Below are 57,671 nucleotides of genomic sequence, written 5' to 3' on the forward strand. Positions count from 1 at the left end.
GCCGAAGTATGGGCTTCGTTCAACTGACCTGTCCGCGCTGCGAGCTGGGGGAAGAGGGCGTATTGGTGTGGAGGGCGCGGACAGGCCTTAGAGTTCCATGCAATCGAAAAATAGACCATAACTATAATTTACACTGATGATCTTACAAAATTTAACTACAAGCTTCGACAATGAATTCGATTTTATCAATCGAGATTTATCAGAAATAGAAATAAGAGAGACGCACGCAAAAGATAAATGTGTGGTATGGGACATTTCAGATCCGCAGAAGAGTTATAATTGCTTTCTTTTAGCAAAAAACACGCAGTCTAAAATAATATGCGATCTAACATTTCACAAATCAAGTACATCTAAAAAATATCTCCCCCGACCAGTATTTAAGAGAGTTTCATTGGATGGAAATATAAAGAATACTAGAAGTAAAGATAAAGTAATAGTCGACTTGAGTAATTCAAATGATGCAATTATATTTTGGAAATTTATTTCCTTCATCAAAAAATATAAAGAAATAGTAGACTTAGATGATCTTGAATCTACTTTTAAAGTTATTGCAAAAGATTCATATTTTATAGAGTTTGACACAAAGACTGAAAAAGAGAAAGCAAAAGATATAATTGAACTTGTTAGAAAGTCAGATTTGAAATCTTCTGACATCCGATCAATAGCATTTGAATCAAGGAAAAAAGATCTAAAAATATTTTATCTGCTGCTTAAAAACAAGACTTTGTCAAATGGTAAGAAGAGTATCGACCACTATCGATCGAAGTACTCAATACAGCCAGGAGAAGAAGCGATATGGCATCATTTTTTAAAAAATCATGATTGGATTTTGGGCTTGAACCTAGATTTGGTTTTCATTAAAGAATTCTTAGATGAACAAAGTGTTGGTAATCCTAATTCATCAGGGTCAGGAAACCCGAAAGTGGATTTACTTGGCATGTCACACTTCACGACGTTGGTTGAGTTAAAACATGCCAATACAAATATTTTTAAAAAATCTGTAAGTAAAGGTAGAGCTAATACATGGGACTTCACCTCTGACTTCATTGAAGGAATAAGTCAATGTTTAGGTCAGGTAGAAGAAGTGACTAAATCGTTTGATGGTAAACAGTATGTTGATGGCGACGGTGTAATTTTAGATAAACGATTTATTCATAACATAGATCCTCAATCAATTTTTATCATTGGTTGTAGATGCAGAGAATTTCCGATGTATGACGCAGATAATGATAATTTAGTAAAATACAAAGTATTTCAACGTTTCAGGAGAAATAATAGAATTGTTGATGTGCTGACGTTTGATGAGCTTTTTGAAAGATCATATTACTCAGTTTTTGATAAGAGGCTAGAATTTAGGTGGTGGGAGATGGATGAAAAAGATCTGTTCGTATAGAAATGATGCTCGTCAGTTGTAAAAGGATGAGAAAATATTCAAATAAATATGCATGGAACACCGCAGCAAGCTTGTTAAGTTAAGCCAAAACGGAATAGCTTTAATCAAGGCCCTATGACCTAGTTGCTAACTCAACCAGGCATATTCAAAAACAGCTTATCTTAGCACAAGAGGTTCCCGTCCAGCCGTTAGCTGGTTTGTCTTGTGACCCTGACTTGATTGATGTTTTACAATGTTGATCTATAATTATGTTCATAAATATGACGCCCCTGTGCCCTCAATATTTTGCGATTTCGTGGGCGGCTAGGTCGGGGCCTCTTTGCCTCTAAGTACCGAAGTAGTCGGTCGAGGAGGACAAGCTGTACGCTTCCCCTAAGCCGCAACCACTCAAGATTAGAAAATTTTAGCCGATCACTTAACTTTAAACAACAAAGAAACGATTATGAAGAAGTCAAAATTTACAGAGACTCAAATCACTTTTGCTTTAAGGCAGGCAGAACAAGGAACTTGAGTTATTTGGATTTGTCGGAAGATTGGAATTAGTCAAGCTACCTTTTACAACTTGAATAAATATTTTGAAAAATAAATAGAAGACTATGATTCTTACAATGAAAATTCTGGAACTTATAAATAAAAAGCATGAATATGCACTGACAGCATTCAAGTCACAGTTACCTGAAATTGAAGGAAATAGGAATATCATGATGTACGCTTCCCCTAAGCCGCAACCACTCTAAAGTAGAAATTCTGATTTAGATTTTCATAGTTTACGGGCGATTTATAACCGATGCTGCTGTGTGGCCGAATCTGATTATAGGGAGTATTGCATAAACACTACCAGATTGTATACAAGCGCTGTAGTTTCTTTCTTCAAGAAAAGAAACCTGGCTATGCATCAAGCAAAAAAAGCAACTCCCCCGTAACAGTTACCTGTAGGTCAGTCATTAAGAGTAGATACTATAAAAAGTATCCTCACTTGAGATAACAACGCAAGCATGAAAACCTACTTCTCCCTTCTGTCCTATTTGCTGTTATTGTTACTGCTACCCGCCACGGCAATGAGCCAATCCAGCACAACGATTGACGCCAAATCCTACGGCTACAGTTTTAAGTCGCCGGCCGGGTGGATTCATCAGGATCTTCAGAATGGGAGCCATTTTTTTGGTTCCAACACGATACCGGGCTTAATCGCGGTTTATCCCCATGCCTATGATAACAGAGAGGAGGTAAGGGCGTACGCCCAGGCAAACGGGATGGAGGAGGATGGGATGTTGCTTGCTCCTGTCGGGCAGATAGAGAATTTTTCAACCAACGGCATCAGCGGAATCTTCACGGGCTGGGCCGAAGGCAGCCCGATTAAGGCAGCGATGATTTCGCTGTTTTCTCCTCACGGCGGAGGGGTGTCGATAATCGTGATGACTTCCCCCGATAAATTCGATGCTTCCTATCCGGCTTTAGCCAAATCAGTAGCCAATTCCGTAATGCTTGTTCGTCCGGTGGAAAGTCAGCTGGCCCAACAGTGGAGACAAGGGTTAAGCAATAAGAAGCTGACCTATTTCAATACCACCAGTAATAGCACTGAGAAAAGGACCCTGATGTTGTACGAAAACGGAAGGTTCGTTTACGGAGATCAATCTTCTTACAGCAGTAGTGACTACGGCTCGGACTTTTCCAGCGCCAGCCAAAGCGACGATGCCGGGCAGTGGAAAATTTTGGGAGACGGGCAGGCAATTCAGTTACAGCTCACCTACAACGACGGTTCCATCAGCCAGCATTCTCTACAAATGAAAGAAGGAACGGCGACCCAGATCCTGCTGGATGGGCGGCGGTATTTTACGGAGGATTTGTAGGTTTGGGGGGGCAGGCGGTTTCGGCCGGGACGCTCGAAGGTCCCACAATACTGCGGGACCTTCGAGCTAATATGTCCGATATTTCATTACTAGCGACAAATTTTAATTCGTCCGCCGAGCCTTGCATAGGTGAGCTTCGCTACTGCCTTCGGCGGTGGCTCGTCGGACGAATGGGTAAGACCCGAATCCTCTCGGCGGCCGAGCCAAGCTACCGCAAGGCTCGGCCGACGAGCGAATTCTAGCGACTGCCACGAAAAACCAAAAATAGGACATCCTACCTTCGAGCGCCCGCGCTTCCGAATATTCCGCCAGGGCAAACGCATCAAATCTAAAACTATAATCCAATATTTTATTTTTGTTCTGATCGAACGCAGTGAGCTGTCACTTGCGGTAGCAAATCAAGAATCAAATATCGAGAATCGCCAATCGCCAATCAAAAACGTAGCAAACGGAGTTTGATGCGTTTGCCCTGAATCTTACCCCCGCCCCTTTCCCCAATCAACCGTAGCTTTACCCATTCTCCGCCTGCCTTCAATCTGGCGGTAATGTGTTTTTGATCAACGGTTCTCTCCTATGCGTAAATTGATTTTATCCCTTCTCCTTTTAGGTTGTCTTTCCCTCACCGCCCAGGAAGATCTTAAAGTGGGCCTCGTCCTGTCCGGCGGAGGTGCGCGGGGCTACGCGCACATCGGGGCTTTGCAGGTAATCGAAGAAGCGGGCATTCGGGTAGACTATATCGGGGGCACGAGCATGGGCTCCATCGTCGGTGGTTTGTACGCGACGGGCTACAGTGCTAAAGAGTTGGAAGCTTTGTTGCGGAAGACGGACATCATGTCGGAGTTGCAGGACGCCATTGGCCGCAACAAGCGGCCCATCTACGAAAAGCTCTACGATGAGCACTACCTTCTGGGCTTATCCTTAAGAGATTTTGCCATCCAGCTGCCGACGGCGCTGTCCGACGGGCAGCGAATCCACGACCTGTTCAGTCACTGGACGGCGGACGTGCGCCACATCAACGACTTCAGTAAACTGCCGATCCCGTTTCTCTGCGTGGGGACGGACATTGTTTCCGGAGATGCCATCGTGCTGGAGGAAGGAACCCTTGCCGATGCGATGCGCGCCAGCGCAGCGCTGCCGGGAGTGTTGAGCCCCTACGAAATGAACGGCCACGTGATGACGGACGGCGGAGTATCCAACAACTACCCGGCGCAGGAAGTGAAGGCGAAAGGGATGGATTACCTCATTGGTATTACCGTGGAACAGGACCCTTACCAGGCAGACGAGATTAATTCCCTGGATAAGCTCTTGCTTCAGATCGCCTTTTTCCAGGCTACGCGCCGTAACGTCGCGCAATACGAAGCGACCGATATTGACATTGACCCGGACCTGGGCAGTCATACCCAACTGAGTTTCGAGGCCATTGATGAGCTGATTGCCGCGGGCCGCCTTGCTGCCGAAAAGCAACTCAGCACCCTGCGCGCCGTCGCCCAAAAACAAAGCAGCAAAAGAACCGCTGCCGAAAAATCGAATCCCCGCCCCGTTGAATTTCTCAATGCTCCGGTCGTGGAGATCCAGGGAAACACCGACCTGAGCCGGCGGCAAATTCTCAGCTTCTTCGAAGATAAACTGCCGGGAAAAATATCCTGGGCGGATTTCCGCGATCACCTCGTGGCACTTTTCGCCACGGGCCGCTACACGGCCATTGATTACGATTGGGAAGCGATTGAAAATGGCGAAGACGAAGCCGTAAAGCTCACCCTGAAGCTCAAGCAATCACCCGATTTCGGGCAGCGGCTCCGGCTGGGGCTGCACTACGATCAGGTCTATCGTGCCAACCTGCTGGTGGGGCTGACGCTCAACGATGTGTTGGTGGATAATACGCTGACGACGATCGACCTCATCGGCGGCAGCCGCTTTCGCTACCGGGCGGATTATCGCGTTAACCGGGTGAACGGTTCTGCTTTCGGCCTGCGCAGCCGGCTGCATTACGCCGACGTGAGTTTTGACCTGCCGGAACTGATGTCTCCCTTCGAAGGGCTCGTCTTCGATCAGCTCGATTACCGCTTTTCCGACCTGAATGCAGAGTTGTATTGGGACATCCGGCAAACGACCAATTCCTTCACGGGTATTGCCGCAGAGCTGAAGTATTACCGCACCCTTTCTGATCAGATTGCCGAAGTGGATAATTCGAGTCTTTTCACCCTCGGCAAAGACGTATACTTCGTGCCGAAAGCCTACTTTCTGTACGATAAGCTGAACGTTCGTGATTTCCCGATGCGGGGCTTTAGTCTGGCGGGGGAAGCGCGGGGTATCCACAACCTGAATGCGGAAAATGTGGATGAAAACAAGTGGGCCTTTAATGCCGATCTCGACGCTCTCTTCCTCCTGCCGATGGGAAAAAAAGTAAGTGCGGGCCTGGAAATGAACGTCGGAGGTTTTCTGGACGGATCGTCTCTACCCTACCGCTATTACCTGGGGAGTAACAATCGCAACCTGTTCAATAATTTCAAATTATTCCCGAGCATAAACCTGGGGGAAGCCTCGGGAGAAAATCTGTTGATGGGAGAATTATTTCTGAGATTTAACCCCGCCGTCAGCCATTACCTGACCCTCGGCGGGCGGGTGGCCCGCCTGGGCCAGGAAGAAGGCTTACCCACCTCCATTGACCGGGACTTGCTGGCAGCGGGCCGGTTTACCTACGGTTACAACTCTCCGCTCGGCCCGATCGAACTGACTTATGCACGCGGAAATGCGGGCGGGCAGTTGTATCTGAATATTGGTTATTGGTTTTAAAAAGGGCTTCTGGGTATGCATAAGAGATTGTAATTTTTACCAGACTCGTCGGAACGCCTTCGTCAGGCGCTATCGCGCTGACTACGAGCGTTCCGACTAGTCTGGTATCAGCCAGTACTAGTTCGTCGGAACAATAAATTTCTTGAGGCGATAGCCTCATAAGGGAATTTTTGGTCGGACGAATCTTGTACGATTCCTCAAAGCGGTTATTCACACGCCCTCCCGAACTAAATTGGTACTTTTGCGGAGAATCGATACATACCAACATGCTCAATCTAGCACTACTTACCTCCATCTGTGAAGCACCAGGCGTCTCTGGTTTTGAACGCCGCATCCGTGAACTGGTCCTTCGGGAAGTACGGGAATTGGCCGATGAGGTAGAGGTGGATAATATGGGTAATGTGATCGCCATACTCCGGGGAAAATCTTCGAAGCGGGTGATGGTGGCCGCGCACATGGATGAGATTGGTTTTATCGTCAATCACATCGATGATAAAGGCTTTATCCGTTTTCTTCCGCTGGGTGGTTTTGACCCGAAAACGCTGACGGCGCAGCGGGTAATCGTTCACGGGCGGGAAGACGTGATCGGGGTTCTGGGCTGTAAGCCAATCCACATCATGAAGCCGGAGGAGCGCAAGCAGGTTGTTCCCCTGAACGAATATTTCGTCGATACGGGCATGACCAAAGAGGCGGTGGAAAAACTGATCTCCGTCGGAGATCCCATTTCCCGGGAGCGGGCGCTGATTGAAATGGGGGATTGTGTTACGAGTAAATCACTCGATAACCGGGTGTCGGTTTTCATTCTGATCGAAACGCTTCGTCGGCTTAAGGGGCAGGAATTGCCCCACGACCTCTACGCTACTTTTACGGTTCAGGAAGAGGTTGGACTGCGCGGTGCGATGGGCAGCGTGGGACACATCGACCCTGATTTTGGCTTCGGTCTGGACGTAACGATTGCCTACGATGTGCCGGGCTCGAGCCCACACGAAGCAGTTACCAGTCTGGGCAGCGGTGCGGCCATCAAGATTCTGGACGGTTCCGTTATTTCAGATTACCGCATGGTGAACTACCTGAAAGAAGTGGCCCGGGCCGCCGACATCAAGACCCAGCTCGAATTGCTTCCCGCCGGAGGAACGGACACTGCGGCCGTGCAGCGGTACGGGAATAAGGGCGCGATCGCAGGTGCAATATCGATTCCTTTGCGCAATATGCACCAGAGTACGGAAATGGCGCATAAAGAAGACATCCTGGCTACGATTGATTTGCTGGCAGCAGGCATCAGTCAGCTGGGAACTTATAACTGGGACTTCAGCGCCGACCATGGAACAGCCGACGCTCACCCGGATGCCATTAAGCCCGGAAGCGAAAGTGATTTTAGCTGGATGTAGAAAACCGGCCTCAGGCTGCCTCCCGCTGCGGAGCGGCGGGTGGCTCATTGTTGAATTTCTTCATCTCATCGCGAATTTCGGAGAGCAGCTGAATATCCCTCGGGGTAGGGACAACCTTATTGCCCTCGTCTTCGGCCTGATCCTTCAGACTGTTGATGAAGCGGATAACGACAAAGAGGGTTAGGGCGACGATGCCGAAGTCCATCATGGCTTCGATGAACTTTCCGTATCCGATAATGATGCCGGGAGTAATGACGCTGCCATCGGCAGCGAGGTCGGGGTCGGCGATGACCCATTTGAGGTCTCCTAAATCTACTCCGGCGGTCAGAAAGCCCAGGGGAGGCATGATGATTTGCTTGACGAGCACATCAACAATCTGATTGAAAGCCGCGCCAATGATGATACCGATGGCGAGGTCGATCATGTTGCCCTTAACGGCAAACTTCTTGAATTCGTGAAAAAAATTTCCCATGGCTGTAGCTGGTTTTTAGGTGTAACCGGAAACGAGAGGGGGATGTTAACGGGCAGGGGAAAAATCATTCGCGCCAGGTATTATGATAAGTAGAATTTGAGGCCTTGAAAATGAGGTGTTCAGGAGTGTGGAGTGGGGCTGACGTCAGAATAAGCCCCGTGCGCGGAAACATTATGATAAGTAGGTGGTAACATTTCATCACATTGCTCAAAAAACCTTCCTTGCACCTGCGGTGAGCGCCCGCCTGCTTAGCCTATCCAGCTGGTCAGGCCTGCCGCTATAGCCACCGCAAATAAGAGAAGATGAACAACTTCAGCCCTGGAGGAATCCACATCAACCATTGCCAGGCCCAGCAAAATACCGATGGGAACGGTGATAATGGCCAGCTCCGCCGCAACAAACTGCCCTCCCAGCAGAACGGCTGGAATGGTGAAGAGGAGGAACCAGTAAATGATCTTTACGCCCTTCTTTCCTTCGATGTTAAGCAGGCGGGAAAGGCTGCCAAAAAGCAGTGATAAGGGTAAAAGAATGACCGCAATCAAGCCAAGCGGAAGTGCATCATAGAGCCACAAGGAAGTGGGACTAAACCAGCCAAAGCCGGAAACCTGCGCCAGCCATAGTTCCGGTAAACTGCCGAAGAAATAAGCCGCTACACCGGCGAAAAAGCAAATGCTGACAAAGCCCGTCAGCCACTGAAAGAAACTGCGTATCTCCGGCCGGCGTAATACCACAATTGCGGTCAGGAAAGCCGGGGCAAAAAACAGGTATTCAGGCCGGAAAAGAAAAGCAAGCCCCAGCCAGGCGCCGGCGTTGAAGAGCGGGACGGACGGTTCGTTCTTCTTGTAAAGGCGACAGATGGCGATCAGGCCAAACAAGAGAAAAACATTGGCGACCTGTCCGGGATGAACCCAGCGAAAAGAGGGCACCATGGCCCAGATTAGCACCACAAACAGACCAGGAAACTGCGTGACAACCCGGGAAAACCGGTGGCGGCTGGCGAGTAGATTCGCCTGAATGCCTTGCACAAAAATCAGTAAGACGGGAATCAACAGTCCCAGCCAATAATTACCGGTAACCATATTCATCAGCCAGTTGCCGAGGAATCCGTTTCCCGTTACTTCCGGCGGTGCAACCGCTCCACCCAGCAAGGCAGGAAGCTGGAGCAGTAAAGCATAGACCAGTAAGAATAGGCCCGCCTGGGCCTGGTTAGATCTGAAAAGGGAAAGCAATGTCGGGGAAGTGAGTTAGGCGGTAAAGTTACGCCTAATCGATCGCCCGTTCCGTATCCGTAATCAGCTCCCGGGCTTCCCGGTAGGTGTCCGCCAGATCGTCGGCGGAATCCTGCCCGGCGTAAAGCGCCATTTCACAGCGTTTCAGCAGTTTATCGTAGCGGGCGGTAAGCTCCGGCAGGGCGCCTGCTCCCCTTAGTTTTTCCGCTACGTTGCGGCGGCTAAGCTCGGCAACGGGGAGGTGGAATTTGTCCCGCAAATAACCGAAAACAGCGCCTTCTACTGCGTCGTAAAACGGGCGTGGCTCTACTTTGGCAAGATGGGTTTTGGCTGCCTTCAAACGCTCAGTAGCTGCTTTGGCCGCTCGTTGTTTGGCGAGTTCCACGGGGTCGCGGTTATCCAGGTGGTCTTGGTAACGCTGCCAGCCGATGGCTCCGCCCGCCAGTAAGAGTGGTAATAGAAAAACGATCCAGTAAAGCGGCGATTCGGTAGCCGATATCCCGTACTGCCGGCCTGCCGGCAGGCTGCTGACTGCCATCAGGCTCAGGCTTTCCTCCACTACCTGGCTCGTGTCGATATCGTAAGTGGGCTGGCCGCTGCCGCCGGTAACGGTTATCTTGAAAGTAGAAGGAGCGTCGGTGACGTAGCGGGCACTGTCTACGTTGAAGTAAGTCAAACCGGGACTCAAATTATACACACCACTACGCTTAGGAACCACTTTGTACTCGAAAATCTTCCTGCCCAGCATCCCCGTCGGGCTGTCCAGAAATTCCTCCTGCAGAATTTCCGGATCATAAATGTCCCAGTCCTTTTCGCTCACGGGCGGGAATTCATCGATGCGTTCCACGTCGCCTTCTCCGGTGACGGTGATGCGCAGCGTCAGGGCATCGTCAGTGGTCATTTGATCCCGGTCAGCCTGTACCTGAAGGCGGTAGCTGCCAACACCCCCGGCGAAATCGTCCGGGCGGGGTTGCGGTAATTCCTGAACGTAGACGTACATCGTATCCGTATTCAGGGGAATTTGCTCGGTAAAACGCCGGGAAAAACTACTGTTGTTGCGGTAACGAACCGTACCCAAAACCATGCGGTAAGGATCGATCCGGATGCGCCCGCTCTTCGTGGGGAAAAGGGCAAGACTACCAAGGGTTCTTCGTTGGTACTCCCGTCCGTTTTCGATCACGGTGCGCGGCCGGCCGTCATATTGACGCCGTGGCTGAGCGTAAAATCCGTCAAAATCAGGCTCCTGCATCAGGTTGCGGGAGATGACGTTGGTGGTGGAATAGAGGTTGAGGTTTAGAATAATCTGCTGGCCCACAAAAGCGGTGTCCGTGGAGAGTTCTGCCCGCAGAAAATCAGGCGGCGCCAGGGCGGCGGCGCCCGCATCAACGGCGAGGACCTGAATTTTTTTGGAGTTGGCGCGGTAGGTCCGTCCGGCAGCCCGTATGGTGGCCACACCGATGGAGAGCTCACCCTCCCGCTTGGGCTGTAGCAGCCAGGTGTGCGTCAGGTGGCTGCTGCCCACGCCATTGATGATGGTGGTGCCCATACTGCGGCTGGGGCCACGCAACACGATGAAATTTTTGAAATCGGGCGCCTGCAGGTCGGTCCCCTGAGCATTCCGGAGCACGAGGCTGTATTCCACCGTGCTGTTCACTAACATCCGGGGCTTACTCAGTTCGGCACTGAACGTAATGTCCTGGTGCTGGGCCTTCAGTTGGGCGCTGACGCAGGTGCAAAGAAGGAGTAAAAGAGCAATGGTTTGGCGCATAGTCTCGGAGACGAAGGCTTTTGTTAGGATCGGCTAAGATAGGGAGAATGGGCTAAGCCGTCGGTCCGACGGCTGGCACAACTTGTGTATAACAAAGGTCCGCTACGATTTTGGATTGTAAACATGATTGATCCATTACCATCCGTTGAGCTTCCCGTCTTACATGCCTGCCGGCGGCCTAGTCGTGCTGGGGGCAGAGTTGGTACGGCTCTTACGGGAGCTACTGCCCTGTAACGATTGGTCTGAGAAAGTATAAGGACAACACTTGTTTTACTATTTTTACTCTTTATCCTGCTGTCAGGGTGCATCGCTAAAATGTTTTCGCCATTTCCTGGTGACAATAGACTTAACCTAAAATGACTATGAACACTAGAATTAAACTCACTTTAAGAGTATCAAGATATTTTCTGTCAACGTTTATTCTCCTTTGCGCTATCACCCTTAATGGTCAGAGCGACTATGACTTTTATTACCCTGGGGTGCAGTACTTCTACTTAAACGGTGAGAAGCACAGAAATGCTTACTCTCCTGGGTACGTTGGCATGAAAATTGAGAATAGCCCCTGTAATGAGTTGTACTTAACCGTTACCGAAAAAACACCCCCTGGCTCCTGGCCAAGCCCCTATACTATACCGAGTTTTTCCGGGCTGGAACTGTGCCAATATCAGGATTCTATCGTAATGAATGTTGGTAAAAATTTCCCCGTCATTATCCGGAAGAACCAACCGCCCGGTGTCCGGTGGCTAGTGACCATGGAAGAAGGCTTGGAAGTCTTGGGTAGTATCGACTCGGTGCGATACGAGGCCGTCGGTACTTCCTTTGATACCGTTAAATACATTAATTTTTACCACGCAGATACGGTATTACAGGAGCAGCCGATTCGATTGTCCCGTTCAAACGGATTACTTACCGGAGCTTATTTCTGGGATCTTATTGAAGAAAAAGAAACTGTCGCCCTTATTTCAGAGGACGAATTATCATTACCCTTGATTGCTACCGACTTTGCATATGAAATTGGTGATGAATTTCATATTGAAGAGGTCAAAACTTTACATACAGAACACATAGATTCGCATTTGTATAGTATCACGCAAAAAATACTCAAGGTTGTTTCGGTAGGTGAGCCAAGAGGTGACGCAATACCTGTCGAATATGATGTCCAGACACTAAAATATTTGACCTCAGGATATTTTGATTTAGGTATTGGATACGACTCCGTTTATTCTTCAGGTGAAATCGATACGATAATTGAACAAATTCCAGCTTGGACTAAGGCCCAGCCCGGAGCTTTTATGGAAATACAGGAAGCGCCTTTTTTTTAAGTAGTACCAAACGAGTTGTCGAGCACTGTGGGAAATACCTCATGTTACAGGACCAGATATTCTATACAGCGTGGGTGTATTCTTATTTGTCTGAACTTAATGATAACCGATACAAACAGATGAATTTACTTGGGTATGGAGGGAACTACTTTGAGTGGCTGGGCCTAATGGACCTTAGTGCAAGGGTAAAAGAATTGCAGCATGTTTCTTTAGCAAATGGCGCCACATGCTTTGGCCAGCCATTTGACTTTGATGGTCTGGTTTCTCAAACCAACAGGGAGAGGCCATCAATCAAAATGCGCGTATTCCCTAACCCCGTAAACGATAAGTTCCGAATAAATACCGATGACCATTCTGAACTGGAAGCGACCATATTCAACGCCAAGGGCCATGCTCTGAAACAGGTCCGCATCAGAAGTGGTGCAGAGGTTGATATCGCTGATCTGCCCACAGGACTTTACTTTTTAAACGTGAAGAGCAGTAGCGGTATTAAGGTAATGAGATTGATCAAAAATTAGGACAGTATAGCACAAGTTGAGTGGTATATAATGGGAGACAATTAAACATCTCTTTCCATGTTCCAACAGTGATAATAATGATTGTCCGGTAAAATCTCACTGCCTGTTGTTATTTTTACTCTTTCTCCTGCTGTCAGGATACATCGCTAAAACGTTTTTTATTGTTTTCTAGTGAAAAGAAGCATTATACTAAGATGACTATGAACACAAAACGAACGCACACTTTAACGGCTCACAAGGCGCTGCTGTCTTTTCTATTCATGATTGCTACCGCAACGCTTTTTGCTCAAAATGAGTACGCCTTCTATCAACCCGGTGTGCAGTACATATACGTGAATGGAGAAGGCTATTCAGACATAACGACTTCACCCTATGCCGGCATCAAGGTCAATAATGATACTTGTAATGATCTGTACACTACTGCTGACGTCAGACCAAGGGCAAATTCCTTTGAAGATTATCTTCAGGTACCCAGCTTTTCCGGTATAGAAGTTTGTCAATACCCCGATTCTATCGTCATGGATATTGGCAAGGAGTTTCCGGTTGTCATCAGAAAAGACCTCCCACCCGGAACGAGGTGGATTGCCACTACCGAAGAAGGACAAACGGTTTTTGGCGTGCTGGATTCCGTCCGCTACGAAGAGGTTGGTGAATCTTTTGATTCTGTTCGTTACATCAACTTCTATCGTGGGGATACGCTGCTTCAGGACGAACCCATCAAAGTATCCCGGTCAAATGGTCTCCTGCGGGGAGCTTACTTCTGGAACCTGTTGAACTCCAGGGAAACATTACCATTAGCTCCTGCCGGGATTCGCAACCCGGCAAGCAGCTCATTTTTCGATTTTTCGGTAGGGGATGAACTGCACATCGAAGAGATAGAAACGATAAGTGAATCTCCCATCACTTTCAGAATCACGCAAAAGATCTACCGGGTTCTTTCCGTTGGCCCTGATCTTACGGCGCCACGGATTGAGTACAGCGTAAGTTCCCTGTCCTACTTAAAGGAGGCTTTTTACTTTAGTGTGCCCCGGTTTGACTCCATCTTTCCTCCACATGATTCTCTCCTGCTACTAAATCAGATCGTAACGGTAAACGAACATATCCCGGAATGGACCAAAGCACAGCCCGGTGCGTTGACGAGAGGTCACAAATTTGGCGGCTCTTCCGTAATAGGGGTTCGCGGTGGGCGTAAATACCAGGCTTACCCACTGGAGGACTATGGCTTATACTGGATGTTAGGTTATTGGTATGACCTGGACGTTGGTGACACCTATATCGAAAAGCTTGGAGGCCCGTACTATGAATTTATCGGGATGCATGGGCAGGCAGATATAAGACGGCTGAATTATTTTTCTTTGAGCAATGGCTCAAGATCTTCCGGTACTCCTTTTGATTTCGAAGGCTCCGTTTCGAACGCAAACAGGCAGTTATTATCGCTTGACCTAAACGTGTTCCCTAATCCCGTAATTGATAAGTTCCGAATTGATGCCAACGATCACTCTGAACTGGAAGCGACCATATTCAACGCCAAGGGCCTTGCCCTGAAGCAGGCCCGTATCAGAAGCGGTGCAGACGTGGACATTGCCGATTTACCCACAGGACTTTACTTTTTGAACGTGAGGAGCAGTAGCGGTGTTAGGGTACTGAAATTGGTCAAAAAATAATTCATACTCCGGAAGGAAGCTTAAATGGGAAGAGAAGCCGAATCAGCATCGAACAAAAGCAGCGCCCGACTTTGGTCGTTTAAAGTCGCCCTGCTGCTTACGATCTTTTCGTTTTCAGGCTTCATCGGTGAGGGGGAGTATTTATTGAATGAGCCCTTCAGGACAGAGTTAGTCGAGACAAGCGTTCATCATACTCCTGCCAGCCTCAGCTTTTGGGCGGAAGGCCATCAGGAGCTATCACCTGAAAGACCATCTGCTGAGGTAAATACCTACGGTTATTGCAACCTGTTGAATTTCAACTCCCTCGTTGAAGTAAGGTATAAGTCATCCTTACGTCAACGATTACCCCAGCAGGCGGCGTCGGTGAAATGGCTGATCAGAAAAAGGACTGCACCTTCAGAAGAAGATGATAATCATCTGGTGTAAAGGAGGCTGCCTCTGAATACAGCGTATTTGGCGCAGCCGCTTCAGCGTAGTACTCATACTGAGTGTCTCGCAGTAATTCTATTATTGAAGTAACGTTTTCTTCTATTGCCTGGCAATAGGAGATGGCTAATTTTTTCTGATGAAAAAAATTAAAAAGGCACTACGCATGCTAGTGCTGGTCTGCCTGATTTTTCTGGCCTGTATTGGTATTGGAATAAGTGGCGGAGTTCCCCCGGCTTTCACAAAAAACAGAAGAGATTCTGAAAAAGAAAATATTGAACTGATGGACACGGAAGAAGGCAAATCCGATGACCAAAAAGGAACCCTTGAGGAATTAAGGGCGTAAGCCTTACCAGTCCTTCCCGTCCGTACAGCCTGACCGGTTCCCCTTCTGGAGCCGTCGCATGGTTTCTTTTTCTGCTTCGGCGGCAATACCTAACTGCCGTTCGGCTTCCTCCCGGCTCATCTTAGCCTGGTTGGGGTTGGCCTGTGATTCTCCCTGCTGGCTTTGGGGGTTCTGTTGACCGTCTTGCTCTGGTTGGTCTTGCTGGTCCTGGGGCTGCCCTTGCTGCTGCTGATCCTGAGGATTTCCCTGAGATTGCTGGTCGCTGTTGCCATCCTGCGGCTGGCCTTCTCCCTGGCCCTGCTGCTGTTGATCTTGCTGATCCTGCTCGTTCTGGTCCTGGTTTTGATCCTGGTTTTGCTGTTGCTGTTGCTGCTCCTGCTGTTGTAACCGGCGGATGGCTTTGCTCAGGTTGTACTTAGTTTCGTCGTCTTCGGGGTTGATGCGCAAACTGCGTTTGTAGGCATCGATGGCTTCGTCGTATTGTTCCTGCTGAAACTTGGCATCCCCCAGGTTCCGGTAAGCGCGGGAGCTGATGTCGGGGTTATCACTCAGGCCTGCGGCTTCCTCATAGCGCTTGGCGGCTTCTTCAAAATCACCGCGCTCATAGAGCGCGTTGCCAAGATTGTAATTACCCTTAGCACTGTTCTCCGCTTCGAGGGCATCATTATATTCCTTGCGCGCCTGCTCGTAGTTCTGGTCTTTATATGCTTTGTCTCCACGCCGGAGGGCACGGTGGCTGGTCTGGGCCGTTAACTCACCCATGACCAAACAGCAGAGAAGAGCGAGAAAAAACAGACGAGTGTTCATGTTAAAGGCTTAAAAGGATAATTAGTGAAACGGAATAATAATGTCAAAAATCCAGGCGACCTGCTGGCTCACGAGCGAAGCGAGCCCCTCCCCGAAAAGCTCCCTCATACCTCAAACTCTGCCGCCTTCCGCAGGTCCTTGCGGGATAGCATAAATTCAATCAGGAGTAAGACAATGGCTGGGGCCAGGAACCAATAGAAATAACTGTCGTAGGTGGAAAACGACTGACTTTCAAATTCTTGTTTTTCTATGCGGTCTACTTTAGCCCGGATGGCGGTGGCCAGCGCCTTACTGTCGCCACTCAGCGGATAGTACTGTCCGCCGCCACTGGCAGCAATGGCTTCCAGGGTAGCGGGGTCTGCGTTCGTGGTGGCGGGGCCGCCACCGGTTTCCCGGACGTAATCCTTGCGGCCATTCGTCAGCGTCAGTGGCATGAAGCTACCCTCCTGCTTACCTACGCCTACGGTGTAAATCATCAGTCCTTCATCATGTGCAGCGCTGGCGGCGGCGGCTGCGCTGCCATCATGGTCTTCTCCGTCAGAAATAAGGATGAGCGCACGGTGATTGGCACTACCCTCTTCGTAAGCCTCTTCCGCCCGGGCAATGGCTTCCCCCAGGTTGGTTCCCTGAGCAGATATCTGGTAAGGGCCCGCCGCCGAGATGACGGATTTAACGAAGGCATAGTCCGTCGTCAGTGGCGCCTGCATCAGAGAAGTACAGGTGAAAAGCTCTACACCAATGTTATTACCCACCAGCTCGTCCACCAGAGTAGACGCAAAGTAACGGGCCCGCTCCATCCGGCTGGGCTGTACGTCTTCGGCCAGCATTGAATTGGAAACGTCAAGACCGATAACTACATCAATGCCCCGCCGTTTGATCTCCTGCCTTTCGGCGGCCCACTGTGGGTTGGCCATCGCCAGAGCCAAAAAAGGAATGGCGAGCAATAACAGGCTGAATTTGGTCCATGGCAAACGCCGGTTCATGCCCGGTGCGAGGTGATCCAGTAATTCCCGGTCCGCAAATTTTTCAAGTGCCACCCGTCGCCGGTTCCAGTACCAAAAAAATAAAGCGGCCAGCACGGGGAGGGCCAGCAGTATCCAGAGGTATTCAGGGTTTTCTAAGCGAAACATTTCTGGTGCTTTTGTTAGGAACGCTAAGTTACGCTTTTCCCCCTTTCCCCTTAATCTCCTTAATCCGTGCCATGATCGAAGGAGTCATCTCCTTCGGCATCTCAAAAGTATCCCGCCGGTATTTTGACCAGGCCTCTTCTTCCGCCAGCCGCTGGTCTACCTCCCGGCGGGCCAGCCGGCAGAGATACTTAAGGCGCGGAAACTTCTTTTCAATTTCTTCCAGAATTCGTTGGCTCTCCTGCATGCTGTTGCTCGGGAAAATGTCTACCTGAAGCGCTATTTCAATCCGGCGGGGCTGCTTGCCATAAAACCACTCCTGAATGATTTCCAGGTCAATTCCGCCCCGTTCTTCAGCGGACCAAACCAGTACGTTATACAGCTCAGCAATTTTAAGCGCCGGTATACCATCGGATAAACGAAAGATGATCTCCGTCACCTCTGCCGTCTCCGGCACCATCGCCAAAAAAGTGAGTAACTCCGTAAAGGCCGATTCTCCAAAGGCAACCTGTTCATAGCCATGGCGACCCTCGACCTTCATCAGGTCATAAACACGGTGGAGTTGAGCGCGTACTTCGTGGGTCATTTACAGGCAGCTTAATCATTGATGGAATGAAATAATAACCCGCTTCAAAGGAAAAGGATGAGTGTAACACCTGGCCTCTACCGATACCAATAACTTACAAGGGGGGCAAGGTCTATCTTACCTTCCAAATGCAGTAGCCCTCTCACATGTGGCAGCCGTGCCAGACTACCCTACGGCACGGTCCGCAAAACGGTGTACCGCAACAAGGTCTCCAGCAGTAAAAGCGCCAGCCCGATCAGCAAAAAGCGACCGAACTGTTCTTCGTATCGTTTGAAAACGGTAGTCTCAATCTCCGTTTTTTCCAACTCGTCGATGTAGTCGTAGATCGATTCGAGTTCTTCGGTGTCCCGGGCGCGGAAATAGCGACCATTGGTGGTTTCGGCGATGTAGGCGAGCAGCTTGTCGTCCACCGTTCCGCGGGTAGGTTTGAAGGTGTATTTTCCGCCACCGAGCGGGCTGGAGGGCATCAGCGTTTGTTGGCCGCTACCCACCCCGATGGTGTACACCCGGATACCAAATTCCTCGGCGAGCTCAGCGGCGAGCTCGGGGCTATGATAACCGGCATTGTTTTCTCCGTCGGTCAGCAGGATGATGATCTTACTGGCAGATTCACTTTCCTTCAGCCGGTTGACGGCTGTCGCCAGACCGGTCCCGATGGCCGTACCGTCCGTGATTTCGCCCATCTGCAGTTCGGCGATGAAGCGATCAATGATTTCTTTGTCTACCGTCAGCGGAGACTTCGTGTAAGCCTCCCCGGCATAAACCACCAGGCCAATGCGGTCAAATTCCCGGCGGCTGACGAAGTCGCGGGCGACCTGTTTGGCTACCTCCAGCCGGTTGGGGCTAAAGTCGGTCGCTCCCATACTCGTGGAAAGGTCGAGGGTCAGCACGATGTCAATGCCTTCGGCCGTAACGGATTCTTCGCTCAGGTCCAGCCGCGGACGTGCCAGAGCAATGATGAAAAGCGAAATGGCCGCCACGCGCAACAGAGGCAAAAACGGGCGCAAGGCGCTTTTCCAACTGCGGAGGCCGCGCACAGATTGAGTGCTGGGCAGTCGCAGACTTACTTCCCGGTTGAGGTTCTTCCGGATCCGCCAGAACCACAGCAAGGGAGCTACCACCAGCAGGGGAAGTAGCCAGGGAAAAACGAATTCAAACTGATTCCACCAACTCATCATTCTTCTTCAGGTTTAGAGGTGGCAGGTGCGGGTTGCGGGTTGCCGGGTGTTGGCATTGGAGGCGGGACAAGTGTGGCAGAGGGCGCGGCCGCAGGTGCAGGCGCGGTTGGAGGAACAGGGCTGGGCTCCGGCTCCGGCATTTTTCCGGTGTCCTTTACAAATTCCCGGACGCGGTCAAGGCCCTTGGCGTGCAAATTGGCGGCGGGCTCTGCTTTCGCAAATTTTACCATGTCGGAGAGCTGCAGCAGCTCGCTCAACTCACTGCGTTGCAGGCGATCGAGGTTTTCCCGGCGGCCGAGCTCGCTGGTAATCTGCCGGGTGGTCATCTCCATGGCCGGAACGGAGAAACGGCCTTCGAGGTATTCCCGCAGGATGCGCGTTAGCTCACTGTAATATTCCTTAACCTGGTTGTTCTCCCAAAGTCCTTTCTTTTCGAGGCTCAGGAGTTCGGCCAGAGCTACTTCGTCAGCCGGTGGCGGTGGCGGCGGTGGTGGGGCTACTTTGGATTGTCGCTTTCGGATCGTCCACAACAAATAGGCGATACCCCCCAGCGCGAGAATCAGATAGGCGGGCCAAAAGTCCAGCCAGTTCAGTGGTTCCTCAATGATGGGCTTGATGGGGCGGAGCTCATTGTCTTCATCAACGGGGAAGGCTCGTACGTGCAACAACAGGTCATTGGTGTAGGCCGTATCCGGCCGGCCATCGGCCGCCGTGAAAATATAGGGTAGCGGCGGGATGGCAATGTAGCCCGTATCAAAGCTCGTGATCAGCATCCGCTGTTGCAGCAACAACTCCGGCGTTTCGGAGATGGTAGCCATCTCTTTTTCGGAGACAACCTCCAGTCCTTCCAGCGTATTCATGTAGCCGGTGGGCAGCGCAGTTATCCGGGTACCCGGTGGTGCGGAGATCTTTACGTCCAGCCAAATCTGGTCGCCGATATCAATCTTGGTCTGCGCTAATTCCGCCCGCGCCAATACGGCCTTGTTCGTAGACTGTTGGGCCAGTAAGACGGTCAGCGACGTCAGTAAAAGCAGACTTAAAAAAAGGCGTAGGCGCATAGGGCAAATATAATAAGCTTGGCGCTAGTAAGGGATACGGATAGACTTTCGTCTTCTCCTCCATTGCCTTTATTCTTCCCCTTGCACCTGCGACCGCGCCCGCACACCCCCAGGGAAGTATCACAAACAAAACGGAGACTAAAGGTTGCTGGCAGTGGCGGGAATACTTCGGCCGAATGCGTGCCCTGACCCCCAGGGCACCGTTCGCCAGGCCGATGAGCAGAAATCAGCCATAAATTTCGATCTGCGGTTGCAAACACTAATCTCTCAGCGTAATCACGATTACCCCGGCCGCTCCCTGAGCGCCGTACAGTGCGGTTTCGTCCGCGCCCTTCAGCACTTGTACTCTTTTAATGTCTCTGGGGTCAACGGATCGATAAATTGTAGAATAGTCAAAACCTACTTTGGAACCATTGAGGACGTAAAGCGGGTTGCTGCCACCAGATTGAAAACTGACGGGACCACGAACACTAACCCGGGCGTAGGCTCCGCTGCCGGAAACGTTGACGCCGGAAACCCGCTGCAGGTAAGCCGTCAGATCAATCGGTTGATCCGTCGCGCTACTTTCCACTACATTCTTATTGGGATCATTGACGGTCGCGCTGGCCGTAGATCGGTTGGTGCGCGAAGCGCAGCCGATGAGCAGAGCACACAGGAGAAGCAGGGTGAAAATGCGAGCCATAATTATTGCTTTTTTAATTTGAATTCAATGACACCGTTACCTCCCTGAAGGCCGTAACGGGCCGTCTCGCTGGCGTCTTTGAGAACGCGTACGCGGGCGATGTCGTCCGGATTAATAGTATTGTAAATGGTGGCCAGACTGGTGCCCATAATCGTACCGTCTACCACGTAGAGTGGTTCTGAAACAGCATTAAAGCTGGAGTTGCCCCGGACCCGTACGGTAGCGTTGGCTCCGTTGCCCCGGACGTTGACGCCGGGAATGCGCCGCAGGTAAGAAGCTAAGTCGATGCCGCTGCCAGCATCTACTTCGGTGGAATTCGCGTCTCGTTCTTTTTCCTGTCGGAGTTTGCTCGCCGAGGCATCCGTGTTTTTGCTGGTGGTACAAGCCGTGAGTGACAGGCAGGACAGGACGATGAGATAGAGGAAAATGCGCATGATCGAATTTTGAATAATCTTGAAAAGAATAGAAAGCTGTCAAAAAAAACACTGGGTGACCTTACTTACTTGAGGGTGATTTCCACAATCCCATTCGCTCCCTGAACACCGTAAAGACCGATGTCTCCTGCGTTTTTGAGGATCTTAACGGAGGCAAGTTGCTGAATGTCCACCATGTGGTACACCTGGTTATAATCCCGGCCGACAACGTTACCGTTGAGAACGAAAAGCGGGTTGGGGTCGCTGTTAATGGTCGTTACTCCACGAATACTGATGATGGCATTAGCGCCGTCGCCCGTTATTTGAGCTTCTCCCAACCGACGAATGTATTCCGTAAGATCGAGCGCGTTTTCAATGCTGGGCTCAGAAACGGAGGGTCTGTTTCCTTCTGCAGAAGCAGCTCTTGGGCTTTGGCAGCTAAAGAGCAGAGCTGAGAAAATCAAAAGAGTTAGTAGATGGCGCAGAGACATAATTTTAGCGATTTCTTTTTCAGGGAATGGGGAACTAAAGTTAAGGGTTATTGGGATAGGTTGCCTGCTTAAAGCAGTCATTGTTATTCCAGGCAAGGACAAACTCACTGGACGCGGTGCGCGTCCGGGTTTGATCTTACGGTTGGTTTGTCCACCTGTTCAGTTACCGCATGCAACTAATGCGCTACTTAATTACCTTTGCACCTTAGAAATCCGCCCTCGTTTGTAGGAGGGCAAACAATCAACCCCGAATGATCAATATCAGTTTTCCCGACGGTAACGTCCGTCAATACGAAGCAGGAACCACTGCTTTCGAAATTGCCAATAGCATCAGCGAAGGCCTGGCCCGCAACGTTTTCTCTGCTACCGTAAACGGTACACTTACCGATCGTGACCTGCCCCTTCAGGAAGACGCCACGATCGTATTCCACACCTGGCGCGACCAGGGCGGCAAGGAGACCTTCTGGCACTCTACGGCACACCTGATGGCCGAGGCACTGGAAGCCATGTACCCGGGAATCAAATTCGGCTACGGCCCCGCCGGCCGTGACGGCTTCTTCTACGACGTGGAACCGCCGGAGGGAACAACGATCAGTTCGGACGACTTCCCCGCCATCGAGGCTAAAATGCTGGAGCTGGCGCGGCAGAAAAACGAGTACGTCCGCAAGGAAGTCTCCAAGGCAGATGCTATCGCCTACTTCAAAGAAAAGGGAGACGAGTACAAACTGGAGCTGCTCGAAGATCTGGAAGACGGCACCATCACCTTCTACACTCAGGGCGAGTTTACCGACCTCTGCCGTGGGCCACACATCCCGAACACCGGTTTGATCAAAGCCATCAAACTCACCAAGATTGGCGGTGCGTTCTGGCGCGGAGACGAAAGCAATAAGCAGCTGACCCGCATCAGCGGTATCTCTTTCCCGAAGGCGAAGGAGCTCAAAGAGTACCTCGCTATGATCGAGGAGGCCAAAAAGCGGGACCACCGAAAACTGGGCAAGGAACTCGAACTGTTCATGTTCTCCGAAAAAGTAGGAGCCGGCCTGCCGATGTGGTTGCCGAAAGGAACCCAGCTGCGCGAACGCCTGGTCAACTTCCTGAAAGTAAAGCAGGAAAACGCCGGTTACCAGCAGGTAACTACGCCGCACATCGGTAAGAAAGATCTGTACGTGACCAGTGGACACTGGGATAAGTACGGCGAAGACAGTTTCCAGCCCATCAAGACGCCCCGCGTAGATGAGGAGTTCATGCTCAAGCCCATGAACTGCCCCCATCACTGTGAGATGTACAAATTCCGCCCACGGAGTTACCGGGAGCTGCCCATTCGCTTCGCGGAGTTTGGCACCGTCTACCGCTATGAGCAAACTGGCGAATTACATGGCCTGAGCCGGGTGCGGGGCTTCACGCAGGACGATGCCCACATCTTCTGTACGCCCGAACAGGTGAAGGGAGAGTTCATCGCTGTAGTCGACATCGTCAAGGAAGTCCTTAACCTCATCGGCTTTGATGACGTGACGGCTCAGATCAGTCTCCGCGATCCGCAGACTCCCGAAAAATACATCGGCTCCGAAGAGAATTGGAAAATCGCTGAGCAGTCCATCATTGATGCCTGCAAGGAGATTGATATGAATACCGTAACGGCCTTCGGCGAAGCGGCTTTCTATGGCCCGAAGCTGGACTTCATGGTCCGTGATGCCCTCGGCCGCCAGTGGCAACTTGGTACCGTACAGGTAGATTATAACCTGCCCGAACGCTTTGAACTGGAGTACATTGGCAGCGATAATGCTACTCACCGCCCGGTGATGATTCACCGTGCGCCCTTCGGTTCGCTGGAGCGTTTTACCAGTATCCTGATTGAGCACACCGGCGGTAAATTCCCGCTCTGGCTGGCGCCCGAGCAGTTTGCCATCCTGCCCATCAGTGAGAAGTTCAACGACTACTCTACCAATGTAATGCAGCAACTCGCTACCCATGACATTCGTGGTATAGTCGATGACCGCAACGAAACGATCGGCCGTAAGATCCGCGACAACGAACTGAAGCGTATTCCCTTCCTCCTCATCGTAGGTGAAAAAGAAGTGGAAAGTGGTGGCGTTGCCGTCCGGGTGCAGGGTGACGGAGATAAAGGAACTATGTCCGTTGAGGAATTTGTTGCCTTCTTCCGGGAACAGTTGTAGGGTAGTCTGTTAGTTCGTTGGTCTGTTGGTATTTTGGAGCTACCGCATATTGGAGGCGTAATTACTCCCTCGCCTTGCTGCCTGTAACGTGCGGCAGCCCTAAAGGACCAACGAACCAACAGACTAAAAGACCAATCTACCCTTCCCCCACCGTCAGCGAAAACCCTACCCCATGAATATTTTCGATCTTGATGCGGGGGTCTTCTTTCAGGTATTTCCGTAGGCGGCTGATGAAAACATCGAGGCTACGGCCGAGGAAATAGTCGTTTTCGCCCCAGATTTTCTCCAGGATGTCTCCGCGTTCGCTTACCTGGTCGCGGCGGGTACTCAGATACTGGAGTAACTCGGCTTCGCGGCGGGTAAGCCGGCGGGCGGGCTCTGTTTTGTGCTGAAGCTGTAGTTTGTCGATCTCAAAGAGATAGTCTCCGATACGGCGAGGGTCGAAGGCCGGTGTGGCTGGCCGGACGCGGTTGCGCCGCAGGAAAACCTCAATTTTCAGAATGAGTTCCTCAATGCTGAAGGGCTTCGTGATGTAGTCATCCGCACCCAGGCGGAGACCTTGCAGGCGATCTTCCTTCAGGCTCTTAGCCGTCAGAAAAAGGATGGGTACATCCTGATTTTTTTCCCGGATGCAGCGGGCGAGTTCGAATCCATCTATGCCCGGTAGCATGACATCCAGCAAGCAAAGGTCAAAATCGAAGTTAGCTCCCTGAATGAGCTCCAGGGCGGCGGGGCCGTCGGGGCAGTGCGTTACGGCGAAGTCGCTTAATTCCAGATTGTCCCGGGTAACGAAACTAAGGCTCTCGTCGTCTTCAACGTACAGAAGGTTGGCTTTACTCATGTGGTGATTAGTTGGGGGGCAGGCAGGCTGGAAGTAGAAAGTAGCGGTATTTGGATCAGGAAGGTTGTCCCTTTATCGGGTTGGCTGTTAAGGCGGATTGTCCAGCCATGTGCCCGGCAAATCTGCTTAACGTAGAAAAGACCGAGTCCAAAACCCTTTACGTCGTGAACGTCTCCCGTTGGGATACGGTAGAATTTTTCAAAGAGCCGCTCATGAAGCTCTGGCGGAATACCCGGGCCATGATCCGTCACGGCCAGAATCAACTGCCCCTTCGAGCGGCGGGCGGATATCTCGATCTTTGGCGGGTTACCGCCATACTTTACGGCATTATCCAGCAGGTTGTGAATGATGTTTGACAGGTGTAGCGGGTCAGCCAGCACGGGCATGGGGCCGTCGGAGAAATGAGTGTCCAGTTCACCGGCCAGTTCGTCCGTCCGGGCGCGAACGCTGTTGATGAGCTGTGGCAGCAGAGCCTTCAGGTCAATTTTTTCCTTCTTGATCTCAAAGTTTCCTTTTTCGATACGGGAGATTTGCAGCACCTTTTCCACCTGGTTATTCAGTCGTTCGTATTGCTGGTGGATCAGTTGGGCGTAGCGGCTCAGCCGGCTATCCGCCGCTATGTATTCATCACGTTGAAAAACACTGGCGGCAATCCGGATGGTGCTCAGCGGCGTCTTGAACTCATGCGTCATGTTATCGATGAAATCCTTCTGCATTGTGGCTAATCGCCGCTGCTTAAGGATAACGATGATGGAGTAAATGAAGAACGCGATGGTCAGCAGCAAAATCACCGACAGAAAAACGACCAGTTGCATTTTTTGCCAGATGTATCCGGTGCGGGTCGGGAATTTTATACCGAAGTAGTAGAGAAGGTTATGGTCGGGGGCCAGATAACTTTCCTCGTCTTCCAGCTTCTCCGGTTCAATTTCCTCACTGGTGGCCTGGCAGTAGCCACCGTAGGCCATCTGATCGGAAGTACAATCAAAAATGGCGTACTCGAAAGGGAGGTCCATCCCCAGGCGGATCAGTTCTTGCTGGATGAGCGTTTCCAGCCGAAGTGCATCGATTTCACTCTCAATATTGACAATGAAGTAGTTGTTGGATTGCGGCCGGATGATGTCGTCGTTAGGTAGCGTACTTTCGTTTTCGGCGGCCAGCTTACGGGCCACATTTACCAGCGCAAGCTTGGCCTTATTCCTAAACTCGGTGTCGTTCAGGTTCCAGGTCGTCGTGACCCAATAGGTCTGCATCCCTACGATGCCGATGATGGCAACGAGACCGAGAAAAATGACGCGACGAATAACGGTTTGGTGCATCAGCGGATACGTTCGTTTGGCAAATTCGGTAGCCAGCGGTACTCCGCCACGGCTTTTTACTTCATTAACAACGTATTAACCGCCGGTGGCGTTGCGCAGCAGGAAGCAGAATGGGGCGACGGCGCGCAGGTGCAGGGGGGGGACTTTTAGAGCAGCGCCCTGGTTGGAGAGCTCTGCTCCGAAAGAATGCTGCGCAGCAGCTATCCTCCAAACAAGCCATGAGAATCAGGATGTAACCAAGTACTCATTTGGTGATACACAGGTGTTTTCAGAGCGGAGCTCTTCAACCGGAGATTTCGCTTATCTTGTGTACGTTTTTAACCTGCCTGGAATCGAAATAGCTTTTGCGTTACCTCATTACGTTGGTTTTGCTGTTAGTTACCATCACGGCCCTGCCCGCGCAGGACCGCAGCAACCCCTTTGAGATTACCTCCCGGCTGCCCGCTCAACACGCTGCCGCAGCCGCAGCGGGCAAAACTTACTCGCCCTTCGACATTCGCCCGGCGGGCGAGTTCTCCACTGCTCCGGCAACTTCCCCGGCACCTGCGGGGAGCGCCCAAATAAGTGCTCCGCCCGCAGCTTCTGCTACCGCCAAATCAAGAGGGCCAATTGTTATTCAGTCCACCGACCCCAACAAGGGCAAAGGCAGCCTACTTGCCATTCACCTCTTCCTCCTGTTAGCGATGGCCAGCCTCTGGTTACTGTTCGGGGATCTGCTCCGGCAATGCCTGCGCAGCACCATCAACGATGGGGTGATGAACCAGCTGTACACCCATCGGTCAGGCAATCAGTTGAGCGCACTCTGGTTTTTTTACTGCTTTTTCTATCTGGCGGCAGGCTTTTATATCTACCTCTTTGCCGTCGCACATAATGTGAGCCTCAATCAGGGTATTATCCCCAGTTGGCTTTCTTACACCTTGTTGGTTGCGGGTGCCGTTGGCCTTAAACACTGGGTTCTTTGGGCCTATGCCCGCTTATTTCCGGTGAGAAAGGAGGTGAGCCGCTATGCATTCGTTTTAATGGTCTTCTCTATTCTGGCGGGTATTTTCATCGTTCCGGTCAATTTATTGGTCAGTTATGCACCGGAAGAATGGCGCTATTTCTTCCTGTATTCCGGCCTGTTCGTTTTTTTGGGCGTATACCTGCTGCATATCGTCAGAGGGGGCTTCATTGCTGGTCACCTGGCCATCAGAAGACCCGTGCATTTTTTGTTGTATATTTGTGCCATTGAATTGGCCCCTTTACTACTGATTTACCGTTACTTAAGCGACACATTAGCCTAAAATGCTAATTCCTTGATTTTACGTTTTGTTAGTAGTAAAAACGGCTTTTTTTGAATTCTGCAAGAGTGACGAACATATGAGCACGGCTGCTAAGCAAGAGAACAAACAAGAAACTTTTAAACCAGTACGGACCATTCTAGTCTCCCAGCCTCAGCCGGAGCGAAGTCCGTTTGCCCGCCTGGAAAAGAAGTATAATCTCCAAATTGACTGGCGGCCATTCATTGAAGTTAAAGGCCTCACAGAAAAGGAATTTCGCAAAGAGCGGATTCGCCCTGATGAGTACTCAGCCATCATTTTTACCTCCAAGCTGGCCATTGAGCATTTCTTCCGGATCTGCAAAGCTATGCGCATCGAGATGCACCAGGACACGAAGTACTACTGCATGACGGAGGCGATCGCCAACTACTTGCAGAAGTTTATCGTTTACCGCAAACGGAAGGTCTTTTTTGGTCAGCGCACCATTCAGGATCTGGCGCCAACGCTGAAGAAGCATCGCAGTAAGGAGAAGTTCCTGCTGCCTACCAGTAACCTTGGCTCCGAGTTTGTGAGCAAGTACCTGACCGATAACGAATTTGACTGGACACCGGCACTAATGTACCGAACGGTCTCCGCCGACCTCAGTGACCTGGAGGACGTATTCTACGACGTGCTCATTTTCTACAGCCCACTGGGAATCGATTCGCTCTACGAAAACTTCCCGACCTTTAAACAGTTGGAAACCCGCCTGGCGGTGGCCGGCCGTAAAACGACCAAAGCCTGCGAAGAGCATGGACTGACCGTCAACATCGCCCCCGAACCACCCAAAGTGCCAAGTATGGAAATGGCACTGGACAACTACCTCAAAAAGAGCAACCTGAAGGAATAAACCGGATGGCCTTAGCTCAATCTGAGACTCAACTTCTTGAACAGCTGCGGCAGCGACTGACGGATCATCCTTTACCGGGGTCATCGGCTCAGAACAGTATGTCACCTCCTCTGCGGGGAACCCCCCTGACGCCACCTGCTACCGCACGGCGGGCGTCCGTTTTGGCCTTGCTCTACCCCATCGATGGCTTGTTACACTTGCTCTTCATCCAAAGAACGAGCCCTCCGGGAGATCGCCATGCCGGGCAAATCTCCTTTCCCGGTGGCTCCGCCGAAGCAGCGGACGCTGATGCCGCCGCCACCGCCCTGCGGGAAACGGAAGAAGAGGTCGGCATCCCCCGGCAAAGCATCGAACTGCTCGGAGCGCTTACCCCGCTCTACATTCCGGTGAGTAATTTCCTGGTGGATCCCTTCGTGGGCTACCGGGCGGAACGCCCGGACTTCATCTTGCAGGAGAGCGAAGTGGCACGGGTGTTGGAGATACCGCTGGCGGACTTCCTCGGGCCGGAGGCCCGCAAAGTGGGTGACCGAAAACTGAGCAGCGGGATGACCTTGAAGGAGGTTCCCTTCTGGTCCGTAGGAGATGGAGAAGAAATCTGGGGCGCTACCTCAATGATGGTGGGGGAGTTGGTGGCGCTGTTGCGGGAATAATGGATTGAAACTACCTGAGATTCTTACAGTTTGTCTTCGCCTACAATTACCATTGGATAACCAGCCAGTTGAGACAAACGATAGAATTGAGCTCAGTTATCACACCTAGATTTATATCTTTTAGCGCTTCCGAATCAATGTGTAAACATACTCAAGGTCACTAGATTGGTATACCGTGCTTAAAGCTTCTTTCGCCTGGGAGTATGTCGCTGTGGGGTTTTCAAGCATATACTTTTGTAAAAAATCATACTCAGCACCGCGCATTTGGTTCAGTAACCAGCCATTGCGGTAGTCTATTCTACCAAAAATATATTTTCCATCTATTTCGTACAGGTTAGAGTTTGTTAGAACTTTATTATCCTTTACTATGGCAAAGTACTCTGTTAAATTATTAACGTAGCCAACGTAGATGAAATTACTGGAAGGTGCAACGTAAGATGTAACTGGGATGTTTTGATTGTAAGCATTCTGTAGAGCTCCGTAAGCATTTCCACTACTAGAGGCTCTTAGTTCTTCAATTCTTGCTTGGTCGAAAACTCCGCAAATTATGGAAGGTTCAAGTTTATTCCCGGTTACGACAAATAGTGTGTCGTCATAATTACGCGAAAAGTACAATTTATTACCATCAACTACGAAGTCGTTGTTATCATAGTATGGCACTTCGCCTTCTTTGTAGGAATAAGAATAAGAGATGACACTGCTATTAGCGATAGAATCATCCATTTTCAAAATTTCGATTTTTTGATCGGCTAAGTCTCCAACTGCTAGGTTTGGATAACCCTCTATATTGAAAAAGGCAGCGCCGTCAAAGTGTTCAACATCACCATGAACTATGGGTAATGGTCTACTTTTAATAAAACTACCAGCATAGTCATATTTAACTCTCTTAGTTTCTCTAAAGTCGTATACGAATATGGACTCATCAACGTGATCAACAACTACTTTTCCTATTCCAGAATAGCTCTGAAAAGGGTGCTCATTCTGTTGTTTTGACCAACTAACTGTACCATCAAATTTGACCAAATTAATTATTCCACCAGGGTGAGGGTGTACAAGCATGAGATTGCTATCAATGATTTCGAAATTACGCACGAATCCGGGTATTTTCAATGCTTCAGAAGCCACTAACCTGATGGTCTTGCTGGAAAAATTATCTGGAAATTCTTCGATATTATAGTTAGGGTTAGGATTTACAATGACCCTGGGTAACTCCATTAGAGAATCATCTTTGCAAGAGACTAAAAACAAGACAAAGCAAAGGGAATACCAATTTTTTAATGACATATACGTAATTTATGGCCGAACATTCGCTCGGCCATTTTATGGTTAATCGTACTATAGCTCTTTTCTGCCGGGAGTATTCGTGCATTGCACAATTACAACGGGTGCACCGCAGCCTCCTGCATAACAGGTTGTGTTTGTAACGGGACCTCCGCAAATAATACGGACCCCAATACCTTCACTACAAGGTACGGAAGATTGAGTGCAGTCACCTGCTAAGATGTCATGAGTTGGTAACACAAACATAGCAATAGTCAGGAAAGAGCAAAAGAGTTTTTTACTCAGCTTTTTCAATGAAATCATACGAAATAAGTTAATAAGTGAAAGGTTTCGATTGTTTTACCAATCATCAACCAAATAATAATATTTTTTAGGTTAAAACAAATATATATAATAGTGTTTGCAAGTAATAGCGTGTTTTTTTTAAAAAAGAATGCACTATAAAACCTAATCTGATTTTCTTCTTAATGTGGTTATTACTAATGAAACACAACGGGCATTCATGGATGCAAACTTTTTACACACGATCAAGGACCGGGCCATCAAGCTGGGGGAATGGGGCTGAAGCTACCTCTGCAGCCAGCCACTCTTGAAATTGCTGCTTTTTTGGAGGTGGTACCTTTACTGATCAATGAAGTGATCATGTTTCAGGTAATCAAACAGTAGTTGCTTGTAGTCAAGCAGATAGGGGCACAAGCTTTTTCTACGAACTGAAAACAGGGGGGGGATGAACGGCCCCGTCGTGATCCATCGCTCTTTTAGCCTTTCTCTGCATCCTGCGGCCGCGCCCCAAAACTGAGCAGCGGGATGACCTTGAAGGAGGTTCCCTTCTGGTCCGTAGGAGATGGAGAAGAAATCTGGGGCGCTACCTCAATGATGGTGGGGGAGTTGGTGGCGCTGTTGAAGTAGTCTCGTAGGCTATTTGGGCCAGGTTTTTGGCCTTTTCCACCACTTCGGGTGGATAACCTGCAAGGGAGAGCACTTTGATGGCGTTCCGTTCCGTCATGACACCGGGCTTGATTTTGTAGTCAAATGACAGGTCGGCATCTCTGACCTTTTCCTGAAAATGATAGAGGGCGAAACCGCTGGTGAGTAATTCTGCCAATTCCAGGTCGTGCGTACTCACAATGACCAGCGCTGCCGTGCCTGCCAGGTAACCCAGGACGGCCGCGGCGGAGGCTACCCTTTCGATGGTGTTGGTGCCTTTAAAGATCTCATCAATGGTGATGAGATGTGGTTTTTCCTCCTTGGCATACTGGATAATTTCACCAATACGATCCACTTCGCTCAGATAGTAACTGCTACCGCTTTCCAGATCATCTTCGAGGTTAACGGAAGTGGCGAAGCGCCAAACGGTAGACCGGTAAGTATCGGCAAAGGCAGTATTGAGTACCTGAGCACTAATGGCGTTCAGGTTAATGGCCTTGATGAACGTAGACTTGCCGGACATATTCGAGCCCGTGATGAGCAGATTTTCCTCTTCAAGGTGTAGGTCATTAGGAACTGCTGCTTCCAATAGTGGATGGTAGAGGGATTTGACGTCTAATCTAGGATCAGTTGAAAATACCGGCTGACAGTGAAAAGGAAGGTTCTGACGAAGGGCGAGAACGGAGAGCGCTACGTCAGCCTCGCCGATGAGTTGGTAAATGGACGAAATGGCCTTTTTTTCCTTTCGAACGGATTTGATCAGGGATTCAAAGATGGTCACGTCGAGTAAGGTCATAAACTTGGCGACTTCGGCCAAATACCAAAAGCCACTACTGATTTCACCCTTGAAGAGCTTCTCTGTTTTAAGGATGCTCAGTCGGTTGAGCATTGAGGCTATCTTTTTGAGATCCTTCTTGATGGTTGTCTGCTCAGCCTCACTCAGATAGTCTAAATTTGGTGATATCTTTTTAGCTACACTGTGGAGTTTTTTCAGGCTTGACAGCATATTAGCGTAGTAGCCTACATTAGCTTTGTGACGATAATGGATAAAAAGGTTGACGGCCATGATGGGCACGAAAAAGATGTATAAAACGGGATAAAGAGTGCCGAAGAGCAGCAGCGAAAAGGAAAGCAGTTGCAGGCCCTTTATCCATGGCAAAAAACGGGATGCCTCAGGATATTGACCGTGAATGATGTGTGGAAATAAATAATCGTCGTTGGAACGAAGGGCATGTAGTTTCAGAATCAGAGCGTCATTTTCTCTCTGGGATAAAGCCTGAATGCGTCGTTCTAATTCTTGTAAATCTGCCGGGCTTTTCTGCCCACTACGGAGTTCGTTGTACAGGCACTGCTGCCCAATATGAGAAGTGGTTCGATCAAGGAAAGTGAAGAATTTTTCAAAGTCGAGGTCATCATGACTTTGCTGGTCGATGAAATAGTCATGTTGCTGGTAATCGAAGAATAACTTCTCGTAGTAAAGAGAGTAGTTTCGTGTCTTGCGTTGGCCCCAGGCGTCCAGAATTTTCTTTTCCCGGGCGTGCTTGCCGGTCAGGAATATGGCTTTGATCTTTTTCCACATTTGATTAAAAACGGAGGATCCGGATTAAGAAACAATCTTATTCTACGAAAAGAGAAGCCTGAGGGACCAACGGAGTGGAAACCTTGCTTTTATTATTCAGACCTTTGCATCCTGCGGCCGCGCCCCAATGTACTTCCGTATGAGTACGCGTTCGTTCAGCAGTTAGATAAAATCTAATCCCCAAAAAAAACGTTTATTACTACCGAACCCTCAACGGGCATTCATGGATAAACACTTTTTACATACCCTCAAAGCCCGGGCCATCCAGCTGGGGAAAAAAGGCTGGGACTATCTCCGGAGTCAACCACCCCTGAAACTCTTGTTTTTGGGAGTAGCCCTGCCCCTGCTGCTGCTGACCCTGTACTTTACCTTCCTGTTTGTCCGCACGATGAGCGGTGCCTACGGTCATCTGCCGGAAAAGGCAGAACTCGCCCTGGTGGAAAACGCGGAGGCCAGCTCCGTTATCAGTGAAGATGGGCAGTTGATCGGGAAGTATTTTCGTGAAAACCGCATCAGCGTCCCACTCGAAGAAATATCTCCCTACGTGACCGAAGCCCTGATTGCTACCGAAGACAGCCGCTTTTTTGAGCACCAGGGCATTGATCTGCGGGCCCTGCTCCGGGTAGCGGTCAAAACCAAGCTTTTGGGCGATACGAAGAGCGGCGGCGGATCCACCATCAGCCAGCAACTGGCTAAGCAATTGTACCCCAGAGTCAGCGGTCAGGATATGCTGAAGACGAAGTTCCGGGAGATGATCATCGCCAGCCGCCTGGAGGAAGTCTACAACAAACAGGAGTTGCTGGCGCTGTACCTGAACACCGTTCCTTTTGGCGAATTAGCCTTCGGCATTGAGGTGGCTTCCAACCGCTTTTTCAGTAAGTCCGCCAGCGAGCTGCGGGCCGAAGAGGCCGCCGTGCTGGTCGGCCTGCTCAAATCCACCCGCAACTACAACCCCCGCAACCACCCGGAGGCCAGCACCGGCCGCCGTAACGTGGTGCTGGACCAAATGGTGAAAAACGGTGTAATGAGCCAGGAAAAAGTGGATAGCCTCTCCGCCTTACCCCTGGAAATAAAGTATCGCCGGGAGAATAATAAAGTGGGCAGTGCGGCTCACTTCCGCCGGATGCTCCGCAAGGAAGTAGAGCATGCCCTGGCGGGGAAGACGCACCCCGACCGGCGCCCCTACGATATTGATCGGGACGGACTGAGGATCCACGTAAGCATCAACAGCGTTCTGCAACGACTGGCCGAGGAGGCCGTGCTGGAAACCATGCCAAACATCCAGGCAGCCCTGGCGCGGGATTGGAGCGGTGGCAGGAAAGCGCCCTGGGAAGCGGCCTTCCTGAAAACAGTAGAAAAATCACCCCGCTATCAGGCCTATGCCGATGCCGGGAAAAGCAGGGAGCAGATCATGGAGCTGATGAAACAGCCCCGGCAGATGACGATCTACGACTGGAAAACAGCTGGGCCGGTAGACACCCTGATGCGGCCGATTGACAGCCTGCGCCACTATTTCACGCTGCTCAACGCCGGCTTGCTGGCCACCGACCCGCGCAACGGAACGGTCCGCGCCTGGGTGGGCGGCGTTGATTATCGCTTTGTGCAGTACGACCACGTGACCGCCCGCCGGCAGGTGGGCTCCACGATTAAGCCCGTGATCTACGCCACGGCCCTGCAGGAAGGTATGCGCCCCTGTGAGTATACACCAGCGCAGCAGTTTACGATCGAAGACTTTAAAGATTATAACCCCCGGAATCCGAACGGCGACTATGAAGGTGCCTACTCCATGCGTGGCGGACTGGCCAAATCCATCAATACCGTAGCGGTAAATCTGGCGGTCAGAAGCGGACTGCAACGGGTGGTGAACGAGATTCACGAAATGGGCATCACCGGAAAGGTGGAGGCCATCCCCAGTGTCGCGCTCGGTACGGTAGAGGCTACGCTGCCGGAGATGAACCTGGTGTACAGCGGTTTTGCTAACCGGGGCCGACGGCCGTTGGGGATTCACTTTCTGGATAAGATTGAGACCGCAGACGGAGAGCTCATCGTCAGCTTCGCCCGGCCGAAGGAGACGAAGACAGTGATGAGTGATACCACGGCAGCCATCGCGACCTACCTGATGAGCGGCGTAGTGAACAGCGGCACGGGGGCACGCCTGCGCAGCACCTACGGCATCAGCGGTCCGCTGGCCGGGAAGACGGGCACGACGCAGGATCAGTCCGACGGATGGTTCGTCGGTTACACCCCAAAATTGGTGGTGAGCACCTGGGTGGGCGCCGAGTATCCGGCCGTTCATTTCCGGACCCTGAGCCGGGGCTCCGCGACGAAGACCGCCCTGCCGGTGTGGGGAACCTTCTTACGCAAAGTGCAGCGCACCAGGGGCATCAGCTACTATAAAGGCGGCGGCTTCCCGCCGCTGGATGAAATGACAACGGCCCTGCTGGAATGCCCGGATTATCTCGATGAGCTTCCGATCTACCGCGACCCCGAAGAGTTTATGCCGGTAGACGATATCGCTACCCGCCTGCAGCGTTTCCCCGCCCAGGACATCGAGCAGATGATGGCCCGCAAGCGCCGCCGGCACAATGAAAGCCCGGCACAGTATGCCGAACGCATCGCCCGGCAGCTGGAACGCGAAGCCCGCAAAGACGAGCGGCGGGAGGAACGAAAGGCCTTTTGGGCGAAGACTTTGTTTGGGAAGAAGGATGGAGGGGAGTAGGGCGAAGTTGTCTCTGGCGGCGAGCGATAGTAATTGCGCTTCGGTTGGGAGGGGGAGTTTTTGTAAAGTGCTCCTCCACGTACTCTTCCGTCCCTTGGTTCCAGAAGTGGTAGTAAACCTCTCCCCCGTCCCCTCTCCGTACCGCTCCTACCGTCGCTGGAGAGGGGTGACCCTTCGGTTTAAACTTCAGTATATGATGAGGGCGGTTGGAGTAGTCTAAACAGAGTGGAAAAGGGCTTCTTTCTCCATTCTAGTCCTGGAAGGACGTCTATCGTAGCGATGGCCGACCGGAGGGCCGGAGGCGCGAAGGGAGCCCATCGACCTGAGCGTCTTCGGAAACTTATGTTTTGAGGTCGGTTCACAAGGGGGAAATTCTACTCCCCCCGCACCACCTTCCCTCGCCCAATCTCCCGCCCCTGATCCCAGAAACTGTAAAAGTAAACGCCTGCTTTTAAATGACTCAGGTTAAAACGTGCCTGACGGTAGAGTACTTGCTGCGTAAATACCTCCCGACCAACGGCATCATAAAGCTTGAACTGACCATTGAGCGGCAGATAATCCCCCAGGTCGAACACCAGTACATCCTGCACGGGGTTCGGGAAGGTGGAAAAATGCAGCGGCGCAGGATCATCGGAGCTGACGGTACCCAATTCTATCGTCCGGCAGTGCGTATCACTTCCCAGCGCATTACTTACCGTCAGGCAGACTTCGTAGATGCCAGGGCCAGCGTATGTATGGTCGGGGTGGCGGTCGCTGCTGCTGCCACCATCCCCAAAGGTCCAGGACCAATTCCCCGCCTCATAAAAGCTCAAGTCCTGAAAGTGAAAATTCAGTGTGTCTTCCGCGTTTCTATCGATGCGGTAATAGGCCCGGGGGAGATTGTCGATGCCGAGGGTATCAGCCGGGCTACCGTCGATGGGGCCGAGGCGGTAGTTGGGGTGGTTGGCTAGGGTGGCAATATTCCAATTAGGTAACTGAATGGAATGTTGTCGAACATCACAAGCCCCCCCCTTTTTATCAGGAGATTCAATGACGTGGAGTGTTGTGACACTTGTAGGACTGTTTATATATATTTTTCCATCTGGAGCTAATTGTGCAAGATAGAAACGAGTCCTAAAAAAATCTAATTCTCTATAACCGTCATAAATAGCTACCGTATCTTCTGTTGCAAAAACATCTTCAGCCCACAGATCATATTGGTAAACATAATTAGTATGAGTAACATATAGAAACTGTGAAGAAGGGGAGATGGCCGCTCCCCCAGCGCTTGCATTTTTACCAATTGTTTTTTGCCTGTGATTGGAAAGCTTTCCGGTAAGACGATCAAAATCAAAAACATCTAAATAGTCTGGACCATCAGCCCCCCCAACTAAATTAACCCGAATGAAGTGTTTGCCGTCAGGAGAGAAAACTGACTGCCCAAGCCCACTTCTTAAATCATAATCAACATCTATTGTATCGACTAATGTTGCGCCATCTGGATTGAGCAATACAGAATAGACAATAGGCTTGTTAGCGACAGCCCCCAATACCCACCAGTCTCGTCCGTTTGCATGTCTGCAAGACGTCATTTCCCCTGTGGAAAGGGAATCCGGAGTGATGTTTTCTATCTTTTCGTAAATACCTATAGTTCCATTAGTATTAATAAGAGAAGAGGAAAGTTCTTGACCTAGTTGAGGAAATCCTCTTGAATAGGTTGTCTGAACACAATGCACCACGTCTACTAAATTAAAAGGTAGATAAACAAAAGACTGGGGAAGTATCTTTTCTGAATCACCATTCTGTTCAAAAAAACCGTTAACAATTAATTGATCATACCTATTTCTTACCTCTAGATTATTAGAATATAGGACTAAGTTTCCATTAAAGTCCGAAAGACTATTTCCGCTCCCATCAAAGTCTAAATCAATTTCTTGATTATTCTCTATATTCAACTCAGCGTCAAAAAAACTCAAGATTGAAACACCAAAGGAGTCATCAGGTGGTGATGCATTCCCACCTGCATATCCTACCATCCAGTGATTATCATAGAATTGGGCTGAGAGGCTTGTGCTTAGACAGAGGAAAAGGAACAAGGATAAATATTTCAGCATTGATATGTTTTAAATGAGGCTAACTTGATGAAAAGCTAGCCCCGTAGCATTCTACTTTACAACAATTCGTATTACTAATATTTCGCTCTATTGGTTGGACTTTTACTCAATATACGCCGAACGCATCGCCCGGCAACTGGAACGCGAAGCCCGCAAAGACGAGCGGCGAGAGGAACGAAAGGCGTTTTGGGCGAAGACTTTGTTTGGGAAGAAGGATGGGTGAGGAAACCTCTCGCACCAGTTAACCGTTTACATCCATATGGCAAACGAATGGAACGTCGGTAAGAAAAAGTCCGGCTTAAAAAAAGAGACGGAATACGCCGTCATCGTGGGGGTGATTACCCGCAAGCAGACCGAAGAGCTGGTAGACGAATACCTCGATGAATTAGAGTTTTTGGCGCTCACCGCAGGTGCAGTGACGGTTAAACGTTTTGTGCAAAAGCTCGATAGCCCGGATAATAAGACCTTCGTCGGTAGCGGTAAGGCCGCAGAGATTGCGGAGTACGTAAAGGAGCACGAAGAAGTGACCATGGTCATCTTTGATGATGACCTGAGCGGAAAGCAGACCGGTGTGCTGGAAGAACGGATGAAGGTGAAGATCATCGATCGCTCCTCGCTCATCCTGGATATTTTCGCCAACCGGGCGCAAACCGCCCAGGCCAAAACCCAGGTCGAACTCGCCCAGATGCAGTACATGCTGCCACGGCTTCGGGGTCTGTGGACGCACCTGGAGCGGCAGCGGGGGGGTATCGGGATGCGAGGCCCTGGTGAAACGGAGATCGAGACGGATCGCCGGATTATCCGTGACAAAATCTCCAAGCTCAAGAAAGACCTCGAAAAGCTCGACCGGCAGGCCGCCACGCGGCGCAAAGGCCGCGATGCCATGGTCCGTGTCGCCCTGGTGGGATATACCAACGTCGGCAAATCCACCCTGATGAACCTGCTGACGAAAAGCGACGTCTTCGCCGAAGACAAACTCTTCGCCACCCTCGACACGACCGTCCGCAAAGTCGCCTTCGAAGGCGTCCCGTTCTTGTTGACGGACACGGTAGGCTTCATCCGTAAGCTTCCGCATCACCTGGTGGAAAGCTTCAAGTCTACCCTCGACGAGGTTCGCGAAAGTGACATCCTCCTGCACGTAGTGGACGTGGCCCACCCGGCACACGCCGATCAGATCCGTACCGTACAAACCCTGCTCAAAGAGTTGGGCGTAGAGGAAAAGCCGACGGTGTTGGTCTTTAATAAGGTGGATCTTTTCCGGGAACGCAACTATGATCTTTACCTCGATGAAGAAGGAAAGGAAGAAGTAGAAGAGGGCCTGCGGAAAAGCCTGGAGAGCGAATTTGGCCACGAGGCGATGCTCATCTCCGCCAAGACCCGGGAAAATATGGAACAACTCCGCCGCCGTCTGGTGGATATGGTAAAGGGAGAATACCAACAGACTTATCCCTACATTGCTCAGCACTGGTAGAGACGCTATGCGTCGAAGCGAGAATATGGTCGACGCGTAGCGTCTCTACCAGATACACACTGCTCTAAATAACTTCCATTGCACCTGCGGCCACGCTTTAAAATAGTCAACCCGTCAGTTAGTCAATCCTTCAAGCACATTAACACCTTGCCGCCTCCAAAACGCGGTAGCCCCAACAGACCAACGAACTAAAAGACCAAATGACCAACACTCAACTCAACGCCTACGCCCACCTTCTCGTCAATTACTGCGTTAGCCTGCAACCAGGCGAGCGGCTTTTCGTGAATACAACCGTTTTGGCGACACCGCTGCTTAAAGAAATTAAGCGGGAAGTGCTGAAGGCTGGCGGTCATCTGGAATACAGCCTTGGCGTGGAAGGCATGGGGGAAATTATGCGGGAGCACGGCAATGAGGAACAGTTTGCTTACGTCCCGACGCTCTACCGCGAAGCCATCGAGCATTTCGAAGCCTACATTAACATCCGGGCACCGTTTAACCTGCGGCAGCCACCCGCTGCGGATAACCTGCGGGCCGCCCAGCGCGACGCCATGAGCCCCATCGTGAAAACTTACTTTGAGCGAACGGCTGACCGCCGCCTGAAGCGCAGCCTCTGTGTTTACCCCTGCCCCGCGCTGGCCGCTGAAGCGGAGATGAGCCTGGAAGAATACACGGCTTTCGTGATGCAGGCCACCAAAGTGGACCAACCTGACCCCAAAGCCGCCTGGCTGGAAGTCCGCCGCCGGCAGCAGGCCGTCGTCGATCACCTGAACAGCTGCACGACGTTCCGCTACATCAATGATCGCAGCGACATCACCTTTACGACCAACGGGCGGACGTGGATCAACTCCGACGGACAGACGAATATGCCCAGCGGTGAAGTGTACACCAGCCCGGAAGAAACTTCCGCCAACGGCCATATCTATTTCGATTACCCGGCCATCCGTGATGGGAAGACCGTCCAGGGCGTTACCCTCAAGGTAAAAGATGGAGAAATTTATGAATGGCACGCGGACAGTGGACAGGAGGTACTCGATGAAACCTTTGACATTCCCGGCACCAGACGCTTCGGGGAAGCGGCCGTAGGAACGAACTATACCATTGATCGTTTCAGCAAAAACATCCTCTTTGACGAGAAAATTGGCGGCACCGTACACATGGCCATTGGCCAGAGTTACGCCCAGGCGGGGGGCAAAAATGAAAGTTCGGTGCACTGGGATATGATTGCGGATATGAAGCAGGGCGGCCGTATTTTAGCCGATGGGAAAGAAATTTACCGCGACGGTCGCTTCATCGCTGAACTATGGTCGTAGTGAAACCTTTACCTTTCTAGCGGGAAAGTGTCCCTTTGATTACCTACCTTGCACGTTATCCACCTGAACCCCGTTGATTTTTTTATTGGGAACGAAAACTGAAATTAACCTCAAACCGTGAACGAGAACATAGCATTCCTTGAACTGAAGTATGGCAACATCTACGGAGGCTACCCTAACTTCTACGCGATCAGCGAGATCGCGCTCTTAGTCTTTGAACGAGGCTCTAACAAAATTTTTCTGGAAAGTTGGATCAATCAGGCGAACGTGGACATCGTTGATGTTTACGCCGAAACGGACGAGCTGGGGCATACCACCCGCCGCGTCCGGGAAGTACTGAATATGCGGACCAACCGCCGCTTTGCTTACAACGAAGAGTTTCGGCTCAACGACGATGAGCTGCAGTACGCCTTCCGTAACCTGCGGTCCACTAAGTCTGCCGTAAAGAACTTTCTGCTGAAGAACCTGCGTAAGTACCGCTTTGAAGACCTCATCGTCTTTGATGGTCGGCGGGATATTTTCCTCTGCGAGCGTTCCGGTGTCAACTTTGGCTACACGAACATTATTGACATCCAGAAAGACCTGAACCGGGAAACGGACTACCTCTTCAGCCTCAATAAGCTGGCGAAGGTGATTGATTTCCACACGGACCGGTCTTACCTGCGCTCCAACAACCTGGAATACTGGCTGCACCCGATTGCCGCCCGCCAGATCGTGCCCGGCACGGCAGCATTTGATGCCGCCCGCCTGCTCATGGTATTCAACGAATACACTATGATGCACGACGACTTCATGATCAAAGCAGCCATCCTGCTGAATAAGATCCAGAAGAAGAAGGACGAGGAGAAGGCACGACTGGCCGCCGAAGCGCCCGAGGCTACGGAAGAAAAACCGAAAGCCAAGGCTAAAAAGAAGGCACCTAAGGCCGCAGCCGAGGAGGAGTAGCCCCCGGGTTACCAGATAATAACCAGACCGAGCACCACGGCGCTCACAAGTAGCCCCACCAGAAAGATGGTGTAGGCCAGCCGAAGTAGTTGATATTTCCGTTGCAGGGAAGTGCCCAACCCGTGCAGGTCCTTTATCAACGTGCCGTACAGCGCGTTGGGGTCCTGTAGCTGCTGTTCCATGCGGGAGAGGAACTCCGCCTGAGAGATCTGGCTGAAGTAACCAAAAAAGGCCAGATTCTCCTGTTCCCTGACTTTGCCGGAAGGTCGCGCGGCCAACACGGAATAAACGAGACTCACTAAACCGCACACGGTGAAGAGGGCAACGGGGAAAAGAACCTCGGGGCGTGTTTCGGCCCAATTGCGGTAGCTGGTGAAAGTGACCAGCGCACCGATCAGGAGCGTATTGACGCTGATCATGATGGCGGCCTTTTGGTCCGCAATGGAGGTCAGGTTGATGTGGTTTCTGAAAACAGTCCGGAAGTACGTTTGTGCCGCTTGCCGGGTGGGGCCACGTTCCAGATCAGTCAATTCCGTTACTTCCTTCGGTGTTTTGCGGCGCAGTAGCTCCTGATCGGGCGCGGACGCGGGTGCCGTGGAGGTTGAAGAAGCATTGGTCCCCTTCGCCTCCAGCTTATCCACCAGCCGTTGCAAATCCAGCAAGACCGCACTGTGCGTATGCTGATACTGGCGGCGGAGCTCGCCGCTTTTAAACTGTGTCTGCTGCAGCTCGGCCAGGTAATGGCCCAGGGCGGCTTCGCGAGAGAGCGGACTGCCTGCATATCTTTTTTCAAGCCAGGTAAGTTCTGCTCCTTCGGTTCCGGACAACAGCCGCTGCGCCAGGCGGGCGTCATGGAGAATCTCCGCGATATCCTGACGGAAAGGCCCGTTGCCCCCGGGCAGCGCGGCGCGGAGGGCCAGGTTAGCGTTCAGGTAGTCTGGCCCCGTCCATTCCCGGAACTCCCGGGTGACGTCCTCCCATTTATGAAGGTCTTCCCCCTGCCGCCAGTGGCGGCAGGCGTGGAGGAGGGCGGCGCTTTGCGCCAGCGGGGCCACGTCCGGCCCGGCCCCTGGCCGGCGCAGTGCAATCTCCCGGGCGTGAGCCGCCAGAGCCAGCGCCCAGCTGTCGTTGTGTAAAACGTTGGTGCGCGACTGCCGCTCATACCGCATCAGCATAAAGCGCTCGGCCTGTTCGGCCAGGTCCGTAAGCTGAGGGGTGGATAAGGGAGTCATTTTCATGCCAGTGTGTGCTTAGGTGCAAAAGATAGGTGAGAGAGGCCCCTCTTGCCAAAAAAAGTAGAGCTTTGTTGGCACGAAAGCATCAATTTTATGGAAAAGCACCATCATTACCTGCTCAATAAGCCGCATTCGATGCTGTCTCAGTTCACCCATCAGCACACTACCCGCCGGAATAAGCGAATGCTGGGCGAGCTGTATGATTTTGCCCCGGGCACGATGTCTATCGGCCGTCTCGACGAAAACTCCGAAGGCCTGCTCCTGCTTACTACGGATGGAAAGGTCAGCGCTGCCATCACGGGCAACAAGGTGGAGAAGGAGTATTACGTAGAGCTGAACGGCGAAATTACCGATGCCGCCATCCAACAATTATGCGCAGGGATAGAAATTGGCTTTGACGGCAAACGCTACCGCACGCGGCCCTGCCGCGTTGTCCGGCTGAAGCCCGCCCCCAACTTCTCCTTCCCGCCCCGACGCTATCGCCACCCCGGCCACGGCCCTACCAGCTGGATCTCCGTAACGATCCGCGAGGGCAAATACCGGCAGGTCCGTAAAATGACGGCGGCAGTTGGCTTCCCGACCGTCCGCCTCATCCGCGTCCGCATTGGCGGTGTACAGCTCGGGAATCTGGAAGCGGGTGAAGTGCGGGAGGTGGAGGATTTGCTGGAACTGGTGAAGAAATAATAAAAACTTTCTCCGCGCGTCTCCTATTCTCTGCGAACTCCGCACGAATAATCCTCCGCTGCGCAGCAGCTTCCTCCGAGTCCCTCTGTGTCAACCTCTGCGTCCCTCTGTGGTTTAAATCCTCTGCTGCGTAGCAGCCCCCTGAAATCCATTGGAATCTGTGCTAATCCGTGCTAATCTGTGGTTAAAACCCTCCGCTGCGCAGCAGCACTCTCCGAGTCCCTCTGTGTCAACCTCTGTGTTCCTCTGTGGTTAAAAGTCAGCTGCGAAGCAGCCTCCTCCGAGTCCCCCTGTGCTTAAAAGTCAACTGCGCAGCAGCCCCCCCTCACAAATCTCCCTACATTACCCCAAAATCCAACCATGCCCACCATCATCCAGGGAATCAACTGGGACGAAAAATCCAGCTACCAGCAAGGCCCCGCTAAAGCCCCCGCTCTGATCAGGGAAGCCCTTCATTCCGGCTCCATGAATCTCTGCACGGAAGCAGGAGTAAGCATCGCACATGACCGTATTACGGACGCCGGTGATTTTGCCATCACGGAGTACTTCGACATTGAGACGATCACCGCAGAGCATCTCGCTGGCGGAAACAAAACCTTCACCCTGGGCGGAGATCATTCCATCACCTATCCCATCATCAAGGCGCATGCTGCGCATTACCCTGTCCTGGACATCCTGCAGATCGACGCCCACAGCGATTTATACGATCACTATGAAGGAGACCCGCACTCCCACGCCTGCCCCTTCGCCCGCATTATGGAAAACGGGCTGGCCGCGCGACTTGTGCAAGTAGGCATCCGGACACTCAACCCTCACCAGGCTACCCAAGCCGAGCGCTTTGGTGTAGAAATTCACCAGATGGCGACGCTCGACCTGCGAGTACTCCCCCGCTTCGAGAACCCACTTTACCTGACGCTGGACATGGACGGTATCGACCCGGCCTTCGCGCCGGGCGTGTCTCACCATGAACCCGGCGGATTGACCTCCCGCGAAGTCATTCACCTCATCCAAAACCTGGATGCTAAGCTGGTCGGTGCCGATATCGTAGAATATAACCCCGACCGAGACGTGAACGGAATGACCGCCTTCCTGGCCGCAAAGCTGATGAAGGAACTACTCGGAAGACTGGAAGAATGACCCGCCAACCTTCCGCAGCACTCCTTGACTATCTGACTGCCTACCTGCCTCCTCTTACTGCAACTTCTTAAACGCCCGCCGCATTTCCCGCTTCCACGCCCGGGAGCCCACTTCATGGTCTTCGGAGACTTTTTCCATTGTTTTCACGAAGTCTTCGATGTCTCCTTCAAAGTTTTCCGCCCAGGCTTCCACTTCTTCGCCGAAGGCTTCAAAGTCGGCTTCGTTTCTGTTTTCCCAGCGTTCCAGTTTGCGCTCCAGTTCTTCGAAATCCTCTTCGTGTTCTTCGGCCCATTCTTCGGCAGCTTCGGCAAATTCTTCCCCGGCATCCTCCCAGCGGTTTGCGATCCGTTCGAGGGATTCTTCGAGGTTGCGGCCTTCCGTAGTGAAGGTTCTTTCGAGTGCCTCCCCTACACCTTCCAGGCCTCTGCCCAGACCCTCCAGACCCTGCAGAAAACCTTTGCCGAAACTACGATCATTGATGGTAGCACCGCCCGCCAGCGCGTTGGCATCCCGGTCAGGACGGTCGAGCTCCAACTGCAGGCCATCCGCACCCGTCCGGATGTCAAAGCCCTGGTTTTCGTAGAGCGGCTCTTCGACGGAAATTTCGATTTTCACCTTGTCACCGTCAAAGCTGACGTCCTCCACTTCGCCGATGCTGATTCCCTGCCGGTAGACTTTGTCGCCCGCCTCAATGCCACGGGCATCGTCCGTAGAGAGGTAGTAAGTACTGCCACCAAAGCAGGCCGTGATGACAACCGCAAGTGTGGCCAGAATAAAGAGGTTAAAGTAGCGCATGGCCCGTAGTGTTTTGAGTTAGACTACTAAAGTGCGGGAGCGGTGACCTCGGTTTTGCATTGGATCGACGGGAAGTATGATATTTTCGACGAGAGGGGGACCGCACATTACCTATGCGGTAAAAAGGGGAAAGCTCGTAAGAGCTTTCGTGACACAGCCCTGTGTTTTCAGGTAAAGCCCACATCAGGCTGTCTTAGAACCCCTTCACCCCAAAACCCGATGCCCCGTCTCCGTCACCACCACATTATCCTCCAGCCGGATCCCGCCGAAGTCGCGGTAAGCCTCCAGGGCGGAGAAATTGATGAAGTCGGCGCAGGTGCCATCCGCCCGCCAGCGATCGATGAGGGCGGGGATGAAGTAGATGCCGGGCTCCACGGTGAGGGCGTAGCCCGCGCGTAGTTCTTTGCCGAGCCGTAGGCTTCGGGTACCGAATTGGGTACTGCGCTGAACCTGCTCGTCGTAACCGACGAGGTCTTCGCCCAGGTCTTCCATATCGTGTACGTCGAGGCCAATCATGTGGCCCAGGCCGTGGGGCATGAAGAGGGCATGCGCACCGGCGGCTACGGCTTCGTCGGTGTCACCCTTCATGAGGCCGACGGCTTTCAGCCCGTCAGTGATGATGCGGCCGGCATCCAGGTGGACAGACTGGTAGGTGAGCCCCGGTCGCAGAGCGGCCGTACAGTCGGTCAGTGCTTTTTGGACGATGTCGTGAATGTCCTGCTGCTTCGCCGTCATGGCTGCACCAACGGCGAAAGTACGGGTGATGTCTCCGGCGTAACCACTCGGGGCTTCCGCCCCGGCATCGATTAATAGCAGGTCGCCTTTTTGCAAGACGTTGCCGTGGTAATGATTGTGCAGTACATGCCCGTTGCGGGTCACGATGGCGGGGTAAGAAAGCCGGCCGTTGGCGGAGATGGCAATGCCTTCGATGAGGCCAGCTACCTCTGCTTCGAGCTGACCCGGTGCGGCGTGCGACTGCGCCGCTGCGTGCATCTTCATGCTCGTTTTTACGGCGATGTCCATCTGTTCCAGCTCTTCGGCGGATTTGACGGAACGGAGGGCAATCACGGCTTTTGTAAGCTCTTTGCTTGCACCTGCGGCCGCGCCCAGATGCTCCGCCAGAAATGTCTTGCGCTCCGCACGGTAAGGTGGCAGAAAATGAACCTCCGCTGCGTGTTTTTTGAGTAGGGCAGACAGCTCCGCACTTGTCCCGCCCCGCTGCGCACCAATCCGCTCCGCCAACTCCTTTACTGAAGGTTGCTCGCCCATCCACACTACATGGTCCAGACTGATATCATCTCCCCATAGCTGGCTTTTTCCCGTAGCTGCGTCGATGGTCAGCGCCAGATCGGGGATGTTGTGTCCCGCGAAATAGCGGAAATTGCTGTCTTGCCGGAACGGGTAGGTATTGTCCGTATAATTCATCGGCGCTTCCCGGTTGCCGGGAAGAAAAATCAGGCCGGAGGGCGTAGCATCGGCGAGGGCGCGCCGGCGCGCGGCGTAGGTGGTAGCTGCAAACATGTCTGAGAAATGAGAGGACCTCGAAGCGTCCTGAAAGGACCTTCGAGCGTCCGGGTGGGTGATTTTTTACAGCAACAAACTCGCCTCCCGCCGGATCGCCGCCTGCCCCACCGCAATGGCGTCATCGGGCTGGCGGCTGCTCATGAGGCGGAGACGGCTGACGACCTGCTCGCCGGTCTCCGCGCCTTCGGCGGCGCGGACGATGAGCTGGCTCACGTTGTCGCGTGCCTGAAGCATAATGGACCAGAGGGCGTCGCTTACGTAAATCTGTTGCGTGACGTTGTATTCAAATTCCTGGCGGATGTTGAGCAGCAGGCTGGCTGTGTATTCTTTGGCGCTCGCCGCAGGTGCAGGGGGAAGACGGAGGAGCAAATTGGGGACGTTGATCCGCTCGAGCATCAGCGTCAGTCGCTCACAGGCCTGCAGGCGGAGGGCTTCTTTTTGGGACTTTTCTTCGCTGGCTTCATTACCAGCGGTTACTACGGGTTCATTCAGGCGTTGAGCAAGCATGGTCACCGTATTGTTCAGTTGTGCCAACGCACCATTAACGATGTAGGCAAAAATGCCAACAACCGCAATGACCAGTAATAAAATCAACAGAATTGTCGTCGTCTCCATGTATGTATACTTAAGTCGGTAGGCGGCAGCTTCAGGAATGATACTACTCCTGCATCAACCAAGTTCACCGCCCCGATGTTTATCTGGCAACAAAGGTAACTTTGTATTTTTGCCGAGTCAAATAACCATCATGAGCGCCGACGTAAAAACAACCGCCAAGACTACCAGCCCGATCACTTTCACTCCTTCCGCCCTGGAGCACCTCAAGAGCTTGCGGGCAGAACTGGGGGTAGGAGACGATCACTTCCTCCGAGTTGGCGTCCGCGGTGGCGGCTGCTCCGGCTTCGAGTACCAGTTGGGTTTTGACCTGCCGGAAGAAGATGACAAGCAATATGACATCGGCGGGGAAACCGTCCTCATGAAGTCTGGCCATGCTCTCTACCTGCTCGGTATGGAAGTCGACTGGGCCACTGGTCTGGATAACCGCGGTTTCACCTTTAACAACCCGAACGCAACGGATACCTGTGGTTGTGGATCGAGCTTTAGTGCTTAATCAGTAATGTAGTAGGGTAGTCGGTAGTAGTGTAGTGCTGCCGCTCGGCAATGTTATGCCTGAGCCGTGCGGCAGCACTACATTACTACAAAACCACATTACTACACTACTATCATCGAAGCTACACCCGTGAGCCTCCTCCCCACCCCAATATCCGTCCGTCGCGATATTCCCTTTTACCATGCTAAATCGGAAGCGGAATTCAAAGACGATGTCTACGAACGCTACGATGAGTTAGTTACCCGTCAAACGGGCCTCCACCTGGCGGACGAGCTGCACGGCGGCTACCCTTTTCAGGACTTACTGGATTATATCCTCCGCTGGTTACCAGCGGCAGACACCCCCCTGGCCGTTGCCGACCTGGGCTGCAGCGTAGGCCGGCTGGCGGCGGAGATCGCTATTCGCCAACCCGCCTCAACCGTCTACGGCCTTGACCTGAGCTATCAGATGTTGCGGCAGGGGCATGATTTTTGGGTGAAGGGAGCAACCTTGCAGCCTAATCTCCTGCGCTATGGCTTCGGTAATCCCCAATTAAAGGGCCATCAGCTCACTAACCTCCATTTCGCGCTGGCGAAAGCCGAAGAACTGCCCTTCCCTGACGCTTCTCTTGACCTGATCCTGAATACTTTTCTGATCGATCGCCTGCCGCAGCCCCTCGGCGCCTTTGCGGAATGGGCCAGGGTTTTGAAGCCCGGCGGACGGCTGATCACGGTCTCTCCGCTTAACTTTCTCAAGACGCAGAGCTGGCGCGAAGCCCACCCGCCCGCCAAAATATTTGCCCAACTGATGGGCGCCGGCTGGCAACTGGAAGACCTGATGGATCCGCTACTACTCGATGAGCCAATGGATGCCCGGGGGAACGCCGTACGATGGAAGACGCTGGCCTTTGTGGCCAGCCGCGGATAAACCCTTACCTTAAGGCCTGTTTTAGAGATTGAGCGCTACAACCAAACCCATGTTAAAGATACTTCAACGACCTGTACACGGGCTGATATTCCCCATCATCCTGCTACTTATGACCGCCTGTGGCGGTCCACGAACGACGACCCAGGCTGAACTGCCCTTCAAGAAACTGATGGCCAACGCCGAAACGGAAACCCGTGCCGGCAACTACGGCCTGGCCGCAGATAACTATCGTAAGGCCTACGAGCAGAAGCCCCGCCGAACGGATGTACTTTACAAAGCGGCAGAGTTGTATACCCGCGTTCGAAACTACCGGGCGGCGGCGGATGCTTACCAGTTTTTAGAGGCGGACGAAGACCAATGGCCACTACTCGGCCTACAGTATGGCCGGGCACTAAAGCAGGATGGCCGATATGATCAGGCCCGGCGGGAGCTGGCGCTGTTCCTGGAGACTTACAATGGAGCTGACCGGCCCATCGTCTCCGAAATTGTGCGTAACGAACTGGCGGGCATTACGCTGGCGACCAGCTTCAATGAGGCGGAGAGCATGGTGGACATCGACCGGCCGGGCCGGGGCGTAAATACCGGCGCTGACGAGTTTGGTGCCGTTGCCGTGGCGGGCGACCAACTATTTTTTACCAGTACGGCTGGCGGGCAAAGCCGCCTCTACCAAAGCGGGCTCCGTGCCAGGGAGTGGACCAAAGCAACCGTACCGCCCGGTTTTCCCGTAATCGCCGAAGGAGAGTTTGGAACGGGAAGCCTGAGCCCGGACGGACGTCTTTTCTTCTTCACCATCTGCAGCGGTCTCACCGGAGAGGATGCGACGAACCGCTGCGAAATTTTCCGGGGGGAACGCAGTACGACCGGTGCCTGGTCTCAGCCCGTTCGCCTCGGGGAGGCCATCAATGCACCATCGACGAACAACGCCTTCCCCTTTGTTACCCTCGGGGCTGATGGTCGCTATCAACTCTATTTTTCCAGCGATCGTCCGGGCGGAAGAGGCGGAATGGACCTTTATCTGTCCTCGGAGATGGTGCCTAATGACCCAAACGGTTTTAGCGCTCCGGCAAACCTGGGCCCCGTGATCAACACGGTGAGCGATGAGATAACCCCCAGTTGGCTGGCCGGGGAGAATATGCTTTATTTTTCGAGCAACGGGCACCCGGGCTTCGGTGGCCAGGATGTGTTCCGGAGTCAGGGGACCTTCGGGTCTTACCAGCGGCCTGAGAACATGGGGCAACCGGTTAATTCGGCGGCGGACGACTACGGTCTGTCGTTGAGCGCGGGCGGCAGCACGGGCTACCTGACGAGTAACCGGATTTTCACAGGAGGAAAGGATAAGACGACCGAGACGGATATTTTTATGCTCAACTTCCGGGCGGGTAGAGCAAAATTAAAAGCGACCGTATACGACAATACTACCGGCAATGAGCTGAGTGGTGCAGAGGTGACGTTGTTGGAAATGGGAGAAAGTGGGGGCTATCGGGAAGTTGACCGACGAATTTTCCCGACGGGGGTCTATGCTTTTGATCTAAGACCGGGAGGGAAATACCGGGTTGTCGTTGAGCGGGAAGGTTATCAGGGAAAAGAATACCAGGTGGAAACTTCGCCTACGGGGTCTACGCTCTACGGTCAGCCGGTCTTTCTGGTGCGCAGTTCGGTCCCTAATGGCGGGCAGGGGGCGCAGCCGCGGGTGCTGGGTGATGGTGGACGGCAGGGGACGTCTTCGGGATCGGCGCCCGGCGGGCGCCCGCAAACGGGCTCTGCTGGCACCACAACTACCTCTGCACCTGCAGAAGTGCCAACAACCGGTGCCCGAAACACCGCTACGGCTCCGCCGGACCCCGTTGCGTATCGAATCCAGATCAGCGCACAGCGAAAGTTTGATCCTTCGGCAGGAAAGTACGAAGGCATACGGGTGGTGGGTGATATCGTTGCTGAGCCCATTCCTAACCGTGATTTGCAGCGAATTACTGTGGGCTATTTCACCGATAAGGAATCGACAAGACAGGCGCTGCGGAAAGTACACGCCAATGGCTTCCCTTCTGCCTTCGTTGTCCGGTATGATAACGGTAAGCGCTACGGACAGGTAAAACTGTAAAGAGCAACCGAATCGAGTGGTCAGTGGTTATTTATGTAAATAATACATTATGGCTAACAAGCAAAGCACCTCTTTCCGGGATCTGATCAACGGAGACACTCCTGTTCTAATTGATTTTTTCGCTACCTGGTGTGGTCCCTGCCACGCTTATAGTCCGATTCTTAAGCAGTTGAAAAGCGAGGAAGGAGAAGCGCTGCGGCTGGTGAAAATCGACGTGGACGCTAATCAGGCTATTTGCGAAAAACTGGGCGTTACGGCGATGCCGACAACTATGATTTTTCAAAATGGAGACATGAAATTTCGTGCAGCAGGAGTACAAAGTATCGGGGTGCTGAAAGCAGAATTGGACAAGCTGAGATAGGTCCTGAAGGCAAGTTTTGCGAATGATTGCCCGTTGACGTACTATATTGCGCCAACTGACTATGAATTCATCCTTGAGTCCCATCGCCATTTTAGGCATCATTGCGGCGTACTTTGCGTTGCTGATCCTGATTTCCTGGCTAACCAGCCGTGACGATAGTGACAACTCCTCCTTCTTTTTGGGTGGGCGCAAATCGCCCTGGCCACTGGTGGCTTTCGGTATGGTGGGGGCAAGCCTTTCCGGGGTAACATTTATTAGTGTTCCGGGGGCCGTTGGTGCGGGGGGAACTAATCAGGCCTTTAGCTATATGCAGGTGGTCTTTGGCTATTTGCTGGGCTATCTCTTCATCGCTACGGTTCTTTTGCCACTGTATTACCGGCTGGGGCTTACGAGTATTTATCAATACCTCAAGGAAAGGATTGGGCCAAAGGCTTACAAAGTCGGCGCCTTTTATTTTCTGCTATCCCGGACAATCCAGGCCTCTTTTCGCCTGTTCCTGGTGGCCATTGTTCTGCAAAATTTCGTGACCGGGCCGATGGGCGTACCCTTCGGAGTTACCGTAGCTATTACTATTCTGTTGATCTGGGTCTATACCTTTAAGGGAGGGATTAAGACCATCGTCTACACAGACACCTTGCAAACAGTCTGTATGTTGCTGGCGGCTGGTCTGACGGTCTACTACATTGGGGATGCGCTGGAAACGAACCTTAGTGGAATGGTGGCGCTTATCGAAAACAGTAACTACGGACAGATTTTCTTCTTTGAAGGAGGCTGGACGGACCCCAATAATTTCTGGAAACAGTTCTTTAGCGGAGCCTTAATCACGATTGTGATGACTGGTCTGGATCAGGATATGATGCAGAAGAACCTGAGTATGCCCAACTTCCGGGATGCGCAAAAGAATATGGCAGCCTTTAGTATTGTGCTCATTTTTGCCAATCTTTTGTTTCTGTCTCTTGGAGCGTTGTTATACATCTACGCTACTAGTGTCGGGATTGAAATTCCCGCTGCCTCTGATCAGTTGTACCCAACGGTAGCGCTGCGGCATCTGCCTCCGGTGGCAGGTGTCATCTTTATTCTCGGGCTGGTAGCGGCGGCGTATTCGAGCGCGGATAGTGCTCTGACGGCCCTGACAACTTCGTTTTGTATCGACTTTCTGGGGATGACCGAAGAGGACAGTAACCCGGAAGATGAAGCGTTGGCAAAAGCTACCAGGCGTAAGCGTTTGCTGGTCCATGTCGGTTTTTCCGTTCTACTGTTTGCGGTAATTATGGCTTTCCGGCTGATTGATGATAAGGCGGTGATTAATAGTCTCTTCAAGGCCGCGGGCTACACCTACGGACCGCTGCTTGGACTTTTTGCCTTTGGCTTGTTTACGCGCCTGCGGGTGCGGGAGACCATTCAGTTGGGGAGCTTCCAAGTACCTGCGCTATTGTTGGTCTGTCTTTTAGCGCCGATTATCTCCATGGTCGTTGATGCTTATTCGGCAGAATTGCTGCGAGGCTTCCAGTTTGGGTTTCTGATATTAGCGTTTAATGGTCTGCTTACTTTCCTTGGTCTGGTGGCTTTGAGCGACTTTAGTGACCTGAGTAATCCGATGACAGAAGAAGAGCGTTCTGCTTAGCCATCGGGCTTTGGATGACAATCTCAATCGCTACACCGGATTTGTAAGTGTATCTTGCGCGCCCTAACCGAAAAAAGCAAAAACTATGAGCCAAATCCGAGCGGCCATAACGGGAGTTCACGGCTATGTGCCCGACTACGTACTGACCAATGAAGAACTGGCCACCATCGTCGATACGAACGACGAGTGGATTACTTCCCGTACAGGAATAAAGACGCGGCACATCCTGAAGGGAGAGGAGCAGGGTACGTCCGTTATGGTCATCGAGGCCATAAAGGGCCTTTTAGAGAAAACCAATACCCGGCCGGAAGATGTTGAAGTAGTGATCTGTGCTACCGTAACGGGGGATAGTATTTTCCCGGACACTGCCAATATAGCAGCCTACCATACGGGCTTAGTGAATGCCTTCGGCTTTGATCTTAATGCCGCATGCAGTGGTTTTTTGTACGCACTGACCGTAGGCGCCAAAATGGTGGAAGGTGGTACACATAAGAAAGTGATTGTGGTGGGAGCGGACAAGATGTCGTCCATCATTGATTATACGGACCGCACTACCTGTGTCATCTTCGGAGACGGAGGCGGAGCAGTGATGCTGGAACCAACGACGGAAGACGTAGGGATTATCGATTATCAACATCACGGCGACGGAAGTGGAGAGAAATATCTCTACCTGGTGGCTGGTGGATCCCGCAAACCTGCAACTGTTGATTCTGTGATGGCCCGGGAGCACTTTGTTCGGCAAAATGGCCGCCCTGTGTTTAAAGCAGCGGTGACGGGCATGAGTGACGTCGTCATGAAAGTGATGGCCCGCAATAACCTGGATGCGGAAAATCTGAACTGGCTGGTTCCTCATCAGGCTAATGTTCGAATCATTCAAACGGTCAGTAAAATGGCCAACTTTCCGATGGAGAAAGTAATGATCAACATTCAGAATTACGGTAATACTACTGCTGGTACTATTCCGCTCTGCCTCTGGGATTACGAATCACAGCTCCGTAAAGGAGACAACTTGGTTTTGACGGCCTTCGGCGGAGGTTTTACCTGGGGAGCGCTGTACCTGAAGTGGGCTTACGATGGAGAGTAGCCGAATTGACGAACACAACGCCGCCTTTCTGGTTTAAGAGGATATGCCAGCCAAAGATCCAGAAAAAGGGAAGGGTTTAACAAGAGAGAGTCTCAAGAAAAGCGGACTTTTAGAGCAGTATGTACTTGGGTTAACTACCCGGGAGCAGAACCGTATTCTCAAAGCTTTCCTGGCAGATAACCCTGATGCCCAGGAGGATGTAGCGGCGCTCAGAGAAGAGCTGGGAAACTATATGGATGGCTACAATCTGGGGCCACCGGATGCGGAACGGGAAGTTCGAACTTCCGAAGATTTTCTGGACCTGGATCATGAGATGATTCTGGAGATGACAGAAAGAAATCACTCACTGACCATCTGGCGCTACGTCTTAGGAGCCTTATGTCTCCTGTTGGTGGCATTGAGCGGTTACCTGTTCCGTCTTAGCGAAAATACGAAGGCTGCCCTGCTACAGGAAAAAGCCCGGCATGCACAAGACGATATGAGCCATCGCCTGAAGGTGGAAAACCTGGAGGACGCTGTATTGGACTGGTCAGGCCTGCAAACAGTAACTACTTACGTTGGAGAGGGGTTTATTCAGCTTCACTACTCCCCGGATGACGATCGGATGATTTTGGATCTTTCCCACCTGAATGTAGGGAAGAGGATAAACGAAAAGTCTTACCACATTTATGTGATGGACGGTGAAGATAGCAGGCACGTATTGGAAATTTTGCCGGCGGATGAGCATTCCCTACATGCCCTTAAGGTTGCAGGAACGCAACTGCAGGTGTACAGCGGAGAAAAGGAAGCCGAAGACCATAACCTCGTAGCTGAAATTTCTCTTCCCTGAGTTAAATCAGACCTAAGGCCAATGTTGTCTTTAGGTTCACTTTGGGTTAATTTTCCCGTCCTGCTTGGTTATTTGCCAACAAAGAGGTTTATTTATGGTCTATTTCCATGAGCAACTTTGTCACAACTTTTCTAACATTTAATCTACTTACCATTATGACACTGTTGTACGTTATTCTGTTAGCTTGTGCTATCGGAGGTGGGATGAGTCTTTCATCCGCTCTTCTTGACGGCGCTCGCTATTATTAAACAGGAAGCTTTTTCGGATTAGCCTGACTACCTGAATTTAAACCAACACTTAATATTATTCCCAACACATCCAGTTATAGAAAATAAGGTCAGGCACCAGATTTCTTCCCCCTTAACGGCCACTCGTTTTACAACGAGTGGCCGTTTTTACTACGGATAAGAGCAGTATATTTGGGTCTAGTCCTATGCAACCATTAATCCCACCCTTCATACAGCAAAAAATACTGGCCGAGGAGTATTCTGGTCAGCTGGATGCGTTTACGTTGAACGTAGATTTATCGGGTTTTACCTTAATCACGGAGTCTTTGATGAAGGAAGGCCTGAGTGGTGCTGAAAGACTCTCTCACGTCCTCAATGAAGTTTTTGAGCCACTGGTGGCCTTGGTGTATTCACGTGGAGGCTTTATTCCTTATTTCGCTGGCGATGCTTTTACGGCAGTTTTTCCAATGCCGCTGGATCGGCGTCACGCTTTTCATCTGTTGCAGACCGCTGATCTGGCGCGTAAAATTTTTGAAGGTAGAGACAACCAATTCGGAGACAATTACACCATTGGCGTGAAAGTTGGCCTCGCGGCCGGGCAGGTGGATTTTGGGATTATTGGCGAAACGCTGAAGGGCTTTTATTTCAGAGGTAAAGCTATCGATCAGGCTGCTTTTTGTCAATCACGGGCAAAGCAACAGGAGATCGTCATGGACGATGTGATGAATACGCTTCTGGAAGGTAGAAAGGTTCTTTCCGAGAACGTCACGGAAGGGGCTTATCGCGTAATTGGAGAATTGCCGCCGGATACGGCTCAGTTAGAAGTCAAAGCACTCCAATTGCCTACCATCAGCCCAGAAGTAGCCATCGGGTTCCTCCCGCCAGAGGTGGTTCGCTATGATCAGGTTGGCGAATTCCGAACAGTAGCCTCCGTTTTCCTTTCTTTTGAAGCCGTACACACGCACGAAGAATTGGATCAGTTTGCGACAGTAGTGCTCAATCAGGTTCATGATTTTGGTGGCTACTTTAAAGAGATTGACTATGGTGACAAAGGATCGCTGATGGTCATTTTCTTTGGCGCTCCGGTATCTTATGAGAACAATACCGTTCGTGCACTGGAATTTGCCCTAACGGCACAGGCAGAATTAGAATCACTGAAAGAAAAGACCAAGCAGGACTTTCGCTTCCGTTTCGGCCTTACCGTTGGAATGGCCTTTACGGGCTTTGTCGGGGGGAAAGAACGCGTTCAGTATGCCTGTGTTGGTAACCGGGTTAACCTTGCCGCCAGGATTATGTCTTCCGCCGATTGGCAGGATATTCTGGTAGACGAAGAACTTTCTCAGGTACCTCACTTTCGATTTGAGCTGAGGGGGAACACCCATTACAAAGGTATTCAGGCAGCGGTGCCGACTTTTGCTCTAAACGGTAGACGACAGTCGCTGGGTAAGCCGAATTACGGAGGGGAGCTTATTGGAAGAGAAGAAGAAACGAAGCAAATAATTGAGTTTGCCGAGCCCATTTTTCATCAGAAAAGAGCCGGCATCGCTTACGTTTTAGGAGAGGCCGGTATCGGTAAAAGCCGACTGACCTATGAAGTCCGCCGGCAACTTAATCAGAAGCAAGCGGTCAATTGGTTGTTAGCTAGTGCAGACCAAATTCTTCGTAAGCCATTTAACCCCTTTGTATACCTGTTGCAACGAATGTTTCGGCAGAGCATTGATCTGGGAGGGAGCCAAAACCGGCGGAGGTTTCAGTTTCGCTTAAGTCAGATAAGACAAAGCCTGCGAAAAATTGACAGCGAGCAAAGCATTGCTATTCTGAAAGAACTGGACCGGACGGAGTCTGTCCTTGCCGCTTTATTGGGCATAGCCATGGAACGGTCTTTGTGGTCTCAACTGGACGCCCAGGGCCGCTATCAGAACACTATTGACGCCTTAGTCAATTTACTGTTGGCGGAGTGCGTCTTGCAGCCCACTATTCTGGAGTTGGAGGATATCCACTGGATCGATGACGATAGCATTACGGTAGTGGCGGAGTTGGTAAAACAAACCCGAAATTTACCCCTGCTGATCATTGCCACCTCCAGGGCCGATGACGACGGTAAGTACTCTGCCATTGTCAATCAGGAAGCGGCGAAAGAGATTGGGCTGGAAAGTATCAAAATAGAAATTTTTCCACTCAGCGAAGAAGCTGTTCGCCGGATGGCTGAAGCAACGCTTAACGCACCTATCGCCGACGATTGCCTCGAAACATTATTACGGGCAACGAACAGTAACCCTTTTTATCTGGAACAAATTCTGGAGTATTTCAGGGAAAATGAACTCCTGGAGCCGGACGAAGAGGGCATCTTAAATCTAACGGACGAGAGCATCAAGCTTTCCACCAGTATATCCTCTATCCTGACGGCCCGGATCGATCGCCTCTCCGATCTGGTTCGGGAAACAGTAAAAGCGGCTGCCGTAATTGGGAGGGAATTCGACGTTCCCGTACTGACAGAAGTTATGCGGGAAGACACCGGAACGGATACAACCGAAGAAATGATACTGCTGCTACGGGAACAGATTGAAACAGCAGAAAGAGGACAGATATGGAGTGCCATGAATGAGTTGCGCTACATATTCCGTCATAGCCTCTTACGGGAAGCAGTATACGGAATGCAGCTCACCACCAGGCTGCAACAACTGCATTTGCAGATTGCCCACGCTATCGAGAAGCTTTATTCAGACAATATCGAAGAGCGGTATATCGATCTTGCCTTTCACTACGAACACGCGGGAGAAAAGGAAAATACGATTGAGTATTTGAGCAAGGCGGCTAACTATGCCCGGGCAAATTTCCAGAATCAGCAAGCGTTGGATCTCTACGAACGCCTGATTGAAAAATTCACCAGCCAGCCCGATCAGGATGTAACCGTCAACACCCACATCAACCGGGGCAAGGTGTTGGAAATCGTGGGCCGTTGGGAGGATGCCCAGTCTGCCTACGAAGAAGCCCAACTCATCGCTAAATCCAGTAGGGATATTCTCTTACTAGGGCGAACGAACAATCACCTCGGCCGCCTACACACCTTCAAAGGGGAGTATGATAAGGCGAT

At 51.6% G+C, this 57,671-nt stretch carries 47 protein-coding genes (1 of these 47 running past the window's edge); 27 read left to right on the forward strand and 20 right to left on the reverse strand.

Annotation, left to right across the window (positions count from 1 at the left end; translation table 11 throughout):
- Positions 1–136: 136 nt before the first annotated feature.
- From BM123_RS18315 to BM123_RS18330, 4 genes are all read left to right on the forward strand, one after another.
- Positions 137–1,393, forward strand: coding sequence for a Shedu anti-phage system protein SduA domain-containing protein (locus tag BM123_RS18315; RefSeq protein ID WP_090171566.1), 1,257 nt, complete (start codon positions 137–139; stop codon positions 1,391–1,393).
- A 995-nt stretch (positions 1,394–2,388) separates the two neighbouring features.
- Complete coding sequence (locus tag BM123_RS18320) at positions 2,389–3,243, forward strand: hypothetical protein (RefSeq protein ID WP_090171568.1); 855 nt, start codon at positions 2,389–2,391, stop codon at positions 3,241–3,243.
- Between the two features lie 573 nt (positions 3,244–3,816).
- Positions 3,817–6,036, forward strand: a complete 2,220-nt coding sequence (locus BM123_RS18325; protein WP_090171569.1) for a patatin-like phospholipase family protein — start codon at positions 3,817–3,819, stop codon at positions 6,034–6,036.
- Positions 6,037–6,302: 266 nt separating this feature from the next.
- Positions 6,303–7,424 carry a M42 family metallopeptidase gene (locus tag BM123_RS18330; protein WP_090171570.1) on the forward strand — a complete coding sequence of 374 codons (1,122 nt, stop codon included), beginning with the start codon at positions 6,303–6,305 and terminating at the stop codon, positions 7,422–7,424.
- 10 nt (positions 7,425–7,434) lie between these two features.
- Here the strand turns inward: BM123_RS18330 and mscL are convergent, their stop codons facing one another.
- From mscL to BM123_RS18345, 3 genes are all read right to left on the reverse strand, one after another.
- The gene (gene mscL / locus BM123_RS18335; protein WP_090171571.1) at positions 7,435–7,896 is read right to left on the reverse strand and encodes a large-conductance mechanosensitive channel protein MscL; all 462 of its coding nucleotides are present in this window, start codon (positions 7,894–7,896) and stop codon (positions 7,435–7,437) included.
- A gap of 248 nt (positions 7,897–8,144) precedes the next feature.
- The gene (locus tag BM123_RS18340) at positions 8,145–9,125 is read right to left on the reverse strand and encodes a glycosyltransferase family 39 protein (RefSeq protein WP_090171573.1); all 981 of its coding nucleotides are present in this window, start codon (positions 9,123–9,125) and stop codon (positions 8,145–8,147) included.
- Between the two features lie 34 nt (positions 9,126–9,159).
- The gene (locus BM123_RS18345; RefSeq protein ID WP_090171575.1) at positions 9,160–10,893 is read right to left on the reverse strand and encodes a BatD family protein; all 1,734 of its coding nucleotides are present in this window, start codon (positions 10,891–10,893) and stop codon (positions 9,160–9,162) included.
- A gap of 362 nt (positions 10,894–11,255) precedes the next feature.
- Here BM123_RS18345 and BM123_RS18350 point away from each other — a divergent pair, with 362 nt between their 5' ends.
- The 5 genes from BM123_RS18350 (at position 11,256) to BM123_RS18370 (ending at position 15,169) form a co-directional block, all read left to right on the forward strand.
- The gene (locus BM123_RS18350) at positions 11,256–12,215 is read left to right on the forward strand and encodes a hypothetical protein (RefSeq protein WP_090171577.1); all 960 of its coding nucleotides are present in this window, start codon (positions 11,256–11,258) and stop codon (positions 12,213–12,215) included.
- A gap of 41 nt (positions 12,216–12,256) precedes the next feature.
- A complete protein-coding gene (locus BM123_RS18355) occupies positions 12,257–12,733 on the forward strand; it encodes a T9SS type A sorting domain-containing protein (RefSeq protein WP_090171579.1) in 477 nt (158 codons plus the stop codon).
- Between the two features lie 200 nt (positions 12,734–12,933).
- Complete coding sequence (locus BM123_RS18360; RefSeq protein ID WP_175489457.1) at positions 12,934–14,397, forward strand: T9SS type A sorting domain-containing protein; 1,464 nt, start codon at positions 12,934–12,936, stop codon at positions 14,395–14,397.
- Positions 14,398–14,421: 24 nt separating this feature from the next.
- A complete protein-coding gene (locus BM123_RS18365; RefSeq protein WP_090171583.1) occupies positions 14,422–14,823 on the forward strand; it encodes a hypothetical protein in 402 nt (133 codons plus the stop codon).
- 139 nt (positions 14,824–14,962) lie between these two features.
- Positions 14,963–15,169, forward strand: coding sequence for a hypothetical protein (locus BM123_RS18370; protein ID WP_090171585.1), 207 nt, complete (start codon positions 14,963–14,965; stop codon positions 15,167–15,169).
- A 3-nt stretch (positions 15,170–15,172) separates the two neighbouring features.
- On the opposite strand, the gene BM123_RS18375 is transcribed toward BM123_RS18370, so the two are convergent.
- The 8 genes from BM123_RS18375 to BM123_RS18410 form a co-directional block, all read right to left on the reverse strand.
- Positions 15,173–15,976 carry a tetratricopeptide repeat protein gene (locus BM123_RS18375; RefSeq protein ID WP_090171586.1) on the reverse strand — a complete coding sequence of 268 codons (804 nt, stop codon included), beginning with the start codon at positions 15,974–15,976 and terminating at the stop codon, positions 15,173–15,175.
- A gap of 104 nt (positions 15,977–16,080) precedes the next feature.
- Positions 16,081–17,106 carry a vWA domain-containing protein gene (locus BM123_RS18380; RefSeq protein ID WP_090171588.1) on the reverse strand — a complete coding sequence of 342 codons (1,026 nt, stop codon included), beginning with the start codon at positions 17,104–17,106 and terminating at the stop codon, positions 16,081–16,083.
- Between the two features lie 28 nt (positions 17,107–17,134).
- The gene (locus tag BM123_RS18385) at positions 17,135–17,689 is read right to left on the reverse strand and encodes a hypothetical protein (protein WP_090171590.1); all 555 of its coding nucleotides are present in this window, start codon (positions 17,687–17,689) and stop codon (positions 17,135–17,137) included.
- 170 nt (positions 17,690–17,859) lie between these two features.
- Positions 17,860–18,867, reverse strand: a complete 1,008-nt coding sequence (locus BM123_RS18390) for a vWA domain-containing protein (protein WP_090171592.1) — start codon at positions 18,865–18,867, stop codon at positions 17,860–17,862.
- Complete coding sequence (locus tag BM123_RS18395) at positions 18,864–19,925, reverse strand: hypothetical protein (protein WP_090171594.1); 1,062 nt, start codon at positions 19,923–19,925, stop codon at positions 18,864–18,866. The genes BM123_RS18390 and BM123_RS18395 overlap by 4 nt, the downstream gene beginning before the upstream one ends.
- A 259-nt stretch (positions 19,926–20,184) precedes the next feature.
- Complete coding sequence (locus tag BM123_RS18400; protein ID WP_090171595.1) at positions 20,185–20,607, reverse strand: TonB-dependent receptor plug domain-containing protein; 423 nt, start codon at positions 20,605–20,607, stop codon at positions 20,185–20,187.
- 2 nt (positions 20,608–20,609) lie between these two features.
- On the reverse strand, positions 20,610–21,041 hold the full coding sequence (locus BM123_RS18405; protein ID WP_090171597.1) for a TonB-dependent receptor plug domain-containing protein: 432 nt from the start codon (positions 21,039–21,041) through the stop codon (positions 20,610–20,612).
- A 65-nt stretch (positions 21,042–21,106) separates the two neighbouring features.
- Positions 21,107–21,511, reverse strand: a complete 405-nt coding sequence (locus BM123_RS18410) for a hypothetical protein (RefSeq protein ID WP_139211944.1) — start codon at positions 21,509–21,511, stop codon at positions 21,107–21,109.
- Positions 21,512–21,762: 251 nt separating this feature from the next.
- Here BM123_RS18410 and thrS point away from each other — a divergent pair, with 251 nt between their 5' ends.
- Positions 21,763–23,685, forward strand: coding sequence for a threonine--tRNA ligase (gene thrS, locus BM123_RS18415; RefSeq protein ID WP_090171600.1), 1,923 nt, complete (start codon positions 21,763–21,765; stop codon positions 23,683–23,685).
- 136 nt (positions 23,686–23,821) lie between these two features.
- Here the strand turns inward: thrS and BM123_RS18420 are convergent, their stop codons facing one another.
- Entirely contained in the window at positions 23,822–24,526 is a 705-nt protein-coding gene (locus tag BM123_RS18420) for a response regulator transcription factor (RefSeq protein ID WP_090171602.1), read from the reverse strand.
- Positions 24,523–25,842, reverse strand: a complete 1,320-nt coding sequence (locus tag BM123_RS18425; RefSeq protein ID WP_090171604.1) for a sensor histidine kinase — start codon at positions 25,840–25,842, stop codon at positions 24,523–24,525. Before BM123_RS18425 ends, BM123_RS18420 begins: the two co-directional genes overlap by 4 nt.
- A 344-nt stretch (positions 25,843–26,186) precedes the next feature.
- Between BM123_RS18425 and BM123_RS18430 the strand changes: the two genes are divergently transcribed.
- The 3 genes from BM123_RS18430 (at position 26,187) to BM123_RS18440 (ending at position 28,640) form a co-directional block, all read left to right on the forward strand.
- Complete coding sequence (locus BM123_RS18430; protein WP_090171606.1) at positions 26,187–27,125, forward strand: DUF4271 domain-containing protein; 939 nt, start codon at positions 26,187–26,189, stop codon at positions 27,123–27,125.
- A 76-nt stretch (positions 27,126–27,201) separates the two neighbouring features.
- Positions 27,202–27,990, forward strand: coding sequence for a uroporphyrinogen-III synthase (locus tag BM123_RS18435; protein WP_090171721.1), 789 nt, complete (start codon positions 27,202–27,204; stop codon positions 27,988–27,990).
- Positions 27,991–27,995: 5 nt separating this feature from the next.
- Positions 27,996–28,640, forward strand: a complete 645-nt coding sequence (locus BM123_RS18440) for an NUDIX hydrolase (RefSeq protein WP_090171608.1) — start codon at positions 27,996–27,998, stop codon at positions 28,638–28,640.
- 120 nt (positions 28,641–28,760) lie between these two features.
- On the opposite strand, the gene BM123_RS18445 is transcribed toward BM123_RS18440, so the two are convergent.
- Together BM123_RS18445 and BM123_RS18450 are read right to left on the reverse strand one after the other, a co-directional pair.
- Positions 28,761–29,924, reverse strand: coding sequence for a 6-bladed beta-propeller (locus tag BM123_RS18445; protein ID WP_090171610.1), 1,164 nt, complete (start codon positions 29,922–29,924; stop codon positions 28,761–28,763).
- 862 nt (positions 29,925–30,786) lie between these two features.
- Positions 30,787–32,427, reverse strand: coding sequence for a MutS-related protein (locus BM123_RS18450; protein WP_090171612.1), 1,641 nt, complete (start codon positions 32,425–32,427; stop codon positions 30,787–30,789).
- 223 nt (positions 32,428–32,650) lie between these two features.
- On the opposite strand from BM123_RS18450, the gene BM123_RS18455 reads away from it, so the two are divergent.
- Complete coding sequence (locus BM123_RS18455; protein ID WP_090171614.1) at positions 32,651–35,146, forward strand: transglycosylase domain-containing protein; 2,496 nt, start codon at positions 32,651–32,653, stop codon at positions 35,144–35,146.
- A 374-nt stretch (positions 35,147–35,520) separates the two neighbouring features.
- On the opposite strand, the gene BM123_RS18460 is transcribed toward BM123_RS18455, so the two are convergent.
- Positions 35,521–37,239, reverse strand: coding sequence for a PKD domain-containing protein (locus tag BM123_RS18460; RefSeq protein WP_090171615.1), 1,719 nt, complete (start codon positions 37,237–37,239; stop codon positions 35,521–35,523).
- 259 nt (positions 37,240–37,498) lie between these two features.
- On the opposite strand from BM123_RS18460, the gene hflX reads away from it, so the two are divergent.
- The 3 genes from hflX to BM123_RS18475 all read left to right on the forward strand — a co-directional run bounded on the left by hflX (position 37,499) and on the right by BM123_RS18475 (position 40,965).
- Positions 37,499–38,710 (forward strand): GTPase HflX, encoded by a 1,212-nt coding sequence (gene hflX, locus BM123_RS18465; protein ID WP_090171616.1) that lies wholly within the window; start codon positions 37,499–37,501, stop codon positions 38,708–38,710.
- Positions 38,711–38,910: 200 nt separating this feature from the next.
- Positions 38,911–40,020, forward strand: coding sequence for an aminopeptidase (locus tag BM123_RS18470; RefSeq protein WP_090171618.1), 1,110 nt, complete (start codon positions 38,911–38,913; stop codon positions 40,018–40,020).
- Between the two features lie 117 nt (positions 40,021–40,137).
- The gene (locus BM123_RS18475; RefSeq protein WP_090171620.1) at positions 40,138–40,965 is read left to right on the forward strand and encodes a hypothetical protein; all 828 of its coding nucleotides are present in this window, start codon (positions 40,138–40,140) and stop codon (positions 40,963–40,965) included.
- 8 nt (positions 40,966–40,973) lie between these two features.
- Here BM123_RS18475 and BM123_RS18480 read toward each other — a convergent pair whose 3' ends face one another.
- Positions 40,974–42,203 (reverse strand): Pycsar system effector family protein, encoded by a 1,230-nt coding sequence (locus BM123_RS18480; RefSeq protein ID WP_090171622.1) that lies wholly within the window; start codon positions 42,201–42,203, stop codon positions 40,974–40,976.
- A 90-nt stretch (positions 42,204–42,293) separates the two neighbouring features.
- On the opposite strand from BM123_RS18480, the gene BM123_RS18485 reads away from it, so the two are divergent.
- Positions 42,294–42,884 carry a pseudouridine synthase gene (locus BM123_RS18485; RefSeq protein ID WP_090171624.1) on the forward strand — a complete coding sequence of 197 codons (591 nt, stop codon included), beginning with the start codon at positions 42,294–42,296 and terminating at the stop codon, positions 42,882–42,884.
- Between the two features lie 360 nt (positions 42,885–43,244).
- Entirely contained in the window at positions 43,245–44,021 is a 777-nt protein-coding gene (gene speB, locus BM123_RS18490) for an agmatinase (RefSeq protein WP_090171626.1), read from the forward strand.
- Positions 44,022–44,075: 54 nt separating this feature from the next.
- On the opposite strand, the gene BM123_RS18495 is transcribed toward speB, so the two are convergent.
- The 3 genes from BM123_RS18495 to BM123_RS18505 form a co-directional block, all read right to left on the reverse strand.
- Positions 44,076–44,816: an MlaD family protein gene (locus tag BM123_RS18495; protein ID WP_090171628.1), complete on the reverse strand. Its 741-nt coding sequence runs from the start codon at positions 44,814–44,816 to the stop codon at positions 44,076–44,078.
- A 204-nt stretch (positions 44,817–45,020) separates the two neighbouring features.
- Positions 45,021–46,337 carry an aminopeptidase P family protein gene (locus BM123_RS18500; protein ID WP_090171630.1) on the reverse strand — a complete coding sequence of 439 codons (1,317 nt, stop codon included), beginning with the start codon at positions 46,335–46,337 and terminating at the stop codon, positions 45,021–45,023.
- Between the two features lie 66 nt (positions 46,338–46,403).
- Positions 46,404–46,955: a DUF7935 family protein gene (locus BM123_RS18505; protein ID WP_090171632.1), complete on the reverse strand. Its 552-nt coding sequence runs from the start codon at positions 46,953–46,955 to the stop codon at positions 46,404–46,406.
- A gap of 130 nt (positions 46,956–47,085) precedes the next feature.
- Here BM123_RS18505 and BM123_RS18510 point away from each other — a divergent pair, with 130 nt between their 5' ends.
- The 8 genes from BM123_RS18510 to BM123_RS18545 form a co-directional block, all read left to right on the forward strand.
- Complete coding sequence (locus BM123_RS18510; RefSeq protein ID WP_090171634.1) at positions 47,086–47,448, forward strand: HesB/IscA family protein; 363 nt, start codon at positions 47,086–47,088, stop codon at positions 47,446–47,448.
- 129 nt (positions 47,449–47,577) lie between these two features.
- Positions 47,578–48,354, forward strand: coding sequence for a class I SAM-dependent methyltransferase (locus BM123_RS18515; protein WP_175489458.1), 777 nt, complete (start codon positions 47,578–47,580; stop codon positions 48,352–48,354).
- Positions 48,355–48,403: 49 nt separating this feature from the next.
- On the forward strand, positions 48,404–50,452 hold the full coding sequence (locus BM123_RS18520) for a PD40 domain-containing protein (protein ID WP_090171638.1): 2,049 nt from the start codon (positions 48,404–48,406) through the stop codon (positions 50,450–50,452).
- Positions 50,453–50,501: 49 nt separating this feature from the next.
- The gene (locus tag BM123_RS18525; protein ID WP_090171640.1) at positions 50,502–50,813 is read left to right on the forward strand and encodes a thioredoxin family protein; all 312 of its coding nucleotides are present in this window, start codon (positions 50,502–50,504) and stop codon (positions 50,811–50,813) included.
- A gap of 61 nt (positions 50,814–50,874) precedes the next feature.
- Positions 50,875–52,437, forward strand: coding sequence for a sodium:solute symporter (locus BM123_RS18530; RefSeq protein ID WP_090171641.1), 1,563 nt, complete (start codon positions 50,875–50,877; stop codon positions 52,435–52,437).
- An 85-nt stretch (positions 52,438–52,522) separates the two neighbouring features.
- Complete coding sequence (locus tag BM123_RS18535; RefSeq protein ID WP_090171643.1) at positions 52,523–53,521, forward strand: beta-ketoacyl-ACP synthase III; 999 nt, start codon at positions 52,523–52,525, stop codon at positions 53,519–53,521.
- A gap of 43 nt (positions 53,522–53,564) precedes the next feature.
- Positions 53,565–54,350 (forward strand): hypothetical protein, encoded by a 786-nt coding sequence (locus tag BM123_RS18540; RefSeq protein WP_090171645.1) that lies wholly within the window; start codon positions 53,565–53,567, stop codon positions 54,348–54,350.
- A 433-nt stretch (positions 54,351–54,783) separates the two neighbouring features.
- On the forward strand, positions 54,784–57,671 hold the 5' portion of the coding sequence (locus BM123_RS18545; protein ID WP_090171646.1) for a tetratricopeptide repeat protein. The gene runs 1,201 nt beyond the window's last position; the window shows 2,888 of its 4,089 coding nt (coding positions 1–2,888); the start codon lies at positions 54,784–54,786; its stop codon lies off the right edge, out of view.

Source organism: Neolewinella agarilytica (assembly GCF_900110645.1).
Classification (GTDB): Bacteria; Bacteroidota; Bacteroidia; order Chitinophagales; family Saprospiraceae; genus Neolewinella; species Neolewinella agarilytica.

What these genes read in the sequence shown, in the direction of transcription:
- BM123_RS18445 (WP_090171610.1), bottom strand. Translation starts at nt 29,924, where the DNA reads ATGTCATTAAAAAATTGGTATTCCCTTTGCTTTGTCTTGTTTTTAGTC.
- BM123_RS18495 (WP_090171628.1), bottom strand. Translation starts at nt 44,816, where the DNA reads ATGCGCTACTTTAACCTCTTTATTCTGGCCACACTTGCGGTTGTCATC.
- BM123_RS18390 (WP_090171592.1), bottom strand. Translation starts at nt 18,867, where the DNA reads ATGATGAGTTGGTGGAATCAGTTTGAATTCGTTTTTCCCTGGCTACTT.
- BM123_RS18315 (WP_090171566.1), top strand. Translation starts at nt 137, where the DNA reads ATGATCTTACAAAATTTAACTACAAGCTTCGACAATGAATTCGATTTT.
- BM123_RS18385 (WP_090171590.1), bottom strand. Translation starts at nt 17,689, where the DNA reads ATGACCCACGAAGTACGCGCTCAACTCCACCGTGTTTATGACCTGATG.
- BM123_RS18525 (WP_090171640.1), top strand. Translation starts at nt 50,502, where the DNA reads ATGGCTAACAAGCAAAGCACCTCTTTCCGGGATCTGATCAACGGAGAC.
- BM123_RS18520 (WP_090171638.1), top strand. Translation starts at nt 48,404, where the DNA reads ATGTTAAAGATACTTCAACGACCTGTACACGGGCTGATATTCCCCATC.
- BM123_RS18540 (WP_090171645.1), top strand. Translation starts at nt 53,565, where the DNA reads ATGCCAGCCAAAGATCCAGAAAAAGGGAAGGGTTTAACAAGAGAGAGT.
- BM123_RS18405 (WP_090171597.1), bottom strand. Translation starts at nt 21,041, where the DNA reads ATGCGCATTTTCCTCTATCTCATCGTCCTGTCCTGCCTGTCACTCACG.
- BM123_RS18425 (WP_090171604.1), bottom strand. Translation starts at nt 25,842, where the DNA reads ATGCACCAAACCGTTATTCGTCGCGTCATTTTTCTCGGTCTCGTTGCC.
- thrS (WP_090171600.1), top strand. Translation starts at nt 21,763, where the DNA reads ATGATCAATATCAGTTTTCCCGACGGTAACGTCCGTCAATACGAAGCA.
- mscL (WP_090171571.1), bottom strand. Translation starts at nt 7,896, where the DNA reads ATGGGAAATTTTTTTCACGAATTCAAGAAGTTTGCCGTTAAGGGCAAC.
- BM123_RS18395 (WP_090171594.1), bottom strand. Translation starts at nt 19,925, where the DNA reads ATGCGCCTACGCCTTTTTTTAAGTCTGCTTTTACTGACGTCGCTGACC.
- BM123_RS18330 (WP_090171570.1), top strand. Translation starts at nt 6,303, where the DNA reads ATGCTCAATCTAGCACTACTTACCTCCATCTGTGAAGCACCAGGCGTC.
- BM123_RS18460 (WP_090171615.1), bottom strand. Translation starts at nt 37,239, where the DNA reads ATGCTGAAATATTTATCCTTGTTCCTTTTCCTCTGTCTAAGCACAAGC.
- speB (WP_090171626.1), top strand. Translation starts at nt 43,245, where the DNA reads ATGCCCACCATCATCCAGGGAATCAACTGGGACGAAAAATCCAGCTAC.
- BM123_RS18535 (WP_090171643.1), top strand. Translation starts at nt 52,523, where the DNA reads ATGAGCCAAATCCGAGCGGCCATAACGGGAGTTCACGGCTATGTGCCC.
- BM123_RS18500 (WP_090171630.1), bottom strand. Translation starts at nt 46,337, where the DNA reads ATGTTTGCAGCTACCACCTACGCCGCGCGCCGGCGCGCCCTCGCCGAT.
- BM123_RS18380 (WP_090171588.1), bottom strand. Translation starts at nt 17,106, where the DNA reads ATGTTTCGCTTAGAAAACCCTGAATACCTCTGGATACTGCTGGCCCTC.
- BM123_RS18350 (WP_090171577.1), top strand. Translation starts at nt 11,256, where the DNA reads ATGAACACTAGAATTAAACTCACTTTAAGAGTATCAAGATATTTTCTG.
- BM123_RS18370 (WP_090171585.1), top strand. Translation starts at nt 14,963, where the DNA reads ATGAAAAAAATTAAAAAGGCACTACGCATGCTAGTGCTGGTCTGCCTG.
- BM123_RS18325 (WP_090171569.1), top strand. Translation starts at nt 3,817, where the DNA reads ATGCGTAAATTGATTTTATCCCTTCTCCTTTTAGGTTGTCTTTCCCTC.
- BM123_RS18440 (WP_090171608.1), top strand. Translation starts at nt 27,996, where the DNA reads ATGGCCTTAGCTCAATCTGAGACTCAACTTCTTGAACAGCTGCGGCAG.
- BM123_RS18375 (WP_090171586.1), bottom strand. Translation starts at nt 15,976, where the DNA reads ATGAACACTCGTCTGTTTTTTCTCGCTCTTCTCTGCTGTTTGGTCATG.
- BM123_RS18410 (WP_139211944.1), bottom strand. Translation starts at nt 21,511, where the DNA reads ATGTCTCTGCGCCATCTACTAACTCTTTTGATTTTCTCAGCTCTGCTC.
- BM123_RS18530 (WP_090171641.1), top strand. Translation starts at nt 50,875, where the DNA reads ATGAATTCATCCTTGAGTCCCATCGCCATTTTAGGCATCATTGCGGCG.
- BM123_RS18345 (WP_090171575.1), bottom strand. Translation starts at nt 10,893, where the DNA reads ATGCGCCAAACCATTGCTCTTTTACTCCTTCTTTGCACCTGCGTCAGC.
- BM123_RS18320 (WP_090171568.1), top strand. Translation starts at nt 2,389, where the DNA reads ATGAAAACCTACTTCTCCCTTCTGTCCTATTTGCTGTTATTGTTACTG.
- hflX (WP_090171616.1), top strand. Translation starts at nt 37,499, where the DNA reads ATGGCAAACGAATGGAACGTCGGTAAGAAAAAGTCCGGCTTAAAAAAA.
- BM123_RS18400 (WP_090171595.1), bottom strand. Translation starts at nt 20,607, where the DNA reads ATGGCTCGCATTTTCACCCTGCTTCTCCTGTGTGCTCTGCTCATCGGC.
- BM123_RS18420 (WP_090171602.1), bottom strand. Translation starts at nt 24,526, where the DNA reads ATGAGTAAAGCCAACCTTCTGTACGTTGAAGACGACGAGAGCCTTAGT.
- BM123_RS18450 (WP_090171612.1), bottom strand. Translation starts at nt 32,427, where the DNA reads ATGTGGAAAAAGATCAAAGCCATATTCCTGACCGGCAAGCACGCCCGG.
- BM123_RS18360 (WP_175489457.1), top strand. Translation starts at nt 12,934, where the DNA reads ATGAACACAAAACGAACGCACACTTTAACGGCTCACAAGGCGCTGCTG.
- BM123_RS18480 (WP_090171622.1), bottom strand. Translation starts at nt 42,203, where the DNA reads ATGAAAATGACTCCCTTATCCACCCCTCAGCTTACGGACCTGGCCGAA.
- BM123_RS18365 (WP_090171583.1), top strand. Translation starts at nt 14,422, where the DNA reads ATGGGAAGAGAAGCCGAATCAGCATCGAACAAAAGCAGCGCCCGACTT.
- BM123_RS18355 (WP_090171579.1), top strand. Translation starts at nt 12,257, where the DNA reads ATGTTACAGGACCAGATATTCTATACAGCGTGGGTGTATTCTTATTTG.
- BM123_RS18485 (WP_090171624.1), top strand. Translation starts at nt 42,294, where the DNA reads ATGGAAAAGCACCATCATTACCTGCTCAATAAGCCGCATTCGATGCTG.
- BM123_RS18435 (WP_090171721.1), top strand. Translation starts at nt 27,202, where the DNA reads ATGAGCACGGCTGCTAAGCAAGAGAACAAACAAGAAACTTTTAAACCA.
- BM123_RS18470 (WP_090171618.1), top strand. Translation starts at nt 38,911, where the DNA reads ATGACCAACACTCAACTCAACGCCTACGCCCACCTTCTCGTCAATTAC.
- BM123_RS18510 (WP_090171634.1), top strand. Translation starts at nt 47,086, where the DNA reads ATGAGCGCCGACGTAAAAACAACCGCCAAGACTACCAGCCCGATCACT.
- BM123_RS18505 (WP_090171632.1), bottom strand. Translation starts at nt 46,955, where the DNA reads ATGGAGACGACGACAATTCTGTTGATTTTATTACTGGTCATTGCGGTT.
- BM123_RS18455 (WP_090171614.1), top strand. Translation starts at nt 32,651, where the DNA reads ATGGATAAACACTTTTTACATACCCTCAAAGCCCGGGCCATCCAGCTG.